At 73.1% G+C, this 57007-nt stretch carries 51 protein-coding genes and 2 tRNA genes (1 of these 53 cut by a window edge); 33 read left to right on the top strand and 20 right to left on the bottom strand.

Going from position 1 to position 57007, the window contains the following annotated elements; genetic code table 11:
- A protein-coding gene (locus ACLE50_RS21425) for an O-antigen ligase family protein (protein WP_410945407.1) crosses the window boundary here: on the top strand, positions 1-161 show its end. It extends 1312 nt beyond the left edge of the window; 161 of the gene's 1473 nt are visible here — the last part of the coding sequence; its start codon lies beyond the left edge, outside the window; the stop codon is at positions 159-161.
- Positions 162-204: 43 nt separating this feature from the next.
- On the opposite strand, the gene ACLE50_RS21420 is transcribed toward ACLE50_RS21425, so the two are convergent.
- Positions 205-1446: a lipopolysaccharide biosynthesis protein gene (locus ACLE50_RS21420; protein WP_410945406.1), complete on the bottom strand. Its 1242-nt coding sequence runs from the start codon at positions 1444-1446 to the stop codon at positions 205-207.
- Positions 1443-1991 (bottom strand): LbetaH domain-containing protein, encoded by a 549-nt coding sequence (locus ACLE50_RS21415; RefSeq protein ID WP_410945405.1) that lies wholly within the window; start codon positions 1989-1991, stop codon positions 1443-1445. The genes ACLE50_RS21420 and ACLE50_RS21415 overlap by 4 nt, the downstream gene beginning before the upstream one ends.
- 128 nt (positions 1992-2119) lie before the next feature.
- On the opposite strand from ACLE50_RS21415, the gene rfbC reads away from it, so the two are divergent.
- The 3 genes from rfbC to ACLE50_RS21400 are packed head-to-tail and all read left to right on the top strand — an operon-like array spanning position 2120 to position 5357.
- Positions 2120-2689, top strand: coding sequence for a dTDP-4-dehydrorhamnose 3,5-epimerase (rfbC, locus tag ACLE50_RS21410; RefSeq protein WP_410945404.1), 570 nt, complete (start codon positions 2120-2122; stop codon positions 2687-2689).
- A complete protein-coding gene (locus ACLE50_RS21405) occupies positions 2686-3969 on the top strand; it encodes an NAD(P)H-dependent oxidoreductase (protein WP_410945403.1) in 1284 nt (427 codons plus the stop codon). The genes rfbC and ACLE50_RS21405 overlap by 4 nt, the downstream gene beginning before the upstream one ends.
- Before the next feature lie 53 nt (positions 3970-4022).
- Positions 4023-5357 carry a glutamate-1-semialdehyde 2,1-aminomutase gene (locus ACLE50_RS21400; RefSeq protein ID WP_410945402.1) on the top strand — a complete coding sequence of 445 codons (1335 nt, stop codon included), beginning with the start codon at positions 4023-4025 and terminating at the stop codon, positions 5355-5357.
- A 6-nt stretch (positions 5358-5363) separates the two neighbouring features.
- On the opposite strand, the gene ACLE50_RS21395 is transcribed toward ACLE50_RS21400, so the two are convergent.
- Genes ACLE50_RS21395 through rfbD form a run of 4 tightly spaced genes read right to left on the bottom strand, consistent with a single transcriptional unit; the run spans position 5364 to position 9720 of the window.
- Positions 5364-7283: an alkaline phosphatase D family protein gene (locus tag ACLE50_RS21395; protein ID WP_410945401.1), complete on the bottom strand. Its 1920-nt coding sequence runs from the start codon at positions 7281-7283 to the stop codon at positions 5364-5366.
- A gap of 15 nt (positions 7284-7298) precedes the next feature.
- Entirely contained in the window at positions 7299-7976 is a 678-nt protein-coding gene (locus ACLE50_RS21390; RefSeq protein WP_410945400.1) for a GOLPH3/VPS74 family protein, read from the bottom strand.
- A gap of 14 nt (positions 7977-7990) precedes the next feature.
- Positions 7991-8878: a glucose-1-phosphate thymidylyltransferase RfbA gene (gene rfbA / locus ACLE50_RS21385; protein ID WP_410945399.1), complete on the bottom strand. Its 888-nt coding sequence runs from the start codon at positions 8876-8878 to the stop codon at positions 7991-7993.
- Positions 8875-9720: a dTDP-4-dehydrorhamnose reductase gene (gene rfbD, locus ACLE50_RS21380; protein ID WP_410945398.1), complete on the bottom strand. Its 846-nt coding sequence runs from the start codon at positions 9718-9720 to the stop codon at positions 8875-8877. The genes rfbA and rfbD overlap by 4 nt, the downstream gene beginning before the upstream one ends.
- Positions 9721-9797: 77 nt before the next feature.
- Here rfbD and rfbB point away from each other — a divergent pair, with 77 nt between their 5' ends.
- The 9 genes from rfbB (at position 9798) to ACLE50_RS21335 (ending at position 18002) form a co-directional block, all read left to right on the top strand.
- The gene (gene rfbB, locus ACLE50_RS21375; protein ID WP_410945397.1) at positions 9798-10769 is read left to right on the top strand and encodes a dTDP-glucose 4,6-dehydratase; all 972 of its coding nucleotides are present in this window, start codon (positions 9798-9800) and stop codon (positions 10767-10769) included.
- Positions 10770-10789: 20 nt separating this feature from the next.
- The gene (locus ACLE50_RS21370) at positions 10790-11395 is read left to right on the top strand and encodes a dTDP-4-dehydrorhamnose 3,5-epimerase family protein (protein WP_410945437.1); all 606 of its coding nucleotides are present in this window, start codon (positions 10790-10792) and stop codon (positions 11393-11395) included.
- A gap of 10 nt (positions 11396-11405) precedes the next feature.
- Positions 11406-12746, top strand: coding sequence for a UDP-glucose dehydrogenase family protein (locus tag ACLE50_RS21365; RefSeq protein WP_410945396.1), 1341 nt, complete (start codon positions 11406-11408; stop codon positions 12744-12746).
- A 9-nt stretch (positions 12747-12755) separates the two neighbouring features.
- Entirely contained in the window at positions 12756-14198 is a 1443-nt protein-coding gene (locus ACLE50_RS21360) for a DUF2252 domain-containing protein (RefSeq protein ID WP_410945395.1), read from the top strand.
- Between the two features lie 10 nt (positions 14199-14208).
- The gene (ctaJ, locus tag ACLE50_RS21355; RefSeq protein WP_410945394.1) at positions 14209-14475 is read left to right on the top strand and encodes an aa3-type cytochrome oxidase subunit CtaJ; all 267 of its coding nucleotides are present in this window, start codon (positions 14209-14211) and stop codon (positions 14473-14475) included.
- A complete protein-coding gene (locus tag ACLE50_RS21350; RefSeq protein ID WP_410945393.1) occupies positions 14462-14944 on the top strand; it encodes a DUF5130 family protein in 483 nt (160 codons plus the stop codon). The genes ctaJ and ACLE50_RS21350 overlap by 14 nt, the downstream gene beginning before the upstream one ends.
- A gap of 140 nt (positions 14945-15084) precedes the next feature.
- The gene (locus ACLE50_RS21345; RefSeq protein WP_410945392.1) at positions 15085-15750 is read left to right on the top strand and encodes a LuxR C-terminal-related transcriptional regulator; all 666 of its coding nucleotides are present in this window, start codon (positions 15085-15087) and stop codon (positions 15748-15750) included.
- A gap of 111 nt (positions 15751-15861) precedes the next feature.
- On the top strand, positions 15862-17487 hold the full coding sequence (locus ACLE50_RS21340) for a sensor histidine kinase (protein ID WP_410945391.1): 1626 nt from the start codon (positions 15862-15864) through the stop codon (positions 17485-17487).
- A 335-nt stretch (positions 17488-17822) separates the two neighbouring features.
- Positions 17823-18002, top strand: coding sequence for a hypothetical protein (locus ACLE50_RS21335; RefSeq protein ID WP_410945390.1), 180 nt, complete (start codon positions 17823-17825; stop codon positions 18000-18002).
- Between the two features lie 60 nt (positions 18003-18062).
- Here the strand turns inward: ACLE50_RS21335 and pepN are convergent, their stop codons facing one another.
- Positions 18063-20678, bottom strand: a complete 2616-nt coding sequence (gene pepN, locus ACLE50_RS21330; protein WP_410945389.1) for an aminopeptidase N — start codon at positions 20676-20678, stop codon at positions 18063-18065.
- Positions 20679-20782: 104 nt separating this feature from the next.
- On the opposite strand from pepN, the gene ACLE50_RS21325 reads away from it, so the two are divergent.
- Positions 20783-21421 (top strand): mycothiol-dependent nitroreductase Rv2466c family protein, encoded by a 639-nt coding sequence (locus tag ACLE50_RS21325; RefSeq protein ID WP_410945388.1) that lies wholly within the window; start codon positions 20783-20785, stop codon positions 21419-21421.
- A 16-nt stretch (positions 21422-21437) separates the two neighbouring features.
- Here ACLE50_RS21325 and ACLE50_RS21320 read toward each other — a convergent pair whose 3' ends face one another.
- A complete protein-coding gene (locus ACLE50_RS21320) occupies positions 21438-21767 on the bottom strand; it encodes a hypothetical protein (RefSeq protein WP_410945387.1) in 330 nt (109 codons plus the stop codon).
- Between the two features lie 278 nt (positions 21768-22045).
- On the opposite strand from ACLE50_RS21320, the gene ACLE50_RS21315 reads away from it, so the two are divergent.
- Positions 22046-23032, top strand: a complete 987-nt coding sequence (locus ACLE50_RS21315; RefSeq protein WP_410945436.1) for a transglycosylase family protein — start codon at positions 22046-22048, stop codon at positions 23030-23032.
- Positions 23033-23171: 139 nt separating this feature from the next.
- Complete coding sequence (locus tag ACLE50_RS21310) at positions 23172-24782, top strand: serine/threonine-protein kinase (protein WP_410945386.1); 1611 nt, start codon at positions 23172-23174, stop codon at positions 24780-24782.
- Positions 24783-24785: 3 nt separating this feature from the next.
- Here ACLE50_RS21310 and ACLE50_RS21305 read toward each other — a convergent pair whose 3' ends face one another.
- Positions 24786-26606 (bottom strand): alpha/beta fold hydrolase, encoded by a 1821-nt coding sequence (locus ACLE50_RS21305; protein ID WP_410945385.1) that lies wholly within the window; start codon positions 26604-26606, stop codon positions 24786-24788.
- 1 nt (position 26607) lies between these two features.
- On the bottom strand, positions 26608-28389 hold the full coding sequence (locus ACLE50_RS21300) for an N-acetylglutaminylglutamine amidotransferase (RefSeq protein ID WP_410945384.1): 1782 nt from the start codon (positions 28387-28389) through the stop codon (positions 26608-26610).
- Between the two features lie 89 nt (positions 28390-28478).
- On the opposite strand from ACLE50_RS21300, the gene ACLE50_RS21295 reads away from it, so the two are divergent.
- On the top strand, positions 28479-29234 hold the full coding sequence (locus tag ACLE50_RS21295; RefSeq protein WP_410945383.1) for an LLM class flavin-dependent oxidoreductase: 756 nt from the start codon (positions 28479-28481) through the stop codon (positions 29232-29234).
- Positions 29235-29251: 17 nt separating this feature from the next.
- On the opposite strand, the gene ACLE50_RS21290 is transcribed toward ACLE50_RS21295, so the two are convergent.
- The 3 genes from ACLE50_RS21290 to ACLE50_RS21280 form a co-directional block, all read right to left on the bottom strand.
- Positions 29252-31828, bottom strand: a complete 2577-nt coding sequence (locus ACLE50_RS21290) for a glutamate--cysteine ligase (RefSeq protein ID WP_410945382.1) — start codon at positions 31826-31828, stop codon at positions 29252-29254.
- A 123-nt stretch (positions 31829-31951) separates the two neighbouring features.
- Positions 31952-32647, bottom strand: coding sequence for an MBL fold metallo-hydrolase (locus tag ACLE50_RS21285; protein ID WP_410945381.1), 696 nt, complete (start codon positions 32645-32647; stop codon positions 31952-31954).
- 18 nt (positions 32648-32665) lie between these two features.
- Entirely contained in the window at positions 32666-33379 is a 714-nt protein-coding gene (locus tag ACLE50_RS21280) for a DUF429 domain-containing protein (RefSeq protein WP_410945380.1), read from the bottom strand.
- Positions 33380-33395: 16 nt separating this feature from the next.
- Here ACLE50_RS21280 and ACLE50_RS21275 point away from each other — a divergent pair, with 16 nt between their 5' ends.
- The 4 genes from ACLE50_RS21275 to ACLE50_RS21260 all read left to right on the top strand — a co-directional run bounded on the left by ACLE50_RS21275 (position 33396) and on the right by ACLE50_RS21260 (position 35821).
- Positions 33396-33863 (top strand): ribose-5-phosphate isomerase, encoded by a 468-nt coding sequence (locus ACLE50_RS21275; RefSeq protein WP_410945379.1) that lies wholly within the window; start codon positions 33396-33398, stop codon positions 33861-33863.
- 2 nt (positions 33864-33865) lie between these two features.
- Entirely contained in the window at positions 33866-34681 is an 816-nt protein-coding gene (locus tag ACLE50_RS21270) for an Fpg/Nei family DNA glycosylase (protein ID WP_410945378.1), read from the top strand.
- Positions 34682-34721: 40 nt separating this feature from the next.
- Positions 34722-35471, top strand: a complete 750-nt coding sequence (locus tag ACLE50_RS21265; RefSeq protein WP_410945435.1) for an HAD-IIA family hydrolase — start codon at positions 34722-34724, stop codon at positions 35469-35471.
- 110 nt (positions 35472-35581) lie between these two features.
- The gene (locus ACLE50_RS21260; protein WP_410945377.1) at positions 35582-35821 is read left to right on the top strand and encodes a hypothetical protein; all 240 of its coding nucleotides are present in this window, start codon (positions 35582-35584) and stop codon (positions 35819-35821) included.
- 1 nt (position 35822) lies between these two features.
- Here the strand turns inward: ACLE50_RS21260 and ACLE50_RS21255 are convergent, their stop codons facing one another.
- The gene (locus ACLE50_RS21255; RefSeq protein WP_410945376.1) at positions 35823-37280 is read right to left on the bottom strand and encodes an AMP-binding protein; all 1458 of its coding nucleotides are present in this window, start codon (positions 37278-37280) and stop codon (positions 35823-35825) included.
- The gene (locus tag ACLE50_RS21250) at positions 37277-38626 is read right to left on the bottom strand and encodes an MFS transporter (RefSeq protein ID WP_410945375.1); all 1350 of its coding nucleotides are present in this window, start codon (positions 38624-38626) and stop codon (positions 37277-37279) included. Before ACLE50_RS21250 ends, ACLE50_RS21255 begins: the two co-directional genes overlap by 4 nt.
- 143 nt (positions 38627-38769) lie before the next feature.
- On the opposite strand from ACLE50_RS21250, the gene ACLE50_RS21245 reads away from it, so the two are divergent.
- Complete coding sequence (locus ACLE50_RS21245) at positions 38770-39648, top strand: LysR family transcriptional regulator (protein ID WP_410945374.1); 879 nt, start codon at positions 38770-38772, stop codon at positions 39646-39648.
- Between the two features lie 101 nt (positions 39649-39749).
- On the opposite strand, the gene ACLE50_RS21240 is transcribed toward ACLE50_RS21245, so the two are convergent.
- Together ACLE50_RS21240 and ACLE50_RS21235 are read right to left on the bottom strand one after the other, a co-directional pair.
- Positions 39750-40457 carry a MerR family transcriptional regulator gene (locus tag ACLE50_RS21240; RefSeq protein WP_410945373.1) on the bottom strand — a complete coding sequence of 236 codons (708 nt, stop codon included), beginning with the start codon at positions 40455-40457 and terminating at the stop codon, positions 39750-39752.
- A gap of 179 nt (positions 40458-40636) precedes the next feature.
- Positions 40637-42088 (bottom strand): flavin-containing monooxygenase, encoded by a 1452-nt coding sequence (locus ACLE50_RS21235; protein ID WP_410945372.1) that lies wholly within the window; start codon positions 42086-42088, stop codon positions 40637-40639.
- Between the two features lie 188 nt (positions 42089-42276).
- Here ACLE50_RS21235 and ACLE50_RS21230 point away from each other — a divergent pair, with 188 nt between their 5' ends.
- From ACLE50_RS21230 to ACLE50_RS21215, 4 genes are all read left to right on the top strand, one after another.
- Positions 42277-43164 carry a universal stress protein gene (locus ACLE50_RS21230; protein WP_410945371.1) on the top strand — a complete coding sequence of 296 codons (888 nt, stop codon included), beginning with the start codon at positions 42277-42279 and terminating at the stop codon, positions 43162-43164.
- A 212-nt stretch (positions 43165-43376) separates the two neighbouring features.
- Positions 43377-43931: an RNA polymerase sigma factor gene (locus ACLE50_RS21225; protein ID WP_410945370.1), complete on the top strand. Its 555-nt coding sequence runs from the start codon at positions 43377-43379 to the stop codon at positions 43929-43931.
- A complete protein-coding gene (locus ACLE50_RS21220; protein ID WP_410945369.1) occupies positions 43928-44515 on the top strand; it encodes an Asp23/Gls24 family envelope stress response protein in 588 nt (195 codons plus the stop codon). Before ACLE50_RS21225 ends, ACLE50_RS21220 begins: the two co-directional genes overlap by 4 nt.
- Positions 44516-44677: 162 nt before the next feature.
- Complete coding sequence (locus ACLE50_RS21215) at positions 44678-45028, top strand: STAS domain-containing protein (protein ID WP_410945368.1); 351 nt, start codon at positions 44678-44680, stop codon at positions 45026-45028.
- Positions 45029-45035: 7 nt separating this feature from the next.
- Here the strand turns inward: ACLE50_RS21215 and ACLE50_RS21210 are convergent, their stop codons facing one another.
- Positions 45036-45401 carry a VOC family protein gene (locus ACLE50_RS21210; protein WP_410945367.1) on the bottom strand — a complete coding sequence of 122 codons (366 nt, stop codon included), beginning with the start codon at positions 45399-45401 and terminating at the stop codon, positions 45036-45038.
- Positions 45402-45507: 106 nt separating this feature from the next.
- Between ACLE50_RS21210 and ACLE50_RS21205 the strand changes: the two genes are divergently transcribed.
- Positions 45508-45855, top strand: a complete 348-nt coding sequence (locus tag ACLE50_RS21205; RefSeq protein WP_410945366.1) for a GatB/YqeY domain-containing protein — start codon at positions 45508-45510, stop codon at positions 45853-45855.
- A gap of 131 nt (positions 45856-45986) precedes the next feature.
- On the opposite strand, the gene ACLE50_RS21200 is transcribed toward ACLE50_RS21205, so the two are convergent.
- Both ACLE50_RS21200 and ACLE50_RS21195 read right to left on the bottom strand, forming a co-directional pair.
- Entirely contained in the window at positions 45987-46268 is a 282-nt protein-coding gene (locus ACLE50_RS21200) for a GNAT family N-acetyltransferase (RefSeq protein ID WP_410945365.1), read from the bottom strand.
- Positions 46269-46394: 126 nt separating this feature from the next.
- Positions 46395-46471: transfer RNA gene (locus ACLE50_RS21195), tRNA-Pro, on the bottom strand.
- 140 nt (positions 46472-46611) lie between these two features.
- Here ACLE50_RS21195 and ACLE50_RS21190 point away from each other — a divergent pair.
- The 6 genes from ACLE50_RS21190 (at position 46612) to ACLE50_RS21165 (ending at position 56812) form a co-directional block, all read left to right on the top strand.
- Positions 46612-51672 (top strand): glutamate synthase-related protein, encoded by a 5061-nt coding sequence (locus ACLE50_RS21190; RefSeq protein ID WP_410945364.1) that lies wholly within the window; start codon positions 46612-46614, stop codon positions 51670-51672.
- Complete coding sequence (locus tag ACLE50_RS21185; protein WP_410945363.1) at positions 51669-53417, top strand: sulfite reductase subunit alpha; 1749 nt, start codon at positions 51669-51671, stop codon at positions 53415-53417. The genes ACLE50_RS21190 and ACLE50_RS21185 overlap by 4 nt, the downstream gene beginning before the upstream one ends.
- 30 nt (positions 53418-53447) lie before the next feature.
- Positions 53448-54341 (top strand): hypothetical protein, encoded by an 894-nt coding sequence (locus tag ACLE50_RS21180; RefSeq protein WP_410945362.1) that lies wholly within the window; start codon positions 53448-53450, stop codon positions 54339-54341.
- Positions 54342-54387: 46 nt separating this feature from the next.
- Positions 54388-55281, top strand: a complete 894-nt coding sequence (locus tag ACLE50_RS21175; protein WP_410945361.1) for an MOSC domain-containing protein — start codon at positions 54388-54390, stop codon at positions 55279-55281.
- Between the two features lie 73 nt (positions 55282-55354).
- Positions 55355-55428: transfer RNA gene (locus tag ACLE50_RS21170), tRNA-Gly, on the top strand.
- Between the two features lie 91 nt (positions 55429-55519).
- Complete coding sequence (locus ACLE50_RS21165) at positions 55520-56812, top strand: tyrosine-type recombinase/integrase (protein ID WP_410945360.1); 1293 nt, start codon at positions 55520-55522, stop codon at positions 56810-56812.
- Positions 56813-57007: the final 195 nt, after the last annotated feature.

Below are 57007 nucleotides of genomic sequence, written 5' to 3'. Positions count from 1 at the left end.
CGCTCGCCATCGCGGTCGCCTTCCTCTTGGTCGTGCCGCTGGACAAGTCCCGAAGGGCAGCCGGATCGGCGAGCTCGGTGAGGCACGACTTACCGGTTGGTCCGATGAACGGGCCGCGTACCGATGGCCATCCTGGGTGGCCGGTCGCGGCGGGCGGCTGATCGATCGGGACTCCCCGCCGGTGGTTGTTGGTGGGTCGCCCACCTATGGCTGCGTGATAGCAGCCGGGGGTTGCGGCGATGCGATCTGCGTCGGTGGTCGCCGCAACCGGATTGCCAAGTGCAACTGAATGTACAGCTGACTGAGTACGAAACCCGCCGCTGCCCACGCGGCGCTGCCGGTCAGTGCGAACAGGTAGGTCGTGACGAGACCGGTTGTGAGGCCGATCGTGATTGCTCGTCCGACAGTCCCTTCGTAGCCACGATTTTGCAGTATCGTCGCGGCACCCTGGTTCAGCGTGCTGAGCGTGCAACCGATCGCCAACACGGACAATACCCAGCCGGACGCGGCGAACGCGGGTCCCAGGATCCAAGGCATAACCCAAGGGCCCACCGAGGCAGCGAGGAGCGGGGCCACCGCGAGGACCATGGAGAAGCGCCGGACCCGCCGCTCCTCCGCACGCAGGAGTTCCAGATCGCCCTGCGCCCGGGCCAACCAGGGAGCTCCCACTAGCGCCAGCGCGGACGACAGGAACAGGAGCGGGCCGAGCAGACGTCCCGCACCCGAGTAGAGACCGGCGATGGTGAGACCGCCACCGAGGGTCACCAGCGGGGTGTCGAGTTGTTGGCCGACTGCTGACAGCGACACCAGACCGAACGAGGCTGCGCGCCGTTGCATGGCTACACCGTCCGCGATCGAAACCGCACCGCCCGGGCTACGGCCGAGGAAATACCGTCCGATGATGGCCTCGCCGAGGTAGCCGACGACGAGTCCCGCAGCCAGGGCGAGAGTGGGGTCGCCGAGCGCAAGGATCAGGACGGTGACCAGGAGCCCCGCTGTACGCCCCGCGACCTGGGCGGTGGCGGCGCGAGTGAACTGCTCCGTTGCCCGCAGGAGCGCATTCATCGCCCCGGCCTCCCAAAGGAGTGCTCCGACCAGGGAGAGCAGGGCAGCGGGGAACGGGTCCGGGACGAGCAGCAGACCCACGACAGCTACGGGTGCGATGAGGAGCGGGATGAACCTGCGCTTCAACCGGACCATTCCGAGAACGGTGGACCTGGCGACCCTGCCGGACGCGAGTTCGCGCACCAGCAGGTTCGCCAACCCGAAGTCGAACACCGTCGCGCCGATCGTGCCGACGGCGAACGTCGTGGTGACCGAGCCCAGCTCAGTCGGGGTGATCCGGCGGATCGCCAGAATGAACATCACGCCTACGAGGACCTGACTGAGCGCCAGCGCGCCGGCCACACCGCTGATTCGGCCCGCCAGTAGCCGCGCGCCCTTCACCGGCTCCGCCCCGGGGCAGTGGTCTGCGGCTGGAACAGGATGGCCCCGGCCCGGACCATGTGGTGCGCGACCACTCCCGACCCAACGATCGCATGCGGTTCGACGACGGTGCCTGCGAGCAGGGTCGCCCGCGCGCACACCCACGCACCGCGGCCGACGGCGATCGGGGCGTTGGTGTGCTCGAACCCGGGGTCGTGCCGGTCGTGCGAGCCGGTGCACAGCAACGCCTCCTGGCTGATGCAGGCGTGCGCCGCGACGGTGATCTCGTCCAGGTTCAGCAGCCACGCGCCGTGCCCGATCCAGGCCGGACCCTCGATCCGCAGCCGCCACGGCCAGTGGATGCGCACCTCCTGGCGGATCAGCACACCATCACCGACCTCGGCGCCGAAGGCGCGCAGCACGGCGGGGCGCAGCCGGGCGGGGAACCACCACTTCTGGAACACCGCGTTGCTCACGACGTGCCAGGCGATCTGCCACGGCAGCGATCGGCCCTTCTCGTAGCGGTGTCCGGTGTGCGCGGCCAGGTTCAGGTCGGGCGTCGTCACGTGGAGAGGTTCGCCAGGAGTGCCGCTGCCGTTACCGCCGGTCACCCACGGTGTCCGGCCGCGTTATCCCGGTCACCGCGACAGGGGGTGGCGGCAACCCGGACACCCCGGTACGCGACCCTAGGAGTATGGACATCCACCCGACGCCGCTCCCTGGTTCGGCGCTGATCGACCTCAAGCGACTCGAGGACGACCGTGGGTTCTTCGCCCGCGCCTTCTGCGAGCAGGAGTTCCTCGACGCCGGGCTCGACCCGACGATCACCCAGTGCAACCTCTCGTACAACCACGAGGCGGGCACCCTGCGCGGCTTCCACTACCAGCTGGAGCCCAACGCCGAGGTGAAGGTCATCCGCTGCGTCCGCGGCGCGATCTACGACGTCATCGTCGACCTCCGCCCGGACTCCGACACCTACCTGCAGTGGTTCGGCGCCGAGCTGTCCCAGGACAACTACACGGCCATGTACGTGCCGCGGAACTTCGCGCACGCCTACCTGACCCTGACCCCGGACGCGACGACGATCTACCAGGTCTCGACGCCCTACACCCCGGGCGCCGAGCGCGGCCTGCGCTGGAACGACCCGACGATCGGCGTCGAGTGGCCGATCGAGGTCGCCCACATCTCCGACAAGGACGCGAACTGGCCGCTGCTGGCGGACAACCCCGACTTCGCCGACACCCTCGCGGAGGCCCGCCGATGATCATCGTCGACAACGCGCTCGCCAAGCGCGCCGCGGAGAACCGGCCGATCCGCGTCGGCCTGGTCGGCGCCGGGTTCATGGGCCGCGGCCTGGTCAACCAGATCACGAACTCCGTGCCGGGCATGGACGTCGTGGCGATCGCCAACCGCACCGTGGCCACCGCGGTGCGCGCCTACACCGAGGCCGGCCTGGAGCCGGTCGAGGTCTCGACGACCGCCGAGGTCGACGACGCGATCGCCGCCGGCACCCCGGCCGTCCTCGGGGACGCGTTCGCCCTGGTCGCCGCGCAGAACATCGACGTGCTCGTCGACGTCACCGGCGCGGTCGAGTTCGGCGCCCGGGTCACCGTCGCCGCGATCGACCGCGGCCTGCCGGTGGTCACGATGAACGCCGAGCTCGACGGCACCGTCGGCCCGCTGCTGGCCGAGCGCGCCCGCAAGGCCGGCGTGATCCTCACCGGCGCCGACGGCGACCAGCCCGGCGTGCAGGCCAACCTGCTGCGCTTCGTGAAGGGCCTCGGCGTCACGCCGCTCGTCGCGGGCAACATCAAGGGCCTGCAGGACGAGTACCGCACGCCGACTACCCAGCAGGCGTTCGCCGAGAAGTGGGGCCAGGACCCCTACATGGTCACCAGCTTCGCCGACGGCACCAAGGTGTCGTTCGAGCAGGCGATCGTGGCCAACGCGTTCGGCCTGACCGTCGGTAAGCGCGGCATGTACGGCCGCGACCACGCCGGCCACGTCGACGAGCTCACCACCGCCTACGACGTGGACGAGCTGCGCGAGCTGGGCGGCGTCGTCGACTACGTCGTCGGGGCCAAGCCGGGCCCGGGCGTCTACGTGCTGGGCACGCACGACGACCCGAAGCAGCGGCACTACCTGAACCTGTACAAGCTGGGCGAGGGCCCGCTGTACTGCTTCTACACGCCGTACCACCTGTGCCACTTCGAGGTGCCGAACACGATCGCCCGCGCCGTCGACTTCGCCGACGCCGCGCTCACCCCGCCGGCCGGCCAGCTGGTCGACGTCGTGGCGATCGCCAAGCAGGATCTGAAGGCCGGGCACACCCTCGACGGCCTCGGTGGCTACGACACCTACGGCGTCGCCGAGGCGAGCTCGGTGACCCGGGACGAGAAGCTGCTGCCGATGGGCGTCGCCGAGGGCTGCGTGCTGAAGAACGACGTCGCCAAGGACGCCGCGCTCACCTACGACGACGTGACGCTGCCCGAGGGCCGGCTGATCGACCAGCTGCGCCAGGAGCAGAACGAGCTGTTCGGCTGAGCCGAACCGGGCACAGCCCTAACACCGGGCGGGCCTGCGGCGACTGAGCAGGTATGACCGCCGGCTTCGCCCGCTCGAACGCTCTGCAGGACCGCCTCCACCGGCTCGTCCCCGGGGGAGCGCACACGTTCGCCAAGGGCTCCGACCAGTACCCGGAGGGCATGGCCCCGGTACTGGTCGGAGGCTCCGGCGCCCGGGTCCGCGACGTCGACGGCAACACCTACGTCGAGTACGGCATGGGCATGCGGGCGGTGACCCTCGGGCACGGCTACCGGCCCGTCGTCGACGCCGTGCGCGCGGTCCTCGACGACGGCCTGTCGTTCAGCCGCCCCACCGAGCTGGAGCTCGCCGCGGCCGAGGACTTCCTGCGCCTGGTCCCGGGCGCGGACATGGTCAAGTTCGGCAAGAACGCCTCCGACGCGACCTCGGCCGCGGTCCGGCTGGCCCGCGCCGCGACCGGCCGTGACCTCGTGGCCTACTGCCACGACCACCCGTACTTCTCCTCGCAGGACTGGTTCGTCGGCAGCCTGCCGATCCGCGCCGGCGTCCCCGAGACCACCCGCGGGCTCGCGCGCTCGTTCCCCTACAACGACCTCGACGCCGTCCGCGAGCTCCTGGAGACCGACCGCGGCCGCGTCGCCTGCGTGATCCTGGAGCCGGCGACGTCGCTGTGCGAGCCGGAGCCCGGCTACCTCGAGGGCCTCCGGGCGCTCTGCGACGAGCACGGCACCGTACTGGTCTTCGACGAGACGATCACCGGTTTCCGCTGGTCGGAGCACGGCGCCCAGGGGCTCTACGGCGTCACCCCGGACCTGTCGACCTGGGGCAAGGCGATGGGCAACGGCTTCCCGATCTCGGCGATCGCCGGGAAGCGGGAGCTCATGGAGCTCGGCGGGCTGGCGACCGACCGGGAGCGGGTGTTCCTGCTGTCGTCCACCCACGGCGCCGAAACGGTGTCGCTGGCCGCGTTCCGTGCGGTGGTGCGGGCCTACGCCGAGACCGACCCGATCGGCGTCATGGAACGCCAGGGTGCGGCGCTCGCAGCCGGGGTCGCCGAGGTGGCCAGGGCCGAGGGTGTCGAGCAGTTCCTCGACACCGCGGGGCGGCCGTCCTGCCTGGTCTTCCGCACCCGCGACGCCGACGGCAACCCGTCCCAGCCGATGCGGACGCTGTTCCTGGCCGAGACCCTGCAGCGCGGGGTGCTGGGCCAGTCCTACGTCATCTCCGCCGCGCACACCGACGACGACGTCGCGCGGACCGTCGACGCGGTCCGCGGTGCGCTGCCCGCCTACCGCAAGGCGCTGGAGACGGGGCAGCCGGAGCGGCTGTTCGCCGGGCGCCCGGTCGCGCCGGCGCACCGGTCGCTCGCGGCACCGCGGCGGCTCTGAGCCGCGTCACGCCCGCCGGGGATCGCCGAGCACCCGCAGCGCCTCCGGCCCCCGGCGGTCGGTGAACAGCTCCGCGGTGACCTGCTGCCTGCCGTCGGTGGACCCCCGGGCCAGCGACGCCCGCAGATGCAGCGACGCGGTCACCACGAACCGGTGTTCGTCGGGCCGGGAGAACTCCAGCAGCCCGAGGCCCTCCGGGTTCCCGGCGCCCAGCGAGGCCAGCGAGACCGCGGTGTGGTCCTCCGGCGACCGGTCCCGCGGCCCGGTGCTGCACAGGTCCTCCACGCTCGCCAGCACGGTGCCCGCCGCGTACTCGTCGTGCGGGCCGCGCCCGGTGAGCAGCCGGGGGAGCGCGAGCAGCCGGTCGGGCAGGGTCGCCCCGGCGACCAGCGACATCGGCGAGGACACCACCTCCAGCAGCGGCACCGACGGCGCGTACCCGAGGTAGCTGGAGTGGATGTCGCCGCCGACGGTGATCGTCGGGCGCCCGTCGCGGGCGCGGACGAGCTCGTCCCAGAACCATCCGTAGCGGTAGGTGTAGTCCGACGTGCGGGTGTCGGCCGGGCGCTTGAGCCGGTACCGCAGCGGCGCGTCGGCCTTCCGCCGCCAGCCGGGCGGGTCGAGCAGCGGCTGCGGCGTGACCAGCACCAGGATCGGCGCCTCGGCGGCGACCGCCAGGACCTCGTGCAGGTACTCGTCGTCGACGAAGGCGGAGTAGCGCGGGTCGTCGGTGCGCCGCACCCGCCGGGTCCGGGTGTCGAGCATCGCGACCTGCACCGCGCCCAGGTCGATGCGCTGCACGAGCCGGTTCAGCGGCCGGTGGACCTCACCGCGCGGCCCGTCGCGCGGCGGGCGGCGGGGATCGTCGTCGTCGAGCTGCCCGCGGGTGATCCGGCCGGTCTCGTACTCGTGCACGCTCGGGGTCTGGAACGAGCCGTAGAGGTCGAACGCGGCCCGGCTCCACGCGTCCCACTCGTCGGGATGGACGGGGTGGTAGCTCTGCACCAGCGGGTCCGTCGGCGGCGGGCCCGGGTCCGCCGGGGCCGGGATCTCGGCCCCGGGCCGGCGGCCGAGCCGCGCCGCCCACCGGCGCAGCCCGCCGACGGCCGCCTTGACGATGTTGGAGTACGAGTGCTTCGCCGTGACCGAGGCGTGCGGCCAGTTGTTCCAGAACTCGTGGTCGTCGGGCAGGAACCAGTGCGGGCCGTGCGCGAGCATCGTCCGCATGCCGCGCCGCCCGGCCTGCATGCCCCACGACGTCCAGTACTCCAGCAGTGCGTAGGTCCGCGGCGTGCGGCGCGCCATCAGCGCGTAGAACAGGGCGGGCGCGTCGGCGTAGACCTGGTCGCCGACCAGCAGTGACAGGTCCGGGGCGGCGACCTCGTCGCGCAGGTGGGTGAAGGCGGCGTCGAACTCGTCGGTGTCGTCGGTGTCGGCGTCGTAGCAGGACCCGACGAGTGCGGTGAACGACGAGCCGACCTCGATCCGGGCCGGCAGCGTGCGGATCCGGCAGGACGCGCGCAGCGGCGCGTCGCCGCCGGGACCCGCGGCGAGCTCGACGGTGGCGGTGCCGGTCGCATCCGGGGCCAGCCCGTCCACGAGCACGTGGCCGTGGAAGAACCGGGTGCCGGGCTTCCAGCCGGAGATCGGGCGCTCGTCGTCGAAGCCGTAGCGCAGCAGGGTGGTGGTGACCTGCGCGTCGCCGGCCTGGCCGCGCACGGTGACGGTCGCGTCGAGCGTCTCGGCGTCGGAACCGTGCCGGAGCGTGCCGATCCAGAGCCGCACGTGGTGCTGCCCGGCGTCCTTCCCGACGACGGCGAGGCCGGGCGTGATGTCGTTCTCCGGGCCGCCGCGGTGGCCCAGCTGCCACTGGCCGAGCCGGAAGAGCGCGTACTGGATCCGGCTGATCGGGGTGGGGGAGCGCACGGCCCCACCCTGGCATCAGGTCCCGGACGCCGTCACGACCGCCGCACCCGCGATGCTCACCGCCGCGGCCGCGACCGCCGCATCCAGCTGCGCCTTCACGACCGGGTTGGTCTTGAGGTCCTTCGCGATCTGCTTCGCCCGCCGCCGCCCGGCCCGGCTCTGCTCGCCGTCGGCGCCGTCGAGTGCGTCCTTCACCAGCTGGTTGTGGTGCAGGAACGTGACCAGCAGGGCGTCGTGGGCGCCGGGGTCGGAGCCGTCGACGAGGATCAGCTTCAGCCGGTCGCGCAGCGCGCGTTCGGGGCCGGGGTCGGCCTCGGGCAACCGGGTCGTGCGGAACAGACCGAGGACCCTGTCGCTCTGCTCCTGCAGCACCCCGTCCGCGACGAGCTGCTGTGCGGTCAGCGCGGCCGGCTTGGAGTGCTTCCACGGGAACGTGCCGAGCCAGTGCTCGATCGTGCGCGGCTTCGTCGACGCGGCCATCGTGTCGAACAGCGCCAGCAGCGCCGGATGCTCGGGCGCGTCGGCGAGGTGCAGCTTCTTCTTCGGATCGACGGTGACCGCGCCGCGGTCGATCAGGTCGCACAGCAGTGCGCCGAACAGGTTCCGCGGGTCGAACCAGCCCAGCTTGCCCGTGTCGTCGTCGAGCGCGATGAGCAGCATGTCCTCGGCGACGAGCAGCGACCGCGACCCCATCTCGCGAACACTACTCAGCGGGCGAACTGCCGCGCCACCTCGACGACGTACTCCCCGTAGCCCGAGCCGAGCTGGGCCTCGCCGAGTTTCGCGCACTGGTCGGCGTCGATGTAGCCCATGCGCAGGGCGACTTCTTCGATGCAGGCGATGCGGATGCCCTGGCGGTTCTCGAGGGTGCGGACGTATTGGCCGGCTTCGGTGAGGGATTCGTGGGTGCCGGTGTCGAGCCAGGCGAAGCCGCGGCCGAGGTCCTGGAGGTGGGCGCGTCCTTGGTGGAGGTAGGCGCGGTTGACGTCGGTGATCTCGAGTTCGCCGCGGGGGCCGGGTCGGATGGCGGCGGCGATGTCGACGACCTGGTCGTCGTAGAGGTAGAGGCCGGTGATGGCGCGGTCGGAGCGGGGGCGTTCGGGCTTCTCCTCGATGGACAGGAGCCTGCCGTCGTGGTCGGCTTCGCCGACGCCGTAGCGCTGGGGGTCGCGGACGGGGTAGCCGAACAGCACGCAGCCGGCCTCACCGGAGGTCACCTGCGCGGCCCGGCGGCGCAGCAGGTCACCGAACCCGGCGCCGTGGAAGATGTTGTCGCCCAGCACGAGCGCCGACGGGCCGCCGCGGACGTGGTCGGCACCGATCCGGTAGGCCTCGGCCAGGCCGCCCGGGTGCGGCTGCTCGGCGTAGGAGATCTCCAGGCCGAGGTGGGTGCCGTCGCCGAACAGCCGCCGGAAACCGGGCAGGTCCCGCGGCGTGGAGATGATCAGGATCTCGCGGACGCCGGCGAGCATCAGCGTCGTCAGCGGGTGGTAGATCATCGGCTTGTCGTAGACCGGCAGCAGCTGCTTGGACACCGCCGCGGTCAGCGGGAACAGCCGGGAACCGGTGCCCCCGGCCAGCACGATCCCCTTCACGAATTGACGCCCAGGTGCTCGTCGAGCGCGTCCCGCCAGGCCGGCATGGTGATCCCGGCCAGCGTCACCCGGCTCAGGTCCAGCACCGAGTTCGCCGGGCGCCGCGCCAGGTGCGGCTTGTCCGCCCCGTATTGCGCGGTGCTCACCGCGCGGACGTCGGCCGGGTCGCGCCCGCAGCGCTCGAACATCTCCCGCGCCAGCCCGCACCAGGAGACCGGCTCGCCGTCGTTGGTGACGTGGTAGATCCCCGACCCGCTGCCGGCCAGCGCGAGCACCGCCGCGGCCAGATCGTGGGTGAACGTCGGGCGTCCGAACTGGTCGTCGACGACGTCCGGGCTCGCCCCGTTCATCGCCAGCCGCGCCATCGTCGCGACGAAGTTGGCGCCGTCACCGACGACCCAGCTGGTCCGCACGACGACGCTGCGGATGTCGGCCGCGCTGAGCACCGCCAGCTCCCCGGCCGCCTTCGACGCGCCGTACACCCCGAGCGGGGACAGCGGGGCGCTCTCCGGGATCGGGCCGGGCTCGGTGCCGTCGAAGACGTACTCGGTGGAGACCTGGACCAGCGCGAACCCGTGCCGGCGTGCCGCACCCGTCAGGTACGCGGGCCCGAGCGCGTTGGCCCGCCACGCACCGGCCGGGTCGGTCTCCGCGGCGTCGACCTTCGTCCACGCGGCCGCGTTGAGCACCACGTCGAACGGGGAGAAGTCGTACGCGGCGACGGCCTCGGCGTCGCCGATGTCGAGGTCGGCGTGGCCCAGCCCGACCGGGTCCTGACCCTCCAGGCTCGCCACGAGCGCCCGCCCGAGCTGCCCGTTCGCCCCCAGCACGCATGCGCGCATCGCGCCCACCTCCGTCGGATCCGCCGGCCCGACTCTGACACGCTGATCACCGGCAGCGACAACCAGGGGAGCGGCGCGTGCGGGTAGTGGTCACCGGGGGAGCCGGGTTCATCGGCTCCTGTCTCGTGCGGACGCTGCTGGGCGCCGGCTACCCCGGCATCGACGCGACCGAGGTCGTCGTGCTCGACGCGTTCACCTACGCCGGGCGGATCGAGAACCTCGACCCCGTCCGCGACGACCCCCGGCTGCGCGTCGTCCGTGCCGACATCCGCGACTCCGCCCGGGTCGCCGAGGTGCTGCGCGGCGCCGACCTCGTCCTGCACCTCGCCGCCGAGACCCACGTGGACCGCTCGATCACCGGTGCCGCGGACTTCGTGACCACCAACGTCGTCGGCACCCAGGTGCTGCTGCAGGCCGCGCTCGACCTCGGCGTCGGCCGGTTCGTGCACGTCTCCACCGACGAGGTGTACGGCTCGATCGAGACCGGGTCCTGGCCCGAGACCGACCCGCTGGAGCCGAACTCGCCGTACTCGGCGGCGAAGGCGGGCTCGGACCTGCTGGCGCGCAGCTATTCCCGCACCCACGGGCTCGACGTCGTGATCACCCGCTGCTCGAACAACTACGGGCCCTACCAGTTCCCGGAGAAGGTGATCCCGCTGTTCGTAACCAACCTGCTCGACGGCGGCACCGTCCCGCTCTACGGCGACGGCGGCAACGTCCGCGACTGGCTGCACGTCGCCGACCACTGCCGCGGCATCGCGCTCGCCGCCGCGCAGGGCCGGGCCGGGGAGACCTACAACATCGGCGGCGGCACCGAGCTGACCAACCGCGAGCTGACCGACCGGCTGCTGGCCGCCGTCGGCGCAGGCCCGGAACGGGTCGAGCACGTGCCCGACCGCAAGGGTCACGACCGCCGCTACTCCGTCGACTGGAGCAAGATCCGCGACGAGCTGGGCTACACCCCTCAGGTGCCGTTCGACGCCGGCCTCGCCGACACCGTCGCCTGGTACGCCGGGCACCGCGCGTGGTGGGAGCCCCTCAGGCGATGACCAGCATCTCGACCCCCACGATGACCGCCACCCCGCTGACGATCGACGGCGCCTGGCTGTTCGAGCCGCGGGTCTTCCCCGACGACCGTGGCACGTTCGCCGCGCCGTTCCAGGCCCCGGCGTTCCGCGCGGCGCTCGGCTTCGACCTGACGCTCGCCCAGGCCAACCGGTCGGTGTCGCGCCGCGGCGTGATCCGCGGGATCCACTACGCCGACGTCCCGCCCGGGCAGGCCAAGTACGTCCACGTCGACGCAGGCTCGATCCGCGACGTGCTCGTCGACCTGCGGCGCGGCTCGCCGACGTTCGGCCGCCACGAGGCCGTCGACCTCTCCGCCGACGACGGCCGGGCCGTCTACCTGGCCGAAGGGCTCGGCCACGGGTTCCAGGCGCTCGAGGACGGCACCGTCGTCGGCTACCTGTGCAGCACCTCCTACGACCCGTCCGCCGAGCACGGCATCGACCCGTTCGATCCGGACCTCGCGCTGCCCTGGGTGCCAGGGCTCGACCCGGTCGTGTCCGGCAAGGACCGCGCCGCCCCGAGCCTGCGCCACGCCCTCGACGCCGGCGCGTTGCCTCTCGTCAATCTGTGCGACGAGCAGTACCGGGCACTGCGCGGCACCCGATAGCGTGCGCGCCATGTCGGAGAGTGAGCGCCCGCTGAAGATCTCGGTGATCGGCTGCGGCTATCTGGGGGCCGTGCACGCGGCGTCGATGGCCGAGCTGGGGCACGAGGTCGTCGGCGTCGAGAACGACGTGGCGAAGGCCGAGGGGCTGGCGCAGGGGCGGGTGCCGTTCTTCGAGCCGGGGTTCGAGGAGCTGCTGCGGCGCTCGCTGGCGTCGGGGCGGCTGAGCTTCACCTCCGACATCAAGGACGCCGAGGGTGCGGCGGTGCACTTCCTGTGCGTCGGGACGCCGCAGCGGCGTGGTGAGTACGCCGCGGACCTGACGTACGTGGAGATGGCGACGGCGTCGCTGCTGGACGTGCTGGGGCCCGGCGAGCTGGTCGTCGGGAAGTCGACGGTGCCGGTGGGGACGGCGGCGCGGCTGGCGGAGCTGGTGGCCGAGCGGGTGCCGGACGCGGTGCTGGCCTGGAACCCGGAGTTCCTGCGGGAGGGCTTCGCGGTGCAGGACACGCTGCACCCGGACCGGCTGGTCTACGGCATCCCGGACGGCCCGGACGGCGCCCGCGCCGAGCAGGTCCTGGACACGGTGTACGCCCGGATCGTCGCCGACGAGACCCCGAAGGTCGTCACCGACTACGCGACCGCGGAGATGGTGAAGACCGCGGCGAACTCGTTCCTGGCCACGAAGATCAGCTTCATCAACGCGATGGCCGAGCTGTGCGAGGCGACCGGTGCCGACGTCAAGCAGCTCGCGGACGCGATCGGGCACGACGACCGGATCGGGCGCAAGTTCCTCAACGCCGGGCTCGGCTTCGGCGGGGGCTGCCTTCCGAAGGACATCCGGGCGTTCATGGCGCGGGCCGGTGAGCTGGGTGCCGACCAGGCGCTGACCTTCCTGCGGGAGGTCGACAACATCAACATGCGGCGGCGGATCCGGATGGTGGAGCTGGCCCGCCAGGTCTGCGACGGGTCGCTGCTGGGCAAGCGGATCGCGGTGCTGGGGGCGGCGTTCAAGCCCGAGTCCGACGACATCCGGGACTCCCCGGCGCTGAACGTGGCCGCGCAGCTGCAGCTGCAGGGGGCGACCGTGCTGGTCACCGACCCGCAGGCGGGGGAGAACGTGCGCAGGCACTGGGCGCAGCTCGACTGTGTCGACACCCCGGAGGAGGCGGCGCGCAACGCCGACGCGGTGCTGCTGCTCACCGAGTGGCGCCAGTACAAGGAGCTCGACCCGGCCGCGTTCGGGAAGGTCGTGAAGACCCGCCGGGTGCTCGACGGCCGCAACGCCCTGGACCGGGAGGCCTGGGAGGCCGCCGGCTGGACCTACCGGGCACTCGGCCGCCGGAACCTGTAGAACACCCGCGTGACCACGCACCCGGTGTTCGACGGCCACTCGATCCTCGAAGGGGCGGCCCGCGACGCGTTCGGCACGCTGACCCGGCCCTCGACCCCGCGCGCCGAGCGCTACCGCCTCGGCAAGGACCTGCGGCAGCGGGCGAAGCGGTCGTCGCTGGCCGAGTGGTCGCCGTCGTTGCGCCGGGTGGACCCGGTCGACCTCGTGGAGCGGACCAACTCCGGCCGGGTGGATGAGCTGGTGCCGCTGCGGATCGAGCGGATGGCGAAGTCCCCGCACGCGTTCCTGCGCGGCGCCGCGGCGCTGAACGCCGCGGACTTCGCCCAGCTCCCCGCGACCGGGATCCACCCGGTGATCTGCGGCGACGCCCACCTGGGCAACTTCGGGTTCTACGCCTCCCCGGAGCGCGAGCTGGTCTTCGACCTCAACGACTTCGACGAGGCCCACCCGGGCGCCTGGGAGTGGGACCTGCGCCGGCTGGTCACCTCGACCTGGGTCGCCGGGCGCGACTCCGGCGCCTCGGAGGACGAGTGCGGCGACGCCGTCGAGGGCTGTGTGCGGGCCTACGCCGAGCACGTCGCGACCCTGGCCGAGCAGCCGCTGCTCAAGCGCTCGTTCGACATCATGGACGTCGAGGCACTGCACGCCGACCACGGCAGCGCCCGCGACGCCATCGACAAGGCCGCCCGCCGGGCCCGCAAGCGCACCAGCGACCGGGCGCTGCCCCGGTTCGTCACCGACGAGGGCGGCGAGCGCCGGATCGTCACCGAGCCGCCGCTGATCACCCACCCCGACGACGCCGACACCGAGCGGATCCTCGGCGCGCTCGACGGCTACCTGGAGACACTCCCGCCGCACTGGGCCCGGATCCTCGGCGGCTACCACGCCACGGACGTGGCCCACAAGGTCGTCGGCGTCGGGTCGGTGGGGCTGCGCGCCTACCTGGTGCTCTGCGAGGGCTCCAGCCCCGACGACGTGCTGTTCCTGCAGCTCAAGCAGGCCCGCCGGTCGGTCGTCGCGCCGTTCGTGCACGGCGGGACGGCCTGGCACGACCACCAGGGCCAGCGGGTCGTGGAGTACCAGCAGGCGCTGCAGACGGTGTCCGACCCGCTGCTGGGCTGGACCACGATCAACGGCCGCCAGTACTACGTCCGCCAGTTCCGCGACATGAAGGGCGCGATCGAGCCGGACTCGCTGTCGGCCAAGGCGCTCACCGACTACGCCGAGGTCTGCGGGAAGCTGCTGGCCAAGGGGCACGCCCGTACGTCAGGGGCGTCGATGATCGCCGGCTACCTGGGCAAGGGCGGCAAGGCGGCGCGGGCACTGCGCACCTTCGCCCGGCTCTACGCCGACCAGACCGAGGCCGACCACGACGCGCTGCTGGGCGCGATCGCGTCCGGGCGGCTGTCGGACCGGACACCTGAGCAGATCCCGGGCGGCTCGATCGGATAGGTTCTCCCCCGTGACCGTCCTGGAAACACTGCTGGTGTACGTGGGCGCGCCGGTCGCCCTCTACGCGGGTATCTGGCTCCTGGTCGCCTCCCGGCGCCGGGGCAAGCGGACCCGCTGGTCGGCGGGCGACCCCTGGCGCTACGAGCCCCTGTTCTGGATCGCGAACCCGGCCGGTGACGGCCATGCCGACCACCACCACGCGGACCACCCGCACGGTGCGGTCCCGGCGGGTTCCGACCACACCGAGACGCGCGGAGGTACCGGTGGCAAGTGGTAGTGGAGTGACCGTCTTCTCCGGCGACGAGCGGGACCTGCCCGAGGGCTCCGTGGTCACCGGGTCCGGGCGCGTCTCGGCCGCCGACCAGTTCCGCGAGCCGGACCAGTCCGAGCAGCCGTTCTCCCCGGTGGAGCTCGCCCGCCTGGACGACGCGCTGACGCTGACCAGCCGCGAGACCGGGCTGCGCTTCGCGCTCTACATCGGTGACCTCAGCGAGGACTCCCGGGCGACCGCGATCGAGCTGCACGGCCGGATCGATGGCCACGAGGACGCGGTGCTCGTCGCCGTCAGCCCCGGTCAGCGGATCCTGGAGATCGTCACCGGCTCCGAGGCGAAGGTCCGGCTGCCCGACCGCGGCGCGAAGCTGGCCCTGATGAGCATGGTCGCCTCGTTCAAGGAGGGCGACCTGTTCAACGGGATCCTCTCCGGGCTGCGCATGCTGGCCGACCAGGCCGGCTCCCGCCCCTGACCGGAGGAGCAGCTCGCCGACCGGCAGCAGCTTTGCGATATCCGGTCGGAAATTCGGTCCGTCCGGTGTGTGGTCCACACGGGAAGGGCCGGACGGCCTAAGATCCCTCCCATGGCGCGCCCGGCGGAGGCGGTCCCGGCATGACGGTGACCAGCCCCATCCTGATCGTCGACGACCACGAGCTCGTGGGGTCGGCGCTGGCCTTGAACCTGCGTGCCGAGGGCGAGGACGCGACGTTCGTCCCCGTCCGCTCCAAGCAGGGCGTGCTCGACCACGCCCGCCGCACCGGCCCGGGCCTGATCGTGCTCGACCTCGACCTGGGCCGCGACGGCGAGGGCAATCGGATCGACGGGGTCCGGCTCGTCGGGCCGCTGGTCGAGGCGGGCTGGCGGGTCGTCGTCCTCACCGGCAGCTCCGACGCCGGCCGGGTCGGCGCCGCGCTCGACGCCGGTGGGTTCGTGTTCGTTCCGAAGAACGCCCCGTTCCCGGCGCTGCTCAACGCGATCCGCGAGGCCCGCGCCGGGCGCTCGATCATGCCGCCCGGGCGCCGCGAACAGCTCATCGAACTGCACCACCGGCGCCGCGACGAGCGCCGCGACCTGCACGAGAAGCTCGGCAGGCTCACCCAGCGCGAGCGCGAGGTGCTCGCCCTGCTGGCCGGGGGCAAGCGGGCCCAGTCCGTCGCCGACCACTTCGTGGTGTCGCTGGCGACCGTGCGCACCCAGATCCGGGCGGTGCTGACCAAGCTCGAGGTCGGCTCCCAGCTGGAGGCGGTCGCGCTGTACCGCAAGGCCGCCGGGATCTGAGCGGACGCCCGACGATCCGGGCCGGACCCCGGGCCGGGACGAGCCGGGGAAACTGTCAGGGTCTCGCACTATCATCCGTAGCTCGACGATGTGGGGTCTCGGGGAGGGCACGTGGCGGGCGGGTTCAGCGGTGTCCTCGGCAGGCACCGGCGGTGGCGGTTCGTCGCCGGGCACCTCGCCGACGTGCTGGTCGTCGTCGCGCTGTGCGTGCTCGTCGTCGCCTTCACCCGCCCCGCCTACGTCGCCGATCGCGGGATCGACCTCGGCCAGGCCGTCTCGATCCTCACCCTGGCCGCGGCGGGCGTCGGCTCGGCCGCGGCGATCGTCGCCCTGGTCACCGGGCGGCTGACCGAGGACCCGCGGCCGTCCTGGTTCGGCGCGGCGCTGCTGCTCTACGGCGTGGTGATCATGCCGATCTCCGCGCTGGTCGTGCGCAACGGCGGAGGCGTGGCCCGGCTGGCGGTGCTGGTCATGCTGCTGGTCGTCTACTGCATGCTGCTCGCGGCGCTGCGGCCACCCGCGCGGCTCGGCGCCTGGGGTGGCTGGGTGCTGCTGGTGCTCGCACTGCTGCTCGGCGGGATCGTCGCGGCGCAGGAGGAGACACCGCTGGTCGCGGCGCTGACCTACGGGCCGCTGGTCTCGATCGTCGCGCAGACCGGCTGGACCGTCGTCGCCGTGCTGTTCCTGTTCGACGGGTACCGGCGCCAGAGCCGGGTCCGGTCCCGGCTGGGGCTGGGCATGGTCGTCGTCGCGGTGTCCCAGCTGTACCGCTCGGTGGTGCCCGCCGAGCCGATCGACGGCCTGACCTATCCGGCGCTGCGGCTGGCAGGCATGGCCGTCGTGCTCTCGGCGCTGCTCACCCTGGCGCTGCGCACGGTGTCCCGGTTCCAGGACGACTACTCCCGCAGCCAGGAGATGACCGGGGACGCGGCGCGGCGCCTGGAGCGCGCGACCGAGCTCGCCGCCGAGCGCGACCACGAGCTGAAGAACGGTCTCGCCGGTCTCGCCGGTGCCGCGCACCTGCTCTCGCACGACGCGCAGGACCCGGAGACCGCCCGGATGCGCGAGGCCGTGCTGTCCGAGCTGGTCCGCCTGCGGCACATGCTGGAGAACCCGCTGCTCGCGCACGCTCCGGGCGTGGCGACCGCGCCGGTGGCCGATCCCGAGCCGGTGTACGTCCCGGCCGAGGGCGACGCCGAGTTGCTCGACTTCGGGCCGCTTCCGACGGCGGACACCCAGGCCTGGGTTCCCCCGGAACCGGCCGCCGCGGGCAACGGGCGGGCGAACGGTGCCGTCCCCGCGCAGGCACCGGTGCACCACGTCGAGCCGGTGCTCGAGCAGCTGGTCCGGCTGCGCGCCCAGGCGGGCGTCACCCTGGAGGTCGAGCCGGGCCTGCCACCGGTCGCCGCGCCGGAGAAGGTGTCCCGCCAGGTCGTCACGAACCTGCTGGAGAACTGCCGGCGGCACGCCCCCGGCGCCCCGGTCCGGGTCCGGGCCTGTTCGTCGGGCGAGGGGGTCGTCCGGATCGAGGTGCGCGACAGCGGTCCCGGCCTGCCACCCGGGCAGGAGGAGATCGTGCTGCGCCGCGGCGTACACGACGAGAGCGCCGGCGGCTCCGGCCTCGGGCTGCACATCAGCGCCCAACTGGCGTACGAGCATCAGGGTGACCTGGTGCTCCGGTCGGCGGACAGTCCGCGGGGCTGTCTGGCCGTGCTCACGCTCCCGGTTGCCACCTGAACGGGTGACACCCACCTCGCGAGTGGGGGAATCCCGCACTGCACGCGATCGTGAACGCTCCGTGTCATTCCCTTCGGCCGCCGGTGATCGCATACTCGGTCACACGCGGCGCCCGGTGCAACGACTGCACCGGCCCGCCGCAGGCACGAAGGAGGCTGACCATGGCGCACTCGTACGACGGGAGCCCGCGTCCCCAGCGACACGGGCACGACTCGCAGAACTCCGCTCCCTCGGCGGCGGTCCTCACACCGCCGACCGGACTGCCCGCCGTCACACCGCAGGTGCCGAGCCAGCGTGGACCGGTCGAGCCCGCCGGGCGCGAACCGATCTCCCCGATGCCCCCGGCCGTGCCGGCGACCCGGACCTGCGCCTGCGGGCACCCGGAGGAGATGCACGACCACTTTCGCGCGGGCACCGACTGCGGGGCCTGCGGGGCCGCGGTCTGCGGGAAGTTCCAGCTGCTCGGGGAGCGGCCCGGGGCGCTGCGGCGTTTCGTGGACCGTCTCCGCGGCTGACCACCGACAGCTGACGGGGCTCGGGAGCTGCTGCTCCCGAGCCCCTTCTGCCGTGCACGGCTACGGCTGGTGCACCGCGGTCGCCTCGTCCGGGGTGCTCGGCGTGACCTCGCCGTCGAACTCACGGGCCTGCAGGGCCCGCACGATCCCGGCCCGGCCCTCCACGACCAGGCGGCGCAGCGACGCAGGCTTCGACTCGTCGGCCAGCCACTCGTCGGCGGCGGCGACCGTCTCCGGGGTCACCGACCAGGACGGGAACAGCCCGATCACCACGTTCTGCGCCAGCTCCGAGGTCCGCCGCGCCCACACCTCGTCGATCTCGGCGAAGTAGCGGGCCACGTAGTCGCCGAGCAGGCCGCGCTGGGCGGGGTGGGAGAAGCCGGTGATCGCGGACTCGATGACCGCGTTGGGCAGCGAGTCGTCGTGCACCGCGCGCTGCCAGGCCCGCTCCTTGGCCTCCGCGGTCGGGATCAGCGCCCGCGCCCGCTCGGCCTGCCGCGCACCGGTGGAGGTCGCGTCGCGCTGCTCCTCCTCGGCGATCTCGGTCTCGCCGGCCTTCCCGTGCGCGACCAGGGCGTGCAGCAGCCGCCAGCGCAGGTCGGCGTCGACGGTGAGCCCGTCGGGCACGTCGACGTCGAGCAGCCAGCCCTTGAACCGGTCGAGTGTGTTCTCCGGCAGCACCGACGACGCCAGCGCGTTCACCACGGCCAGCTGGATGTCCGACCCGGGCCGGGCGGTGTCCAGGCGGAACCGCAGCGCGTCGGTCAGCAGCGGCCAGCCGCGCTCCGCCGCCCACTCCGGGGTGCAGTACGACGCCGTCGCCGTCTGGGCCTGCAGCAGCAGCCGCTGCACCACGCCGATCTCGGTCTCGGTGCCGAACCCGCCCGCGACGAGGTTGACGAAGTCGCGCGCCTTCAGCTCGGCCTCGCGCGTCATCTCCCAGGCCGAGGACCAGCACAGCGTCCGGGGCAGCGGCTCGGCGATGTCGCCGATCCGGTCCACCAGGGTGGCCAGCGAGCCCGGGTCGAGGCGCAGCGCGCAGTAGGTCAGGTCGTCGTCGTTGACCAGGACGAGCTTGCCGCGGGGCAGGCCGACGAGCTGCGGCACCGGGGTGCGCTCACCGGTGACGTCCAGCTCCACCCGGTGGGTGCGGACGAGCTTGCCGCTGGCCGGGTCGTCGTCGTAGACCCCGACGGCGACGCGGTGGGTCCGCAGCTCACCGGCACCGGGCCGGGCACCGCCCTGCACGACGTCGAACGACACGAACTTCCCGGCCGGGTCGACCTGGAACGAGGGCCGGAGCATGGTGAGCCCGGTCGTGCGCAGCCACTGGGCTCCCCAGTCCGACAGGTCCCGGCCCGAGGACTTCTCCAGCGCGCCCAGCAGGTCGTCGAACGTCGCGTTGTCCCAGGCGTGCGCGGTGAAGTAGTCCCGCAGCCCGGCCAGGAACGGCTCGAGCCCGACGTAGGCGACGAGCTGCTTGAGCACCGACGCGCCCTTGGCGTAGGTGATGCCGTCGAAGTTGACCTCGACGGCCTGCAGATCCGGGATGTCCGCGGCGATCGGGTGCGTCGAGGGCAGCTGGTCCTGGCGGTAGGCCCAGGACTTCTCGACGTTGGCGAACGTCGTCCAGGCGTTGGTGTACTCGGTGGCCCCGGCCTGGCACAGCACGCTGGCCCACGTCGCGAACGACTCGTTGAGCCACAGGTCGTCCCACCAGCGCATGGTCACGAGGTCGCCGAACCACATGTGCGCCATCTCGTGCAGGATCGTCTCGGCGCGCCGCTCGTACGCCGTGCGGGTGACCCGGGACCGGAAGACGTAGTCCTCCAGGAAGGTCACGGCACCGGCGTTCTCCATCGCACCCGCGTTGAACTCGGGGACGAACAGCTGGTCGTACTTGCCGAACGGGTAGGTCGTCCCGAAGTTGCGGTGGTAGAAGCCGAAACCCTGCCTGGTCTCGGTGAAGATCCGCTCGTGGTCCATGTGCGGGGCCAGCGAGGCCCGGCAGTAGATGCCGAGCGGGATCTCGGCGTGCTCGTCGGAGTAGGTGTCGTGCCAGCTCGCGTACGGCCCGGCGATCAGCGCGACCAGGTAGGTCGAGAGGATCTCGGTGCGGGCGAACCGGTGCTCGCGGGCGCCGGTCGCGTCGGGCTCGGAGATCTCGGCGGCGGTGTTGGACACCACCGTCCAGTCGCCCGGCGCGGTCACGGTGATCGTGTAGCGCGCCTTGAGGTCCGGCTGGTCGAAGCAGGGGAACAGCCGCTTGCAGTCGGCCGTCTCGAACTGCGAGTACAGGTAGACCGCACCGTCGACCGGGTCGACGAAGCGGTGCAGCCCCTCGCCGGTGTTGGTGTAGAGCGCGGTCGCGACGATCGTCAGCTCGTTGTCGGCTGCCAGGTCGGGCAGCGCGAGGCCGCCCTCCTCGGTCCAGCCGGAGACGTCCAGCTCACGGCCGTTCAGGGTGGCGGACGTGATGCCCTCGCCGACCCATTCGATCCAGGTGCTCGCTCCGGGCTCGCGCGCGGCGAACCGGACGGTGGTCGTGACCGCGAACGTCCGGTCGGACGGGGCACCGGATCCGTCGGTCAGGTCGATCGTGACGTCGTAGGTCGACACGTCGAGCAGCGCGGCGCGCTCCTCGGCCTGGGTGCGGGTCAGGTTGGGCGGGGTCATGGAGGTGCTCTGGTCCTCTCGGAGATGGTCTCGTGGCATCCAATCACGTGCCCCGGTCGTGGGCCCGCAGGAATCAGTCCCGCCGCCGCGTCGTTGCCACGGACATGACGACTTCCGCTGAGTCCGCCGCCGGCACGACCGCCCGCGTCGACGTGTGGTTCGACCCGCGCTGTCCGTGGGCGTGGCTGACCTCCCGCTGGATCCTCGAGGTCGAGAAGGTCCGCGACGTCGACGTGCACTGGCACGTCATGAGCCTCGCCGTCCTCAACGAGGGCCGTGACCTGCCCGAGGACTACGCCGAGCTGATGCGCAAGGCGTGGGGCCCGGTGCGGGTCTGCATCGCCGCCGCCGAGCAGAAGGGCGACGACGTCCTCGGCCCGCTCTACACCGCGATGGGGGAGCGGATCCACGACCGCGGCCGCAAGGACGACCTCGACGCCGTGATCCGTGAGTCCCTCGACCAGGTCGGGCTGCCCGCCGAGCTCGCCGAGGCCGCCACCTCCACCGAGTACGACGAGAAGCTTCGCGCCAGCCACCACGAGGGCATGGACCCCGTCGGGCTCGACGTCGGCACCCCCACCATCCACATCGACGGCGTCGCCTTCTTCGGCCCGGTCATCTCGGTCGTGCCGAAGGGCGAGGAGGCAGGCCGGGTGTTCGACGGGTCGCGGCTGCTGGCGAGCTACCCGCACTTCTTCGAGCTGAAGCGGACCCGGACCGAGGACCCGTCGTTCGACTACTGAGGTAGCAGCTCCCGGGTCAGGAGGCCCGGTCGAAGACGGCGTTCTCCAACCGGGACAGCCGGTCCTCGACCGAACTGCTCGCGGTCCGCCGCTCCTCGATCCAGCGGCGGACCAGAGCGGTCGGCTTCACGTGCTGGGCGTCGGCCTGCTCGCGGACCCAGTCGAGCACATCCTTGGGCAGGCGCAGCGACGTCGTGACCATGGGATTCGGCTCGACGTCGGTCTCGGCGGCCGCACGCTCGATGCTGTCGCTGAGGTCGGTGTAGTCGTAGTGCTCGCGCAGTTGGTCGATCTCGTCCTGAGTCATGGCGCTGGCCTCCGGTCCGGTCGTGGTGGGGCTGGTCATCCGATTTCTAGAAGCCGCGGCGGTCGAATGCCCGCGTGTTGACCACCTGCTCGACCTCGCCGGGGGCGACATCGTGACGCGCGATGTGGACCTCGCTTGCTTCGCTCCACCGGATCTCCCGCCACGACATTCCCATATCGTAATGCATCGCATTGCGCTCACAGGTTAAGGCGCGGAGAGAGGGATGGCCAGCGTCCGCCTGGTCGCGATCGCGAACGAGGTACACCGTTCCGGCCCGGTGAGCGCGCCCGCCGAGGACCGTCCCCGCCGTGGACGAGATGGTGGGACTTCCCCTGCGGCGGGTGGCGTCGGTGGTCGGGGCGGTGCTGGCCGTGGCCGGCGCCGTCGTCGGGAGCCAGGTGGCGCTGGCCACCGAGCCGCCCGAGTTCGGTGCCGCGCGGGCGGCGGTCAGCCCCTACCGCGACGGCGGGTTCACCGTCCGGGCCGCGGCGGCGGGCCGGGTGGACGTGGCGAGTGCCGACGACGGGTCGTACGCGCTGGCGCACACGCCGACCGGCGCGGACATCCAGCTGGACCTGGACCTGCTGGCCGGGACGCGGGTCCGCCCCTGGTGGGTGGACCCCGCGTCCGGGCAGGTGCTGCGGCTCGCGGAGCTGGACAGCGCCGGGGTGGTGCGGTTCGCCGTGCCCGACGGCGGGGTGCGGGACTGGGTGCTGGTCGTCGACGACGTGGCCGCGGGCTACGGCGAGCCGGACCTCGCCCAGATCCGGACGGCGATCGGGACCGGGGGACAGGCGGGGGAGCCGGGCGGGAAGAAGGCCGAGAAAGCCGAGGCGGGGGAGCAGCCGGCGTCCGGCGCCGACCCGGACGGCCGGACCTTCCGCGGCGACCCCAAGCAGCCCGCGACCCCGGGCAAACCCGGGAAGAAGGCCGAGCAGAAGCCCGGGAAGCAGGCCGGGAAGCAGGCCGAGCAGCCGGGGAAGAAGCCCGGGAAGAAGGCCGAACAGCCCGCGAAGAGGGCAGCGCAGCCCGCCGCCCCGCCCGTCGCGAAGAACTCCACCTGGGACCGCATCGCCCACTGCGAGTCGACCGGCAACTGGGCCATCTCCACCGGCAACGGCTACTACGGCGGCCTCCAGTTCGATCGCACCACCTGGAAGGAGTTCGGCGGAACGGCGTACGCGCCGACCGCCGACCGGGCGACCCGCGAACAGCAGATCGCGGTCGCGGAGCGCGTTCGCAGTGCCCGGGGCAGTTACGGATCGTGGCCGGCCTGTGCGGCCAAACTGGGGTTGCCCCGGTGACAGGTCACTCCGGTGGCCTACGGCGTGGAGCCTCGATGGGGGAGGAGGGGACGCGTAGTCTCGACGTCCTTCCGGCCCGTCCCCCGGGCCGGTGCCCTGCTCGCCGTGCGCCCTCCCCGGATCACTACCCTTGGACCTCATGAGCTCGCCCTCCCCCGACTCCCTCCGGATCGGGAACCGCTACCGGCTCGACGAGCGGATCGGTGCCGGAGCGATGGGTGCCGTCTGGCGGGGCACGGACGAGCTGCTGAACCGCACCGTGGCCGTGAAGGAGCTCCTCGCGGCCGCCGTGCCGTCGGCGGAGCAGCTCGAGGAGTCCCGGCAGCGGATCCTGCGGGAGGGCCGGATCGGTGCCCGGCTGCAGCACGCGCACGTCATCTCGATGTTCGACGTCGTGGTGCACGACGAGCGGCCGTGGCTGGTCATGGAGTACCTGCCGTCGCGCTCGCTGGCCGCGGTGCTCGCCGAGAAGGGCCCGATCCCGCCGCGGGAGGCCGCCGCGATCGGGCGCCAGGTCGCCGACGGGCTGGCCGCCGCGCACACCGCGGGGGTCGTGCACCGCGACATCAAGCCGGGCAACGTCCTGATCGCCGAGGACGGCCGGGCCAAGATCACCGACTTCGGTGTGTCCCGTGCCGTCGACGACGTGCAGCTCACCCGCACCGGCGTGATCGCCGGGACGCCTGCGTTCCTCGCGCCCGAGGTCGCCCGCGGGCAGGAGCCGACGGCCGCCTCGGACGTGTTCGCCCTGGGCGCCACGCTCTACGCCGCCGTCGAGGGCGAGCCGCCGTTCGGGCTCGACGACAACGCCTACGCCCTGCTGCACAAGGTCGCGACCGGCCAGATCACCCCGCCGCAGCACGCCGGTCCGCTGACCGCGCTGCTGATGCGGCTGCTCGCCAACGACCCGGAGGAGCGGCCCAGCGCCGCCCAGGCCCGGGACGCGCTGGCCCGGATCGCGGCCGGCCGCTCGGTCGCAGGCCTCGCCGCACCCTCCGACGGCGCTCATGGCGGGGCCCTCGGGGACGGCGCCCACGACGGTGCCGACAGCGCCGACGGTGCCGACGGTGCCGGCAGAGCTGACAGCGCCGTCGTCCCGGCCGCGCACGACGGCGGTACCGTCGCCGACGCGCCCGTCCCGACCCCGCAGGTCATCCCCGGTGGCGCCGCCGCGGCGAAGGGCGGCGCGAGGCGCGGCAACCGCACCCGGCTGCCGGTGATCCTGGCGATCGCCGCCGTGCTGCTGGTCGTCGCCGTCGGCGGGATCGCGATCGGTGCCGTCCGCAGCAACCAGCAGACCCCGCCGCCGGTCGCCGCCGCCCCGACGGAGCCCGCGCCGGCTCCCGCCCCGGCCCCGACGACCGCACCGCCGACCTCGGCGTCCCCGACGCCGACCACGCCGCCGCCGACCACCACGCCTGCCCCGACGACCGGTGCCGGGATGGTCGCCGACCCGGTGTCGTTCGTGCAGAACTACTACCGGATGCTGCCCGACGACATCGACGGTGCGTTCGCGAAGCTGAGCCCGCAGGCCCAGGCACAGTCCGGCGGCATCTCCGGCTACCGCGCGTTCTACAGCCAGATGCGGGTGGTCTACGCCGAGCAGCTGCGCAACGCCGGGCCGAACACCGTCACCGCGACGGTGGTGTTCCAGCGCGCCGACGGGTCGCAGAGCCGGGAGAACTACCGGTTCGTCGTCGGCACCGACGGGCAGAACCGCGAGGTCCTGCAGTCGTTCAGCCAGGCCTGACGCTCAGCCCGGGCTGACCGCGGGCCGCCCGGCCGCCGCGCACACCCACGCCACGATCCGCTCGTTCGTCGCGGCCCGGGTGGCACGGTCGGCGATCTCGTGGCCCTCGTCCGGCACGAGCAGCAGCTCCACCGGCCGCCCGCGCCCGGTCAGCGCGTCGACGATCGCGTGCGCCTGCCCGACCGGGACGTTCGTGTCGTGCTCGCCGTGCACCACCAGCAGCGGCGCGGTGATCGTCGCGGCGTCGGCGAGCGGGGACAGCTCGTCGAGCAGGGCGCGGTCGGTACGCGGGTCGCCGTACTCGGGCACGGCGGGCCCGGCGATCCACGGCTCGGTGCCGGCGTAGAAGGCGGGCAGATCGGACATCCCGCAGACGTCGACGCCGGCGGCGAACAGCTCCGGGAACCGGGTCAGCGCGGCCAGGGTGAGGAATCCGCCGTAGGACCGGCCCGCCACCACCACCCGTTCGACGCCGCCGGTGCCGGCCAGGAACCGGGCCGAGGCCCGCACGTCGGTGAGCGAGAACGGGCGGAGCTCCCGGTCGTCGAGCCGGGCGAAGGTGTCGCCGCGCCCGGAGGAGCCGCGGACGTTCGGGGTGAGCACGGTGACCCCGGCCGCGGCGAGCGCCGCCATGAGCGGTGCCCAGCCGGGGCGTTCCTCGGACTCCGGGCCGCCGTGGAACCACAGCAGCCCGACGCCGTTCGGCGCGGCGGGGCGGTGCAGCCAGCCGCGCAGCTCCAGGCCGTCCTCGGCGTCGAAGGCGACCGGCTCGGGCCGGGTGGTGGTGCGCCACGGGGTCGCGGGCAGCAGCGGGGTGGCCGGAGCGGACCCGTCGAGCGGCACCCGGACGACGTGCGGCGGGGCGCCCGGCGAGTGGCCCGCGACCAGCACCGACCGGCCGTCGCGGGTCACGCTCACCCCGGTCACGACGTCCATCGGTGCGGCGAGGCCCCTGGGCCGCCCGCCGCGCAGGTCGGCGACCTCCAGCTCGGTGCGCCCACCGGCGTTCCAGACGAGCACGGCGTGCGTGCTGGACGGGTCCAGCGCGGCCACGTCGAGGTCGGCGTCGGACCGTCCGGCGACGACGCGGGCCGGGGCGATCCGGTGGTCCGCGGCGGGCCCGAGTGCGACGGCGAGCAGCGCCGCGTGCTCGCGTCCGGCGTCGGTGTGCACCCACAGCGTGCCCGGTGACGTGCCGAACCGTGCCGTCGCGACGAACGCGCGGCCGCCGACGAGCCGGTCGCGGCTGCCGGTGTGCAGGTCGAGCAGCTCCAGGCGGCGCTCGCCGCGGCGTCCGGTGCGCAGCACGACGCGGCGGGCGTCGGCGGAGATCGCCTGCACCGCCGCGGCCTGCCCGCTGCCGACGACGACCGAGGACCCGTCGCGGGTGTCGACCAGGCAGGCGGTGCCTGCGCCGTAGCCGTCGGCGGCGGGGTCGCCGGAGCCGGGGAAGAGGGTCACGCCGAGGTGGCGCCCGGTCGGCGACCACGCCCCGAGGGTCACGCAGGCCGCAGCCGGGGCGATCTCGGTGGCGGGCCCGCCCGCCGGGTCCAGCACGAGCACCCGGTGCCGGTCGCCGCCGGACGGGGCGATCTCGGCCGCGACCCGCCCGCCGTCGGGGGACCAGGCCAGGGAGACGGCGTCGGGACGGTCGATGCCCCCGGCGTCGAGCACCCGGCCGCCGGTGACGGGGCCGGCGGAGGGCAGCGGTGCCACGTGCACCCGCGGGCGCCCGGTGACGTCGGAGATCCAGGCGAGCAGCGTCCCGTCCGGTGACGGGACGGGTGAGTGGTGCGCGGGCGCGTCGGGGCCGGCACCGTGCACGTCACAACCCCCGTTCCTGCAGCCACATCTCCAGCACCGCGACCTGCCACAACGCGTTCGCACCGAAGGTCGTCCGGTGCGCGTTCGGGTCGCGCAGCATCCGGTCGACCCAGTCGTCGCGGACCAGGCCGCGCTTGCGGGCCCGCGGGTCGGTGACCGCCTCGCGCACCCGCTCCAGCAGCCCGCCGTCCAGGTGCCGGATCGCCGGAACCGGAAAGTACCCCTTGCGCCGGTCGATCACGGCGTCCGGCACGAGCCCGCGCGCGGCGTCCTTCAGCACACCCTTCCCGCCGTTGGCGAGCTGCAGCTCGGGCGGGCAGGCGGCCATGGTCTCGACGAGCTCGTGGTCCAGGAACGGGGTCCGTGCCTCGACGCCCCAGGCCATCGTCATGTTGTCGACCCGCTTCACCGGGTCGTCGACGAGCATCACGCCGGTGTCGAGCCGCAGCGCGGCGTCGACGGCGGTGGCGGCGCCGGGGCGGCCCATGTGTTCGGCGATCAGCGTCCGGCTCGGGTCGTGGTCGAGCAGGTGCTCGGGCTCCAGGATGTCGGCCATCGTGGCGTGCGGGCGGTCGCAGAACACGTTCGCGTACGCCTGCGCGGCCTCGCTGCGCGGGGTGTGCGCCAGCGGCGGGTACCAGTTGTAGCCGGCCAGCACCTCGTCGGCGCCCTGCCCGGACTGCACGACCCGCACGTGCGGGGACACGTCCTCGGACAGCAGGTGGAACGCGACGCAGTCGTGGCTGGTCATCGGCTCGGACATCGCCGCGATCGTCGCGTCGACGGCGGGCAGCAGCCGGGCCGGATCGATCATGATCCGGTGGTGGACGGTGCCGAACTCGCGCGCCACCAGGTCGGAGTAGGCGAACTCGTCGCCCTGCTCACCGCCGGCGGGCGGGAACCCGACGGAGAACGTCCGCAGGTTCGGCACCCCGTGCTCGGCGAGCAGCGCGACGATCACCGACGAGTCGAGCCCGCCGGAGAGCAGCACCCCGACCGGCACGTCGGAGACGGTGCGCCGCCGCACCGCGGTCCGCAGCTTCTCGCGCAGGATCGCGGCCCAGTCCGCGGCGTCGAGGCCCTCGAACTCCGGACGCCGGACGTGCTCGGGGCGCCAGTAGCAGGTGTCGGTCTCGCGGCCGTCGCGGCGGATCACGCGGACGGTGGCCTGCGGCAGCTTCCGCACCCCGGCCAGCACGGTCAGCGGCGGCGGGACGACCGCATGGAAGCTCAGGTAGTGGTGCAGCGCAACGGGATCCGGGCTGGTGTCGACGCCGCCGCCTGCCAGCAGCGCGGGCAGCGTGGAGGCGAAGCGGAGCCGGTGGGCGTCGCGGGTGAGGTAGAGCGGCTTGATGCCGAGCCGGTCGCGGGCCAGGGTCAGCGAGCCGTCGTCGCGGGAGTGCACGGCGAAGGCGAACATCCCGTGGAAGCGGCGCACGCAGTCCGGGCCCCAGTGGTGGAACGCCTTGAGCACCACCTCGGTGTCGGAGCCGGAGAAGAACCGGTACCCCAGCGCGTGCAGCTCCTCGCGCAGTGCGCGGTGGTTGTAGATGCAGCCGTTGAACACCAGCGACAGCCCCAGCTCGGGGTCGACCATCGGCTGCGCACCGCACTCGGACAGGTCGATGACCTTCAGCCGCCGGTGGCCGAGGCCGACCGGTCCGGCGACGTGCAGGCCGTGCCCGTGCGGTCCGCGCGGCGCCATGTCGGCGGTGATCCGGGCCAGCGCCTCGGCGTCGGCCGGCCGGTCGTCGAAGCGGAGCTCACCCGCGATCCCGCACACCCCTCCACCTCACGGCGCGGCCGCGGAGTCCGCAAGACCCGCGCTGTTACCGCCCGGTGACCACTGCCCACCCGTGCCAGAGTGGGCGGATGGAGATCGGAGTCGTGTTCCGGCCGGACCTGGCACCCGAGGAGCTCCTCGGCGTCGTCGGCGACGCCGAGGCCGCGGGGGTGTCACAGCTGTGGCTGTGGGAGGACTGCTTCCTGCACGGCGGGGTCGCCACGGCGGCCTCGGCCCTGGCCCGCAGCGAGAACCTGCAGGTCGGGATGGGGTTGTTCCCGGTGCCGTTGCGCAACCCGGCGGTGACGGCCATGGAGTTCGCGAGCCTGGCCCGGCTGTTCCCCGGCCGGTTCCTGCCGGTGCTCGGGCACGGCGTCCTGGACTGGATGGGGCAGGTCGGCGCCCGCGCGGAGTCACCGATGACGTTGCTGCGCGAGTCCACCCTGGCGGTGCGCGATCTGCTGGCCGGCGAGACCGTCCGCACCGACGGGCGCTACGTCACCCTCGACGACGTGACGCTGGACCACCCGCCCGCGCAGGTGCCGCCCGTACTGGTCGGCGCGCGCGGGAGGAAGACCCTGCAGCTCGCGGGCGAGGTCGGCGACGGTGTCCTGCTCGACTCGGGACTGTCCCCGGAGCAGGTCGCCGACGCTCTCGCGACCGTGGCACTGGGCGAGCCCGGCCCGGGGTTCCGGCGGGTCGGCTACCTCGCCGCCCCCGATCCCGATGCGGTCGCCGACGTCGTTCCCGCCTACGGCGAGGCGGGGCTGGACACCGTCGTGCTCGTCCCGCCGCCGGAGGCCCCGGACCCGCGGCCCTGGTTCGGCGCGGCCACCGGGAGCTGACCCCCGGCGCCCGCCGCTCAGGCCAGGATCCAGGTGTCCTTCGCCCCGCCGCCGCGCGAGGAGTTGACGATCATCCCGCCGGGGGGTGCGACCCGGGACAGCGTCGCGGGCAGCACGTCCACGTCCGGCCGGGTGCCGCGCCCGGGCGACTGGACGGCGAAGACCCGCAGGTCGACGGCCTGTGGCTGGAGGACACCGTCGGTGAACGTGGGGTGGGTGGAGATCCGCACGAGGTCCTGGGCGACCCAGCCAGCGGGCCGGGCGCGGATGCCCTCGGCGGCCGCGGCCAGCTCGTCGCGGGTGGCGTCGGGGCCGATCAGGATGCCGGCGCCGCCGTAGCCGTCGACGGGTTTGAGCACCAGCTCGGCGAGCCGGTCGAGGACCTGCTCGCGGGCGGCCGGGTCGACGCACGGCAGCGTCGGCACCGAGGCCAGCACCGGGTCCTCGTTCAGGTAGTAGCGGATCATGTCGGGGACGTAGGCGTAGACCAGCTTGTCGTCGGCGACGCCGTTGCCGGGCGCGTTGCGCAGCGCGACCCGGCCCCGTGCGATCGCCCCGAGCAGCGCCCGTCCGAGCGGGCGGCTGTCCGCGCCGCGCGCGACCGCCAGCTCCGACTCGTCCATCCGGCGGTACAGGGTGGTGATCCGGCGGCGCCGCCCGCCTCCGGCGACGAGGAACACGTCGCCGTCGGTGACCTGCAGCTTCGCCGGGGTGACCAGCGGGATCCCCATCGACTCGGCCAGCAGCGTGTGCTCGAAGTACGCGGGGTCGGACTCGCCCGCGCTGAGCAGCGCCGGCTCGCCGTACGGGCCGTCGGGGTCGCCGGCGGCGAGCGCGGCACGCAGCCGGTCCGGCACGTCGTCGAGGCCGAGGACGTCCTCGGGGGACTCCAGGTCGGGCAGCACGCTGCGCAGCAGGCGGCGGCTCATCATCGAGTAGCCGATCCCGGAGGGGACCCGCAGGTTGTCCTCGAGGACGACCCAGCCGTCGTCGTCGCGGTCGCGGACGAGATCGATGCCGCCGACGGCGATCCGGACCGCGTCCGGCGGGACCAGTGACCCGGAGCGGGTGCGGCCGGGGGCGTCCTGCACGACGCGGGCAGGCACGACGCCGTCGCGGACGATCTCCTGCCGGTCGTAGACGTCGCGGACGAACTGCTCGAGCGCCCGGATCCGTTGCGCGAGACCGGACGACAGGTGCGCCCAGTCGCCCGGCGCGATCAGCCGCGGGACCAGATCCAGCGGGAACAGCCGCGCGCCGTCGGCGTCCGGCTCGACGCCCGGCACCGGGAACGTGACCCCGCGGGCGCGTTGCTCGGTCCGCAGCGCGGTCTCGGCGGCGGCCATCCCGCGCGGGCCGAGCCGCTCCAGGGCGCGGAACAGCCAGCCGTAGGCGGGGCGGACCTCGCGGTCGTCGTCGACGGCCTCGTCGTAGCGGGGCGGGGTGTAGTCGCGCAGCAGCTCCGGCGCGCACGGCACCGTCGACGGCGGCTCGACCGCGGGCACCTCGCCCTGGGTGCGGGCCACCAAGTCGTCGACGACGTCGGCCAGCGACCCTCGCCGCCCGAACGCCCGCCGCTGCAGCGCCGCCGCGGACCCGCGGGCCAGCACCGCCTCGGTCAGCTCGGTGACCTGCTCCAGGTCCCCGGTCTCCTCCAGCCACGGCCGCAGCTCGGCGAGCATCCCGCGCAGCTGCACGGCGGGGGAGACCAGCACCGGCCCGGCCGGATCGACGAGGTCGCCCTCCAGCCCGGAGCGCGCGGCCCGCCACCCGGCGGCGCGCAGCAGCTCGTGCCGGATCCGGGGCAGCGGCAGCCCGGCCTCGGTGTCGGCACGGGCCTTCCCGACCAGGGCGCGGAACAGCCCCGCGACGAGCACGACGTCGTCGACCTCGGGGCAGGCGTCGCACACCCGCAGCTCGACGGTCGGCAGGTGCGCGCTGGGCCGGACGTCGAAGTAGAGCATCCCGGCGTCGCTGATCGTCCCGGACGCGATCAGGTCGGTGATCATGGCGTCGTACTCGGCGGCGGTGGTGACCGCGCCGGGCGGGCCCGCGGTGGGCCAGCGCTGCCAGATCATGCTGCGGTAGCTGGCGTAGCCGGAGTCGTGCCCGCGCCAGTACGGCGAGCTGGACGTGATCGCCAGCAGGGCGGGCAGGGCCGGGGAGACACGGCGGGCGACCTGCACCGCGGTGTCGCGGTCCGGGACGTCGACGTGCACCTGCACGCCGCAGATGTGCTGCTCACGCACCAGCATCTGGTACTCGTGCTGCATCCGCTCGTAGCGGGCGCCTGCGGAGATGTCGTCGCCGGACAGGTCGACCAGCGGCACCGTCCCGGCCGCGACGACGCCGAGCCCGAGCGGCTCCGCGGCGGCGCGCAGGCTGCCGCGCAGCCGGCGGATCTCGGCACGCAGGTCGTCGAGCGACGGTGTCGCGGGCGAGTTCGTCTCCACCAGCGAGCGCTGCAGCTCGGGGAAGAACTCCTTGCCGTCGAGCTGCTCGAGCAGCCGGTCCACCTCCGGCGCCGCACGCCGGTCGGCCAGGCCGACGACGTGGAACTCCTCTTCAACTCCTACGAGCGGTACGTCCCCCACGCCCGGGACGCTAGGACGTCGCTGTTACACCGACATGTCCCACGGAGATCATCTTCTGGGGTTGGTCCGTCCGGCCCATTTGCGCTGAGCTGTACGGATGACTGTCGAGCTGTGCGGAGTGGCTCAGCGTCGCCGCATCAGCTCCGCGTGCTGTGCGGTCGCCTCCGCCCGGGTCATCGGGTCACCGTGTCCGGGCACGAACACCCCCGCCGGACGGGCGAGCAGCGCCGCGACCGCGTCCGGCCAGCAGCTCGGATACGCGTCCGGCCCGTACGACGGCGGAGCCCCGTTCTCCAGCAGGTCCCCGGCGAACAGCACACCCGCGTCCGGTACGTCGACGGCGAGGTCGTGCCCGGTGTGCCCCGGGCCGGGATGCACCAGCTCCACGACCCGGCCCCCGAGGTCCAGGGTCAGCGCGTCGCGGACGGGACGGTCGGGCAGCACGGGCACGGTGCGCCGCAACGCCTCCGCGGTCGCCGGGGCGCCCGTGTCGCGGTAGTGGCGCACCCACTCGGCCCGCTGGACGGCGGTCGTCGCGACCAGCGCGCCCGGGCAGCCGGCCTGGGCGTACACCGGGGAGCCGGGGAACGCCGACGTCCCGAAGGCGTGGTCGAAGTGAGCGTGGGTGATCGCGACGAGCAGCGGCAGCGCCGTCACCTCCCGCACGGCCGCGGCCAGATCGGCGCCCTGGGCCTCGTCGCCGCGGGTGTCGATCACCAGCGCCCGCTCCGCGCCGACGACGAGCCCGGTCGTCAGGTCCAGCTCGTCGTGCCTGCGCGCGAACACCCCGCGCCCCAGCTCGAGCCACCGGTCCGCCACGGTTCCGGAGTCTCCCGCTCAGACCGCGATCGCCGTCGACCGGCCCCGGGCGTCGGCCCCCGGGCCGAGCAGCTCCGCGGTCCCGGCCGCCACCCGCGACGCCGTCCACGCGCACGCCAGCGCGTCCAGCACGTCGTCCATCCGGGCTGCGCCGGGCAGGTCCCCCAGCGCCGCGGCCGGGGAGAGCCACGACGACAGGGCTGCCACCCGCTGCCCGGCCCCGCGCGCGGTCTTCTTCGACGCGAACCGCACCTGCGGCGCCAGCGTCCGGAACGACAGCTCCGGATGGGCCTCCACGACGTGCGCGGGCAGGGTGACCTGCTGGAACTCGGCGATCTTCGGGACGATGTACCAGGCCTGCAGGCTGATCTTCCTCCCGGTGACGCGCTGCGCGGCGGCGCACGCGGACTCGTAGGAGTCCGCGGTGAGCACCGGCTCCGGCGGCGTCGGGAACAACGACGAGCGCGCCGGTCCCAGCCGCGCCGCCGCGAGTCGCTCGGCCTCGCGGCGGGTGCCGTCGACGGGTAACGCCAGCGGGATGTCGACGGCGACGGCGTCGCATCCGGCGGTCGCCTCCAGGACCGCGGCCGCGTCCGGCACCACCGACCACCGCACCTCCGCCTCCGCCATCTCCACTGTCTCCGCCGCCCCGGAAGCGGGAACTGAACCGATCCCGGAGACGACACAGACCACCCAGCCCGTGGGGACACCGTCCACCCCGCCGATCCGCATGGCAGGATCCTGCCCCGTGCGCGTCTACCTGGGCAGTGACCACGCCGGTTTCGAGGTCAAGGGCAAGCTGGTCGAGTACCTGAATGGCAAGGGGTACGAGGCCGTCGACGTCGGTGCGCCGACCTACGACGCCCTCGACGACTACCCCGCCTGGTGCATCGAGACCGCTCGCCGCGTCGTCGGCGACCCGGGCTCGCTGGGCATCGTGCTCGGCGGCTCCGGCAACGGTGAGCAGATCGCCGCGAACAAGGTGCAGGGCATCCGGGCCGCGCTGGCCTGGAACGAGGCGACCGCGTCGCTGGCTCGTGAGCACAACGACGCGCAGGTCATCGGCGTCGGTGCCCGCCAGCACTCGTTCGACGAGGTCACCGCGATCGCCGAGGCGTTCCTGAGCACCCCGTTCTCCGGCGACGACCGCCACCAGCGCCGCATCGACCAGATGCTGACCTACGAGCAGACCGGCGAGTACGACCTGCCGAAGTAGCAGTGCCCGAGGGCCACACCCTGCACCGGCTCGCCCGGTTGCACCGCAAGCTGTTCGTCGGGCGCCCGGTCGCCGTCTCCAGCCCGCAGGGCCGCTTCGCCGCGTCGGCGGAGCTGCTCGACGGAGAGGTGATGACGGCGGCCGAGGCACACGGCAAGCACCTGTTCCACCGCTACGGCCGCGACCGCGTCGTGCACGTCCACCTCGGGCTGTACGGCACGTTCGCCGAGGCCGCGCTGCCCGCACCGGAGCCGCGCGGCCAGGTCCGGATGCGTCTCGTCGGCGCCGACCACTACGCCGACCTGCGCGGCCCGACCGCGTGCGAGCTGCTCACCGGTGCCGAGGCCCGCGCGATCCGCGGCCGTCTCGGCGCCGACCCGCTGCGCCCCGACGCCGACCCCGAGCAGGTGTGGCAGCGGATCTCCCGCTCCCGCAGCCCGGTCGCGACGCTGCTGATGGACCAGTCGGTGCTCGCCGGCGTCGGGAACGTCTACCGCGCCGAGCTGCTGTTCCGGCACGGCGTCGACCCGCAGCTGCCGGGCCGCGAGCTGGACCGCGCCACCTGGGACGCGATGTGGCCCGACCTCGTCGCCCTCATGCGCGACGGCGTGCGCCGCAACCGGATCGACACCGTCCGGCCGGAGCACGACCCGCGCAGGCGCGGGCAGGTCGCGCGCAACGACCGGCACGGCGGCGAGGTCTACGTCTACCGCCGCGCCGGGATGCCCTGCCTGGTGTGCGGCACCGGGGTGAACCACTCCGCGCACGCCGGGCGCAACCTGTTCTGGTGCCCGGTGTGCCAGCCCGCGCACGGCTAGGGTCGGGCCCGTGGGAGAACAGAAGCCGATCGACTGCTGGATGACGGACATGGACGGCGTCCTGATCCGTGAGGGCAACCTGGTCCCGGGGGCGGACCGGCTGCTGTCCCGCCTGCGCGACAAGGGCATCCCGTTCATGGTGCTGACCAACAACAGCATCCACACCGCCCGCGACCTGCAGTACCGGCTCTCGAGTACCGGCCTCGACATCCCCGAGGAGTCGATCTGGACCTCGGCGCTGGCGACGGCGGCGTTCCTCGACGAGCAGCGGCCCAAGGGCAGCGCCTACGTCATCGGCGAGGCCGGCCTGACGACGGCGTTGCACGACAAGGGCTACGTCATCACCGACACCGACCCGGACTACGTCGTGCTCGGCGAGACCCGCACCTACAGCTTCTCCTCGGTGACCACGGCGGTGCGGCTGATCAGCAACGGTGCCCGCTTCGTCGCGACCAACCCGGACGCGACCGGCCCGTCGCCGGAGGGGCTGCTCCCGGCCACCGGCTCGGTCGCGGCGATGATCTCCAAGGCGACCGGGAAGGACCCGTACTTCGTCGGGAAGCCGAATCCGCTGATGATGCGCGCGGCGCTGAACAAGGTCGGCGCGCACTCCGAGTCGACGGTGATGATCGGCGACCGGATGGACACCGACATCCTCGCCGGCCTGGAGGCCGGGATGCGCACGGTGCTGGTGCTCACCGGGATCACGAAGTCCTCGGAGATCGACCGGTTCCCGTTCCGGCCGTCGCGGGTCGTGCCGTCGGTGGCCGACCTGATCGACGAGATCTGAACCTCGGTCCCACGCAGCGTTCGGTCCGACACCGCCTCCGGTCTCACACCGCCGCCCGCTCGCCGCGTGGCTCCTTGCGAATGACAGGCATGTGGTTCACCCTCGAACGCATGTACGGAGCCACGCGCGAGGTGTCGTTCACCGGCCACTCCGGCACCGATCTCTCCGTTACCGAGGTCTCCTGGTGCCGCTGCGACGACTGCGGCAACCAGGCCGAGCTGCCGGCCGCCGAGATCGTCGGCGTCGCGGTGTCGTGCCCGGACTGCCCCGGCACCCTGGTGATCGAGTGGACCTGGGACGTCCGGGTCACGCCGCAGCGGCAGCGGCGCCACAGCGGGATCGCGGCCTGAGTCAGGCCCGTTCGGCGGCCAGCGCGGTGCGCCGGACCTTCCCGGCGTCGTCGCGCAGCGGGTGGTCCACCAGCTCGTAGCTGCGCGGGGTCTTGTACGGGCTCAGCCGCCCGGCCACGTGCGCGCGCAGCGCCTCGGCCAGCTCGGGACCGGCCTCCCCGGCGGGCTGCACGATCGCGTGCACCGACCGGCCCAGGTCCTCGTCGGGCAGGCCGACGACCACGACGTCCCGCACGTCCGGATGCGCCGCGAGCGCGGCCTCCACCTCGGCCGGGTACACGTTCGCCCCGCCCACGATGATCATGTCGGAGCGGCGGTCGGCCAGGTAGAGGTAGCCGTCGGCGTCGAAGCTGCCCATGTCGCCGAGCGACTCCCAGCCGTCGTGGGTACGGGGTTCCGCGCCCAGGTAGTGGTAGGTCGGCCGGTCCTCGGGGCGTACCCAGATCTCGCCGACCACGCCCGGCCCGACCTCGGCGCCGGTCTCGGGGTCGCACACCTTCATCGCGCCGCGGCCGACCCGCCCGACCGAGCCGGGGTGCGCGAGCCACTCGGCGCCGTCGATCGTGGTGCTGGCCTGGGACTCGGTCGCCGCGTACAGCTCGACGAGTGTCTGCGGCGGGATCCGCTCCAGCCAGCCGCGCTTGACCTCCGGCGGGCACGGGGCGCCGACGTGCAGCACCGTCCGCAGCGAGCCCAGGTCCGTGGCGCGCCAGGTGTCGTCGCCGAGGCGCAGCATCCGGCTCATCATCGTGGGCACGACGTAGAGCCAGGTCACGCCGTGCCCGGGGACCAGCTCCAGGGCACGGGCGGCGTCGAAGCGCTGCATGAGGACGACGTGGTGGCCCTGCAGCAGCGCCATCAACGTGAACATGTACGGCGCGTTGTGGTGCAGCGGCGCGGTGCAGAGGAAGACGCCGTCGCGGTCGATCCGCAGCGAGTCCGCGCGGGGGAGCACCTGCTCCACACAGGCGGCCTGACCGGCCACGATCACCTTCGGCCTGCCGGTGCTGCCGCCGGAGGTGGGCGCCTTCCAGGACGGCCCGACGACGTCCGGCAGTGCACCGCCGTCGTACGCGTCCGGGTCGGACCAGGTCGCGAGCGGGCTGTCGACGACCAGCGCCGGCGCCGCGACCTCCAGCACCGCCTCCCGCTCGGCCTCGGGCAGCTTCGCCGACAACGGCTGCGGCACCGCCCCCAGCTTCCACGCTGCCACCGAGCACTCCAGGTGGTCGACGACGTTGGGCAGCTGGATCGACACCAGGTCGCCGCGCCGCACCCCACGCGCCGCGAACGCCCGCGCGAGCCGGTCGGTGCGGTCGTCGAACCCGGCGCGGGTGCGCACGGTGTCGCCGTCGGAGACCAGCGGGCGCTCCGGATCGGCCGCGACGAGCTCGCGCAGCCGGGCGGCGAGCGCGGTCGAGCCGGGGGCGACGGCGGGCTCGGGGAAGCGGGTGTTCACCGGGTGGGCTCCACAGGAGTGTCGGCGGCGGGTACGAGGGGCGCGGTCTCGTCCGGGACCGGGCCTCGGGCCAGGACGAACCGCGCCGAGAACAGGGTGATCAGCACGATGACCAGCGAGTACACGACGACGGGCACGATCGACCCGGTCGCGGACAGCATCGCCTTGCCGAGGATCGGGGCGGTCCCGCCGAACACCGTGCCCGCCAGCGCGTAGGCGAAGGAGATCGCGGTGTAGCGCATCCGGGCGGGGAACGCCTCGGCGAGCATCCCGGCCATCATCGCGTAGTACATGGTGTGCGGGAGCGTCGCGAGCGCCATGCCGAGCGCGGCCAGGCCGAAGTCCCGGGTGGAGATCATCCAGAACATCAGCGGGAACAGCGGCAGCTCGCAGAGCAGCAGGACCGTGACGACCTTGCGCGGGTTCCACCAGGTCGCCATGAACGCGCCGAGCGGCTGGGTCAGGAACTGTACGGTCGAGCTGATCAGGACGACGTTGAGGAAGGTCCGCCGGTCGAACCCGAGCTCGTTCACCGCCCAGGACAGCGCGAACGTGTTCTTGAAGTACGCGGCCGCGGCGACGAGCGCGCACGCCCCGACGGCGACGACGACCATCCCGGTCCGCTCCCGGAACAGCTCCGCGACCGGGTAGCGGGCTGTGCGCCCGGCCGAGCGCAGCCGGGCCAGCTCCGGGCTCTCCTCGATCCGCAGCCGGATGAACAGCCCGACGACGACCAGCGCCGCGGACACCAGGAACGGCACCCGCCAGCCCCAGGACAGGAACGACTCCTCGGGCAGCAGCGCGACCAGTGCGAACGAGCCGGTCGCGAGCATCTGGCCGGCCGGGCTGCCCTGCTGGGCGAACGCGCCGTAGAGGATCCGGCGGTTCTTCGACGCGTGCTCGGACGCGATGAGCACGGCGCCGCCCCACTCGCCTCCGACGGCCAGGCCCTGCACCAGCCGAGCCGCGACCAGCAGGATCGGTGCGAACACGCCGATCGTGCCGTAGGTGGGCAGCAGGCCGATGGTGAGCGTGGAGACGCCCATGAGCAGCAGCGTCGCGACGAGTGCGGTCTTGCGGCCGAGCCGGTCACCGAGGTGGCCGAAGACGATGCCGCCGATCGGCCGGGCGAGGAAGCCGACCCAGAACGTCGCGAACGACGCCAGCACCCCGGCGGCGGGGGAGGCGTTCGGGAAGAACAGCGGGCCCAGGACCAGCGCCGCGGCGGTCCCGTAGATGTAGAAGTCATACCACTCGACGGTGGTGCCGACGAACGACGCGATCCCGGCCTTCCGGCGCATCGCCGGGGTACTGGGCGCGGGGCCGATCGGGGTGCTGGAACTCAACGCGGTGCCCCCTTGCACGCGGGTGGAGGACGGCCACGGACGTCGTCGGCTGTGACCGCCACCACGTCACCGTAGGCCACGATTGCATCGTGATCGGGACGATTTCACTTCCGATCCTGTCGTTCGAACGACATGATCTGCCAGTGGAGCTGCGTCAGCTGGAGTCCTTCGTCGCGGTCGCCGAGGAGCTGCACTTCGGCCGGGCCGCCGCCCGGCTCCAGGTTTCCGGACCGCCGCTGTCCCAACAGATCCGGCGCCTCGAACGCGAGGTGGGAGCGGCGTTGTTCGACCGGCACACCCGCGCGGTCGCGCTCACCCCGGCCGGCGAGGCGTTCCTGCCGCGGGCCCGGCGCGCGCTGGCCGCGGCGGCCGAGGCGGTCGTCGAGGCCCGGGAAGCCGCCGGTGGTCGTACCGGGACGGTGCGGCTCGGGTTCGCCGGGCCCAGCTCGAACCGCTGGCTGTACGCGACCGCCCGCCGCTTCCGCGGAACGCGCCCGCGTGCCCGCCTCGAGCTGGTCACCGGCCGGTTCTCCGGCGAGCTCGCCGAGGACCTGCGCGCCGACCGCGTCGACGCCGCCCTGATCCGCACCCCGGTCGACGACACCGGGCTGGAGGTCCGCGAGCTGACCCGGCAGCGGCTGATGGCTGCGCTGCCCGAGGAACATCCGCTCGCCGCGCGCACCGAGCTGGCACTGGCCGAGCTGGCGCGCGAGCCGTTCGTCGCCTATCCGGCCGCGCGGATGGCGTTGCTGCGCACCGCTGTCGACGCGGCCTGCCTGCACGCCGGGTTCGCCCCGAGGATCGAGCAGGAGGCGCCGGAGACGCACACCCTGCTGTCGCTGGTCGGAGCGGGTGTGGGGGTCGGTCTGGCGCTGGAGGCGACCGCGGACCTGGGCACCCCGGGCGTCGTGCTCGTCGAGCTGACCGACGCGCCGGAGGTGCCGCTGGCCCTGGCCTGGAAGCGGGACGCAGGCAACCCGGTGCTGCCCGCGCTGCTCGACGCGGCGCTCGCGCCGTTCTGACCGACGTTGCGCCGGCGCCGGCCCTGCCCCGAGGGGCACCCTCGTTCCCACCGGCGGCAGCCGGGGTGCCCCTCGGGGCAACGGGGCGTGGCCCGGTGCCGCTACTCCGCCACCTCACCGGCCCGGCGCACGTAGTCGATCATTGCCTCGTCCGGGCCACCCGCTGCGACGACCTCCTCGGCGTTGTCCGCACGCATCCGGAAGAGCTGCTCGCGCAGCTCCGGGTCGCCGCGGTGGAACGACGCGAGCAACTCCTCCCATCGCTCCCGCAGCACCTGGACCCGCGGGTCGGCCGGGTCGGTGCCCGCGGTCATCTCGGCCCGCAGGCTCGCGATCAGCGCAGGCCAGGCGGCGGCCGCGGCCTCGCCCTCCTCGCGTCGCGCCTGCAACGCCGCGACCTGCTCGGCCGTGAAGTACTGGTTGAAGGTGTCGTTCACCCTGCTCACCTCGTCGATCATCGTGAGGACGTCCGACGGGTCCGGCTCCGGCCGCTCCCGCAGCCGGTCGACGACCCCGGCGAGCGTGCCGCGCAACGAGCGCAGTGCGGTCAGCCGGGCGTCGACCTGCTCCAGGTGCGCGGACAGGACGGTGGCGAAGGAGCCGGTCTCGAGGAGCTCGCCGATCGCGTCCAGGGACAGCCCCAGTTCGCGCAGCGCCACCACCTGGTAGACGCGGCGGATGTCGCCGTCGTCGTAGAGCCGGTGGCCCGAGGCGGTCCGCGCCGACGGCACGACCACCCCGCGCTCCTCCCAGTGGTGCAGCGTGCGCACCGTCAGCCCGGTCGCCCGGGCCAGCTCGCCGACCTTCACGCCCGTCCCTCCCGTCGTGGTCCCGTCGTGCCACCGGTTCGGCGGCACGACCGAGCCTCCGGCCTGACGTCGCGTGAGGTGCAAGCCCAGGACCGCCGGCCCCGCTGTCCCGAGGGGCACCCTCGTTCCCACCGGCGGTAGCCAGGGTGCCCCTCGGGGCAACGAGAGCGCCGGCGGATTCAGCCGTGGAACACGTAGTCCTCGGGGGCCAGGCGCTCCACCCGGGCGTCGTAGTCGCGCATGTACCCCGGCCAGTTCGTGACCACCCGGCCGGTGTCGTCGCGATACCACGAGTCGCAGCGCGTCCAGGCGGTGCCGGGGAAGGCGGCCTGCACCTCGGCGTCGTAGGCGCGTTCGACGTCGGCGCGCACCTCCACCGCCGACGCGCCGCGCCGCTGTGTCTCCACCAGTGCCTGCCGCACGTGACGCACCTGGGTCTCCAGGTACCGGATGATCGACCCGCCGGAGGTGTTGGTGTTCGGCCCGTAGAGCACGAACAGTGACGGGAAGCCGGGCACGGTCATACCCAGGTAGGCGTGCGCGCCGTCGGCCCAGGCGTCGTCCATCCGCCGCCCGCCGGGCCCGACGATCTCCATCGGGAACATGAACTCGGTCGCCGCGAACCCGGTGCCCCAGATGATCGTGTCGGCCTCGTGGAGTACGCCGTCGGCGGTGCGGACGCCGTCGGGGACGATCTCGGTGACCCGCTCGGTGTGCAGCTCCACGTTGTCGCGCCGCAGCGCGGGCAGCCAGTGCGAGCTGAACAGGATCCGCTTGCAGCCGAACGTGTAGTCCGGCCAGACCTTCGCCCGCAGCTCGGGGTCGCGCAGCTGCAGCCGCATGAACAGCGTCGAGTAGAGCCGCCCCAGCCGGCCGAACGTCCTCGGGTGCCGGATCAGCACGGTCAGCATCTCGCAGTACTCGGTGATGAACCGCCGCCGCCACCGCTGCAGGCCCGGGACGTGCCGGATCGCCGCCCGCCACCACCGCGGGAACGTCCGGTTGCGCCGCGGCAGGAACCAGTTCCCGCTGCGCTGGAACACGTCGAGGTGGGCGACCTCGGGCGCGATCTCCGGCACGAACTGCACCGCGCTCGCCCCGGTGCCGATCACCGCGACGCGGCGTCCGCGCAGGTCGTGGCCGTGGTCCCAGCGCGCGGAGTGGAACGCGTGCCCGGCGAAGCGCTCGATGCCGGGGATGTCCGGGGTGATCGGCCGGTTGAGCTGGCCGGTCGCGACGATCAGGACGTCGGGATGCCAGGTGCGGCCGTCCTCGGCGGTGACCGTCCACGGCTCCTCGGTGCGCTCGCGGACCGCGGACACGATCCGCACCCCGGTCTGCACCAGGTCGGCGACGCCGTACTCCCGGGCCACTCCGTGCAGGTAGGCGAGGATCTCCGGCTGCGGTGAGCAGAGCCGCGTCCAGTCGGTCCGCTGGGCGAAGGAGTACGAGTAGAGGTGGCTCGGCACGTCGCAGGCGGCGCCCGGGTAGGTGTTGTGCAGCCAGGTCCCGCCGATGTCGTCGGCCGCGTCGACGATCGTCACGTCGCGGATGCCGTGCGCCCGCAGCTCGATCGCCGCCGCGATCCCGCCGAACCCGGCGCCCACGACCAGGACCTTCGGTGTCTGCACGGGACCTCCTCGTCACCACCACGACCGTTCGATGATCACCGTAGCCCCGGGCGAGGGACATGCCGTTCAGCCGTTCGGGCGCAGGGTGTCCCGCTTCACCCGACGACGTGGTGCAAGGCCTCGAGCACCGGAGGAGGGTGGGAGGTGAGCGGCCGGCGCCGTGACCGGCTGCGGAGGGGAGACCGGACATGAGTGCCGGGACGATCGTGGTCGGTGTGGACGGGTCGGAACCCGCCGGAGGCGCGGTGCGCTGGGCCGCGCACGAGGCCGCGGTCCGCGGGGCGGACCTGCGGATCGTGCACGCCTTCGACGTCGCGGGCCTGTATGCGCAGGCATCCGCGGTGTCGGTCCTCGACGACGTCGAGGAGCGGATGCAGGGCGAGTCGGACCGCATCCTGAATGACGCGTCGCAGCTGGCCGCCGAGGTCGCGCCGGACGTGGCGGTGGAGACGGCCTGGGTCCGCCAGGCCCCGGTCCTCGCCCTGCGCGAGGAGTCGAGCACCGCGCTGTTCGTGGTGATCGGCTCGGCCGGGCGCGGGACGCTGGGCAGCGCGCTGGGCTCGGTGACCCTGGGTATCGCGTCGCACGCCGAGTGCCCCGTGGTCGTCGTCCGCGGCGAGGTCGCGGAGGCGGGCCCGGTCGTGGTCGGTGTCGACGGCGGCCCGCTCTCGGACATCGCGCTGGCGCACGCCTTCGCCGAGGCGTCGCTGCGCCGGGCGCCGCTGCTGGCCGTGCACGTGTGGAGCGACGCCGACATCCGCCGGTCGCACCTGGGCGACCTGTTCGTGAACGCGCCCTGGGAGAAGATGCGCGACGCCGAGGAGCGCGCACTGTCCGAACGCCTCGCCGGCTGGTCGGAGCGCTACCCCGACGTCGTGGTGTCCCGCCGGATCGGGCAGGCCGAGCCGGCCGCCGCGCTGGCCGAGGCCAGCGAGGGCGCGCAGGCCGTCGTCGTCGCCACCCGCGGGCGGGGCGGCTTCCGGGGCCTGCTGCTCGGCTCGACCGGTCTCGCGCTGATCCAGAAGTCGGCCTCGCCGGTCCTGCTGGTCGGTCCGGACGCCCGGGCAACGCCCTGACCTGCTGTTCTCTAATGTGATTCGGGTCACGTAAGAAGATCCGTGATGATTTCCGCGCCGGCTTGTCCTACGGGTGTCGAGGCGAGGGGGAATGACGCCGCGCGACGTGCCGGGGGCCGTCGCAGGCTTCGACGGCCGGGTCCCGTGGGGGCGGGACCCGGCCAGGCGTCGCGCCGGAAGGAGAAGTCGGACGTGCAGGACGGTGCTGGCGGGTGAGTCCCGGACGAGGTGGGCTCGACGCGGCCGCCGACGCCTGGCTGATCGAGAAGGCGAAGGAGGGCACTCCCGAGGCCTACGAGGAGCTGGTGCGTCGGCACCGCGATCGGATCTACCGGATCGCGCTGCGCATGGTGGGCAACTCCCACGATGCCGAGGACGTCGCCCAGGACGTCGTCCTGACGCTGTTCACCGCCCTCGTCGGCTTCTCCGGAGGAGCCAAGTTCACGACCTGGATCTACCGGGTCGTGGTCAACCGGTGCATCAACCTGATCAACAAGCGGCAGGGACACGAGCCGCTGGAGGACCCGGACGTCGCCACGACCCCTGGCGCCGACCGGCAGGCCGAGGCGCGCGGACAGGTCAAGGCGGCGATGGCCGCGGTCACCGAACTGCCGACCGAGCTGCGCGCCCCCGTCGTGCTCGTCGACATCGAGCAGATGAGCTATCAGGAGGTCGCGGCGATCCTCAACGTCTCCGAGGCGACGGTTCGGGGCCGCCTGCACCGAGGGCGACGCAAGCTTCTCGAGACCCTGCGGGAGTGGACATGAGCTTCCACGACGAGCAGGACGAGATGCTGGTCGAGCAGCGGTTGCCCTGCGGCCGTTCCACCGACGACCTCATGGATCAGGTCGCCGCCGGCCGGGGTGCCGAGCGCGACGAGCACCAGCAGCACTGCGTGCACTGCCAGGCCGCCCTCGGCGAGTACGAGCGGCTGTGGGGGCCGATGGAGGAGCTCGCGGCCGAGGAGGTCACCGCGCCCGAGGGCAAGTTCGACAGCGTGATGCGCCGGCTGCGCGGGGCGTTCTCCGAGCCCAACTACGCCGTGCTGCCCGGACCGCTGGGCGCCACGCGGATCGCCGCCCGGGTGATCGTGGTGACCGCGAGCCGCTCCGCACAGGCCGTCGAGGGCGTCCGGGTCGCACTGAGCAAGGTCGGCGACGAGGGCGACGACGTCACCGTCGGCGTGGCCGGCTCCAGCACGGCGATCGAGATCGTGCTCGCCGCGAGCTACGGCGAGGACCTGCACGACCTGGCCGAGCGCGTCCGGCGCGAGGTCACCGAACAGATCCATGAGCTCACCGGGCTCACGGCTGCCGAGGTCAGCGTCGTCATCGACGACGTCCTGGACTGAGGCGTCACCGACAACAGGGGGGACCACGACGTGACTGCAGTGCCGCACCAACCGTCGCGCCAGGGACACGTCCTGCCGCCGTCACGGGACCGTCTCCGTGTCCGGCGGACCGAGCTGTGGCATCGACCCGGCTGCCACGCAGCCGGTGGGGGAGTGTCAATGATGGACACCACCGTCCGCATCACCGCGGTTCCCCGGCCGGGCGGCCGCGTGCTGCTCCGCTGCCTCGGGGAGATCGACAGTGCGGCGGCCCCGGAGCTGACCCGCGAGCTGCAACGGTGGGTCGACGGGTCCTGCTGCGTCGTGCTCGACCTGTGCGGGGTGACCTACCTCGACGCGTCCGGGCTCACCGCGCTGCTCGTCGGGCTCCGGCACGCCGAGCAGGTCGGCGGCCGGCTGCGCCTGGGCCGCGGGGTCTCCCGGCAGGTCCGGCGGGTGCTGGCCGCGTCGGGGGTGCAGACCCTGTTCGACGACGCCGACGCCGCCAACCCCTGCGCGCACGGCTCGCGCTGAGCGCGGCTCAGCGCGCTCCGCGCAGCAGGAGCTCGCGGCCCTCGGGATCGGTGAGCGTCGCGTAGCGGCCCCAGTCCTCGTCGACGGGGTCGGTGGCGGCGAGCCCACGCTCCCGGACCCGCGCGACGACGCCGTCGAGGTCGTCGGTGATCAGCCCGACCGGGTACGCGGTGTCCGGCTCGCGGCCGAAGTCGCCGGCCCGGCTCAGCACGAGCCCGGTGTCGGCGTCGGGCGGGACGACCTCGATCCAGCTGGCCCCGGGCCACATCTCCGCGTCGGTGCGGACGGTGAATCCGAGGACGCTCGTGAAGAAGTCGAGCATGACGCCCTGGTCGGCGACCGCGACCGTCGCCCAGGCGATGCGGGTACTCATGGCCGACGACCGTAGCGGCGCCCGCCAGTGTGGGGGCGTCGAAAACCGGTCGGATCCGCGGACGGTCGTCGCTACCGTGACCTGCGACGACTCCGAGGAGGGGCCAGTGCTCACCACCATGCGTGCCGACCTGACGACGGCGTTGAAGGCCCGTGACCGGGTCACCGCCGCCGCCCTGCGCTCGGCCCTGGCCGCGTTCGACAACGCCTCCGCGGTCGAGGCCGCACCGGCCGCGGGCTCGGGTGAGCACGTGGCCGGCGCGGCGACCGGGGTCGGGGCCGCCGAGGCGGAGCGGCGTTCCCTGTCGCGGGACGACCTGGACGCGGTGCTCGACGAGGAGATCCGCGAGCGTTCCGCAGCGGCGGAGGTCTACGCCCAGGCGGGCCGGGCCGCCGACGCGGAGCGTCTGCGCGCCGAGGCCGCGGTCCTCGCGCGGTACCGGTCAGACGCGTGATCGTCTTCTCCGAGGGGTTCGGTGCCACATCCGGCACCGGATCCCTCGCTTGCGGTGATCACGCCACTCAAGATCACCGTTCTGCCGGTGTGCGGTGCCACCGGCGGCACGAAACACCGGCAATCCGCTGATCACCCGGCCCAGACCCGCTCCCCGTCCACGGTCTCCTCGGTGGGCGCCATCCCCACGGACCGCGCCAGCGTCTCGGAGTGCGCGTGCCCCGGCGCGATCGCCGCCCGCAGCTGACGGATTCCGTTGCGCGCCAACCAGTCGGTCATCCCGGCCGCTGCCTCGCGCCCGAACCCGCGGCCCTGGAACTCCGCCCCGACGACCCACGCGACCCAGGCCTGCTCGCAGCGGACGGTCGCCTGCACTGTCGCGACGAGCCGGCCGTCGGCGACCCGTCGCGCCATCCAGTTCAGCCAGGGCTCCGTAGGGACCCATCGCACCACGTGATGATCGAATTCTGCGACGGATCGGGTGCCACATCCGGCACCGGACCCCTCGATCGCGGTGATCATGGATCGGGCCGCTGCCGCTGGTCGGGGTGGCGGGATTTGAACCCACGGCCCCTCGCTCCCAAAGCGAGTGCGCTACCAAGCTGCGCCACACCCCGTCGTCGGCAGTCTAACCGGACGCCCCGCCCTGCCGGTCGGCCCCATCGGGCGCGGTGTGTCCCGCGCGACAGTGCGCAAGCGTTGATCGCCAACCCTGAGCGTTCCTAAGGTAAGGCTCCCCTAAAAACGGAGGAGCCGCTTGAGAACGCCGTCGCGCCCCGAGGGCCTGCACGACCCGGCTGCGGAGCACAGCAGCTGCGGCGTGGGGCTGATCGTCCGCAAGGACGGCCGGCAGACCCACGACGTCCTCGTCCAGGCCCACCGCGCGCTGTGCGCGGTGCCGCACCGCGGCGGCATGTCCGCCGAGGGCGTCGGCGACGGCGGCGGCGTCTCGGTCGACCTGTCGGTCCGCTTCTTCTCGGCGCTGGCCGGGCGGGAGCTGGAAGCGGGGCGGTTCGGGGTCGGCAACTTCTTCCTGCCCGCCGAGCAGGGGCGGGCGCGGGCGGCGGAGAAGCTGGTCACGCGCGTCCTCGAGGAGCACGGCTGCACGATCCTCGCCGTCCGTGACGTGCCGACCGACCCGTCGGTGCTGCGCCCGGCCGGGCCCGCCGCGCAGCTCCCGATCCGGCAGTGGATCTTCACTCTGCCCGACGGCGAGACCGACACCGAGCGGTTCACCCACCGCTGCCTGCTCGACGTCGAGGAGGTCGCCTACTCCGACGCCGAGCTCGCCGGTCTCTACCCGCTGAGCCTGTCCACCCGCACCCAGGTGCTCAAGGGCCGGCTCAACTCGTGGGAGGTGCTGCGCTACTTCACCGACCTGCGCGACCCCGCGCACGAGGTCCGCAGCCTGTACTTCCACACCCGGTTCTCCACCAACACCGACCCGCACCCGACGATGGCCCAGCCGTTCCGGCTGCTGGCACACAACGGCGAGCTCAACACCGACCGCAAGAACCGCATCGCCGACGACGCCCTGGCCCGCGCCCGCGGCCGCCGTATCGTCCGCCCGCCGGGCCAGTCCGACAGCGCGCGGCTGGACCAGACGCTGAACGACCGCGTCGCCGAGGACGGGCTGGATCTGGTCGCCGCCGTCGTCGCGATGATGCCCCCGGCCTGGGAGAACGACCGCTCGTTGTCCGAGCCGGTCCGCGCGATGCTCGAGTACACCTCGCTCGCCGAGGAGTGCAACGACGGCCCGGCCGCGCTCGTCTTCTCCGACGGCGACGTCATCGGTGCCCGTCTCGACCGGCTCGGCCTGCGCCCGCTGCGCACCTGCGAGACCGACGAGTACCTGACCGTGTCTTCCGAGGCCGGCCAGTTCGATCTGCCCGACGACCGGGTGCTGCGCCGCGGCCGCATCGAGGCAGGCGGGATGCTCTGGTGGAGCGCCACCGAGCAGCGCAGCTTCGGCACCGCCGAGACCCTGGAGCGTCTCGCCGCCCGCGCCGACTACCCGGCGTTGCTCGCGCAGGCCCGCACCGGGCTTCCCGACGTCTCAGCAGCTGAGGCAACCGAGGCAACCGCGGAGGCCCCGGAGAGCGACCTCACCCTCCCGCAGCGCTACGTCGCCTACGGCCTCGACCAGGAGGCGTTCCGCTACCTGCTCGACCCGATGCTCGACAACGGTGCCGAGAAGATCTCCGCGATGGGCTACGACAACGCGATCAACGCCCTCACCGACCGCGAGGGCGGCGTCGCCCGCTTCTTCACCCAGCGGTTCGCGCAGGTCACGAACCCGCCGCTGGACCCGATCCGCGAGGCCGACGGCATGACGCTGCGCGTCGCGCTCGGCGCCCGCCCGACCGGCCCCGGCGCACCCGGCACGCACCGGATCGTGCTCGACTCGCCCGTTCTCGACGCCGACGACCTCGACCGGGTCACCGGGCAGACCCGGGTGCCGGTCGCCGCGTTCGAGCTGCTGCACACCCCCGGCTCGCTGGAGCAGGCGATCGACGCCCTGTGCGACGACGTCGTCGCCTTCGCGCGCACCGGCGGCGGCATCGCCCTGCTCGACGACCGCGGTGCCGGATCCGAGCGCGCCCCGATCCCCGCGGCGCTCGCCGTCGCCGCCGTCGACCGCGCGCTGACCGAGGCCGGTCTCGCGCCGTCGGTGTCGCCCGTCGTCGCGACCGGGCAGGTCTGCAGCTCGCACCACCTGGCGGTCCTGCTGGCGTTCGGGGCGTCGGCGGTGCACCCGCACACGGCCCGGCTGCGCGCCGAGGAGCAGCACGGCACCGACGCGCGTGCCGCGTTCGGCCGCTTCCGCAAGGCCGCCGAGAAGGCGCTGCTCAAGACGATGGCCCGGGTCGGGCTGTGCACCGCGGGCAGCTACGTCGGCGGCCAGTTCCTCGAACCGTCCTACCTGGACACCGCCGACCCGGTGCTGTCCCGCTGGTTCGCCGAGCTGGACTCCCCGGTCGGCGGCGTCGGGTTCGCCGAGATCGAGGACTCCGCCGCGCGCTGGCACTCCCGCGCGCTGACCGTCACCGGGCCCGAGGACATCCCGGCACTGGGGCTGTTCAAGGAGCGCTCCGACGGCGCCGGGCACTCCTACGGCGTCACCGCCGTCCGCGCGTTCACCGACCTGGTCGACGAGCGCACCCCGCTGACCGCCCCGGCCGTCGAGTCCTCGCTGCGGCTGCTCCCGCTCGCCGCGCTCAACGACGCCTTCGGCCTGCACGACGACGCCTACGTCCACGGCGGGCTCGCCGAGCTCACCCCGGACGAGATCGACGCGTTCGCGATCACCCGGGGCTACCGGGACTTCGTCGACACGATCGTCGCGGAGCGCGCCGAGCGTCCGTCGGCGCTGCGCGACGTCCTCGGCCTGCGCACCGGGGTCGAGGAGCCGGTCGCGCTCGACGACGTCCAGCCCGCGCACGAGATCACCCGCACCCTGGCCTCGGGCGCGATGAGCCACGGCGCGCTGGTCGCGAGCGCGCACGAGGCCGTCGCGCACGGCACGAACATGGTCGGCGGCATGTCCAACTGCGGCGAGGGCGGGGAGAACCGGTCCCGGTTCGGGACGATCCGCGGCTCGCGGATCAAGCAGTTCGCGTCCGGGAGGTTCGGGGTCTGGGCCGGCTACCTGGCCGACCCGATGATCGAGCAGATCGAGATCAAGATCGCCCAGGGCGCCAAGCCCGGCGAGGGCGGGCAGCTGCCCGGCGCCAAGGTCACCGTCGACATCGCCGCCGCCCGCGGTGCGACGCCCGGCGTCGAGCTGGTCTCACCGCCGCCGCACCACGACACCTACTCCATCGAGGACCTCGCCCAGCTCATCCACGACGCCACCGCGGCGCGGGTGAAGGTCGTGGTCAAGCTGGTGTCCTCGGAGGGGATCGGGACGATCGCCGTCGGCGTCGCGAAGGCGGGCGCGCACGTCATCAACGTCGCAGGCAACACCGGCGGGACCGGCGCCGCCGCCGTCACCAGCCTGAAGTTCGCCGGGCGCTCGGCGGAGATCGGGCTCGCAGAGGTGCACCAGGCGCTGTCCGCCCACGGCCTGCGCGACGCCGTCGAGCTGCGCTGCTCGGGCGCGCACCAGACCGCGAACGACGTCGTGGTCTCCGCGCTGCTCGGTGGCGACAACTTCGAGTTCGGGACGACCGCGCTGATGATGCTGCGCTGCGTCATGGCGAAGAACTGCAACGTCAAGTGCCCCGCCGGGATCACCACCAACGCCGAGGCGTTCGACGGCGACCCGCGCGCACTGGCGCAGTTCCTGCTCAACATCGCCCACGAGGTCCGCGAGATCCTCGCCCGCCTCGGGCTGCGCAGCCTGCGCGAGGCCCGCGGGCGCACCGACCTGCTGGAGCTCCTCGAGAATCCGGCGATCGTCGCGCGCCTGGACCTGCGCCGGATGCTGCACCGCAGCACGACCCCGCAGGTCGCCGACCCGGTGCGGGTGCCCGCCGACCACGACCACGACGAGCGCTGGTCGGCGACCGTGCGCGCCGCGCTGGAGGCGGGGGAGACCGGCGTCGAGATCGACGGCGGCCTGCTCGGCAACCGGCACCGCTCGGTGGGCGGGCGCCTGGCCGTCGACGTCGAGCGGATGCTCAACCACGAGGGCGTCACCGGCATCGCGCTGCGCGACGACCGCGGCCGTCGCTTCCTGCCCGACCGCTTCGCCCGGATCCGCACGCACGGCTCGGCGGGGCAGTCGTTCGGGCTGCTGTGTAACGACGGGCTGTGGCTGGAACACACCGGCACCGCCAACGACGGCGTCGGCAAGGCCGCGTGCGGCGGGACGATCTCCCTGCTCAGCCCCGGCGGAGGCGAGGACCGGCCCGGTGAGAACGTGCTCATCGGCAACTTCGCGCTGTTCGGTGCCACCGGCGGCCGGCTGTTCGTCCGCGGCGAGGCCGGTGACCGGTTCGCCGTGCGCAACTCCGGAGCGTCGGCGGTCGTCGAGGGCCTCGGCGACTTCGGCTGCGAGTACATGACCGGTGGCGCCGTGCTGAACCTCGGCGCGGCCGGGGTCGGGCTCGGCAACGGCATGTCCGGCGGCTTCCTCTACCAGTACGACCCGGCCCGGGTCGCGCGGTTCAGCACCGACTCCGTCGACGTCGCCCCGGTCGAGGGCTTCCACGACACCGCGGTCCGGCTGCTGCTCGGCTGGCACCTCGAGGCCACCGGGTCCCCGCTCGCCCGCCGCCTGATCGAGCACTGGGACTCCGAGCGCGCCCACGTGCTCGTCGCGACCCCGCGGGCGCTGCGCCTCTACCAGGACGCCGACGCGATCCTCGCCGCCCGCAGCCGCAAGGAGCTGGTCGACGAGCTGGCCGAGGCACTGGCCGCGCATCAGGTGCGCCGGCACAAGCTCGCCGCCCGTGACGGTGTCGCCGTCGCCGACGGCGTGGTCCCCGCCGACGCGACGGAGGAGATGTTCGCCCTGCTCAACGGTCTGACCGTGCAGACGATCGCCGAGGACGTGGCGCGCAGGCGCGGGACCACCGCCCGGCACCTGCTGCTCGTCGAGGACCACGCCGTGCGGGCCCGGCTGGTGCGTTACGCCCGCGACGCGCTCGCCGGCTACGACGACGCGCAGCTCGCCGTGCTGGTCTCCGACAAGCGCGTCGGCGACCTCAAGGCCGCACTCGCCCGGCGCGACGTGACCGGCACCGACAGCCCCGGGACGTTCGGCTGGATCCTCGCCCAGGACCGGGCGAACACCGAGCGGCTCGGGCGGCTGCCCGGCGTCGAGGAGCTGTTCGCCGCGCAGGCCGCACCGGACCTGGTGGGTGCCCGGTGACCGCGCAGCTGCCCACTCCGCCCGCGGACCTGTCCGGCCTGGAGATCGACGCCGACGCCCCGTTCTCGCCGGAGCAGCGGATCTGGCTGGCCGGGTACCTGGCCGGGGCGCGCTCGTCGGCGGCGAGCGCCCCGGCCGCGACGCCCGCCGACGGCCACCCGCCGGTGCACGTGCTCTACGGCAGCGAGACCGGCAACGCCGAGATGGTCGCCTTCGACCTCGCCGAGATGCTCACCAAGGCCGGCGCCCCGGCGGGGGAGCCGGTCGAGCTGGACCAGGTCGACGCCGACGCGCTCGCCGGCATGGAGCGCGTCGTGATCGTCTGCTCGACCTACGGCGACGGCGAGATGCCCGACAACGCCGAGCCGTTCAAGGACCTGCTGGAGGGCTCCGCGGCGCCGTCGCTGGAGTCGACGACCTTCGCCGTCTGCGCACTCGGCGACGAGTCCTACGAGGACTTCTGTGCGGCGGGACGGTTCATCGACACCCGGCTGGCCGAGCTCGGCGCGACCCGCGCGCTGGACCGCGTCGACTGCGACATCCAGTGGGAGGAGCAGGCGGAGCCGTGGCAGGCCGCCGTCGTCGAGTACTTCGCCGGGGCCGCCGCAGCCGAGCCGCAGCCGGCTTCCGCCGCGGCCGAGAAGAAGTCCACATGGGACCGGAAGAACCCGTTCGCGGCGGTGCTCGCGCAGAACGTTCGGCTGTCCGGGCCCGGCTCGGACAAGGAGATCCGGCACTACGAGCTGGCCCTGGCCGACTCCGGCATCTCCTACACGGCCGGGGATGCGCTCGCCGTCGTCCCGTGCAACGACCCGCTGCTGGTCGAGGCGCTGCTCGAGCACCTCGGCCACGACGGCGAGCACGCCGTAGGGGACCGGCCGCTGCGCGAGGTGCTCACCCACGCGCACGAGATCGTGACGCCGTCGAAGGACCTGGTCGCGGCGCTCGCCGAACGCGCCGCCGACTCCACGCTGCGGGCCGCGCTGGCCGAGGACCGCTCGGGGTACCTGTGGGGCCGCGACGTGCTGGAGCTGCTGCGCACCGCGGGCACCCGGTTCGAGGTCGAGGAGTTCCTGGAGCTGCTGCGCCCGCTGCAGCACCGGGCGTACTCCATCTCGTCGAGCCCGCTGGTCTCACCGGACCACATCGCGCTGACCGTCGCGAGCGTCCGGTACCGCTGCGGCGACCGCGAGATCGGCGGCGTCTGCTCCACGCACCTGGCCGACCGGCTCGCCGTCGGCGACACCACGGGGGTGTTCCTGCAGCCCAACAAGCACTTCGGCCCGCCGGGCGACGACGCCACCGACATGATCATGATCGGGCCGGGTACCGGCGTCGCGCCGTTCCGCGGCTTCCTGCAGGAACGGCGGGCCCGCGGCGCGTCCGGCCGGAACTGGCTGCTGTTCGGCGACCGGCACCGCGAGCACGACTTCCTCTACGAGAACGAGCTGACCGGCTGGGCCGACGACGGTCTGCTCACCCATCTCGACCTGGCGTTCTCCCGCGACCAGGCCGACAAGGTCTACGTCCAGACCCGCATGCGCGAGCACGGCGACCGGCTGTACGCCTGGCTGCAGGAGGGCGCGCACCTCTACGTGTGCGGGGACGCCGACCGGATGGCCCGCGACGTCGACGAGGCGCTGCACGAGGTGATCGCGACCCACGGGGGTCTCGACGCCGACGGTGCCTCGGCCTACGTCGCCGACCTCAAGCGGGAGAAGCGCTATGTCCGCGACGTCTACTGAGCGATCCACCGAGAGCACGCTGGAGCCTTCGTGACCCTGCCCCGTACCGAGCTCGACGCGCTGCTCGCGCACCGCGTCGGCAACCGGATCGACCTCGACCCGGAGTCGCTGGCGCGGCACCTGCCGCTGCTCGACGAGGTCGTCGCCTGCACCGCGAACGGCAGCGCGCTGATCAGCGAGCTCGCCGCCTACGCCGAGCCGAGCTTCGCCGGCGAGGCGTTCCCGGTGCGCAACGAGCGGATCAACCTGCGGCTCAACCGGAACGCGGTCGGCTCACTGGTGCACACCGCGCCCGACGACGAGGCCCGCGAGCCCGCCGGGCTGTGGATGTTCGACGCCGGTGGCGCCGCCGTGCACCGCGGCCACCTGGTCTCCGAACCCGCGCCGATGGTCGTGGACATGATGGGGCTCGCGCCGCGCCTCGGCGGCGAGGGCGAACCCGAGCCGGTCGCGTTCGGCGAACCCGGCGACCTCGACCAGGTCGGGCTGATCGACGCGGTGCTCACCGGTGACGGTGACCTGCTCGACCGGATGGCGCCGCCGGTGTACGCGGTGAGCGGGTTCCTGCCGGTCGTCGAACTGCTCTGCATGCTCTGCGAGCACGGCGTGCCGGTGGGGATGGCGGTGGCCAACCGCGGCTGCCTGCAGGCGAGCGTCGGGTGGGTGGACCACGTCGAGACCGGTGACGTCGTCGGCGTCGTGTCCGGGCCGACCCAGTTCGCGTTCGGTCCCGGCGACGTCGACGCGGTGCGCGTCGTCCGGACCCACGGCGTGCACGGTCCGATGTCGACGGTTCTGCTGACCGGTGACGACGGCCGCTGCCTCGCCCTGCTCGGGCAGCTCGGGCTGCCGCCGGCGAGCGCGGTGACCGCGTGGGAGGCGATGGTCCGCGACCTGTTCGGCGGCCGATCCGCGCAGTTCTGACCGGTCGGACGGTGTGCCGGCGCCCGGCCGGTGGTACTCCGGTGTCGTGACGATCGCAGCGCTGCACCGCTACCCGGTCAAGTCCATGCTCGGCGAGTCGCTGACCAGGGCCGTCTTCGACGAACGCGGTGTCGTCGGCGACCGCGCCTTCGCCGTGCTCGACGTCGAGTCCGGCACGATCGCCAGCGCCAAGGTGCCCAAGCTGTGGGCGAAGCTGCTGGAGTTCTCGGCGAAGCTCTCCGCCGAGCCGGTTCCCGGCGAGGAGATGCCGCCGGTCGTCATCCGGTTCCCCGACGGGTCCACGCTGCGCAGCGACGACGCCGGCATCGACCAGGCGCTCAGCGACGTGCTCGGCCGCGAGGTCCGGCTGATCACCGTGCTGCCCGACGGCGGGACGTTCGAGGAGCTGTGGGTCGACCTCGACGACGTCGATCGCGGCGAGCTCGGCCCCGAGAAGATCATCGAGGCGACCACCGCCCGGCAGGAGGACACCGGGGAGGCGATCAGCCGGTTCGACGTCGCCGCCTTCGCCCCGCCCGGGCGCTTCTACGACCTCGCCGCGCTGCACGTCGTCACCGAGTCCACGCTCGAGCGGCTGCGCGAGCTCGCCCCGGACAGCGACTTCGACGTCCGCCGCTACCGGCCCAACGTCGTGCTCACCGACACCGAGCCGGGCTTCGCCGAGAACGACTGGCCCGGCCGCGAGATGACCCTCGGCGACGACGTCCGCCTCGCCTTCACGTTCCAGACCATGCGCTGCGTCATGACGACGATGGCCCAGCCCGGCGTGCCCGAGGACCGGAACACGCTGCGCACGATCGCGAAGAACAACCGCATCGACATCACCAAGCCCGAGGTCGCCGGGAAGTGGGCCTGCGCCGGCGTGTACGCCGACGTCAGCGCGGGCGGCGAGGTGGCCGTGGGGGACCCGCACGGCTGAGGCCCGGCGGGGTGGAGGGGTCGCGCGGCGAGCGCGTGAGATACGCTGACGGTGTCCGGCCTCGGCCGGGCATGCGGGCGTAGCTCAATGGTAGAGCCCCAGTCTTCCAAACTGGCTACGCGGGTTCGATTCCCGTCGCCCGCTCCATGGCCTGACCAGGGATTTCGTGGTCAGGCGCGCGACCGCCCGACAGACTTGTGACACGGCGCATGACACGAACGCCCCTAGCGTTCGTGTCATGGCCCGCCTTCAACCCACGCCTGCGGGGCGCCCGAAGGGCAGCATCGATGTCCTCCCGAGCGGTGCGCTGCGCGTGCGCGTCTACGCCGGCCAGGACCCGATCACCAGGCGTCGGCACAACATTGTCGAGATCGTCCCGGCCGGACCGGACGCCGAGAAGCGGGCCTACGCGGTCCGGGACCGGATCCTGCGCGAGATTGAGGAGCGGCGGAGCCCTCGCACCAGCGCGACCGTCGCGCATCTGCTGGAGAAGCACCTTGAGCAGTTCTCCGGGGCACCGAACACGCTGCAGCTCTACCGCGGGTACGTGAAGAACCACATCGAGCCGCTCCTCGGGCGGCTCAAGGTCGGCGAGCTGGACGCGGAGATTCTCGACTCCTTCTACGCCGAGCTGCGTCGCTGCCGGATCCACTGCGCCGGGTCGGGTTCGATCGACCACCGCACGACCAAGCGTCACGAGTGCGACGCCCGGTGCGGCCCGCATCGGTGTAGGCCGCTGTCGGACACGGTCGTCCGGCACATTCACTTCGTGCTGTCCGGGGCGTACAAGCGGGCGGTGCGGTGGCGGTGGGTCGCGGTGAATCCGCTCGCCCAGGCGGCACCGCCGCCGATGCCGAAGCCGAACCCGCGGCCGCCGAGCGCCGAGCAGGCGGCGCGAATCCTGAACAAGGCGTGGGAGGACCCGGATTGGGCCGCGTTGCTGTGGCTCGCGATGACGTCAGGGGCACGGCGCGGGGAGCTGTGTGCGGTGCGTTGGTCGTGGATCAGCTTCGAGCCGGGCCGGGAGACGCTCTGGTTGCAGCGCGGGATTCGCAAGAGCGACGACGGGTGGGTCGAGGGCGACCTAAAGACGCATCAGCAGCGACGGATCGCGCTGGATGCTGAGACGGTTGCGGTGCTGAAGGAGTTGCGGGAGCGGTGCTTCGCTCGGGCTGAGTCGCTCGGGGTCGAGCTGTCGGAGGAGGCCTACGTATTCGGCGGTGCTGCGGATGGACAGACGTTCGCGACCCCGGACAGCGTAACGCAGCGATACGACCGAATGGTCAAGAAGCTGCAGATAGACACGACGTTCCACAAACTGCGACACTATTCGGCTACGGAACTGATCATCGCTGGAGTTGATCCACGCACCGTCGCTGGGCGACTTGGACATGGCGGTGGCGGGACTACCACGCTGAAGACGTATACGGCGTGGGTGTCAGAAGCTGACCAGCGGGCAGTAGCGGGATTGAGTGCTCGGATGCCGACGAGGCCGGCGCCCGGTGCGGTGAACACTGGCGAGCACGACTAGGTGTCATCGGTGGATCCGCCGCTATCGGCGAGGTCTCGTGCTGTCGGCAGGCTCGTCGCCTGCACAGTCAGCCCCGTAGGATGTGCTGTCGTTGCGGGGGTCGGTGCTGCTGACGGCACCGTTGTGGGACTCGTGAGCGGTGCCGGACTTGTGTACGGGTACAGGAGTAGCTGATGTCGCCAGCAGGCCAGGGGT

It is taken from the genome of Pseudonocardia phyllosphaerae (assembly GCF_046546475.1).
GTDB classification, from domain to species: Bacteria; Actinomycetota; Actinomycetes; order Mycobacteriales; family Pseudonocardiaceae; genus Pseudonocardia; species Pseudonocardia phyllosphaerae.
This window is presented reverse-complemented; position numbering and strand designations above follow the sequence as displayed.

Excerpts from the sequence above, each read along its gene's own strand:
- rfbC (WP_410945404.1), top strand. The coding sequence starts at position 2,120 with ATGGACATCCACCCGACGCCGCTCCCTGGTTCGGCGCTGATCGACCTC.
- ACLE50_RS21405 (WP_410945403.1), top strand. The coding sequence starts at position 2,686 with ATGATCATCGTCGACAACGCGCTCGCCAAGCGCGCCGCGGAGAACCGG.
- ACLE50_RS21400 (WP_410945402.1), top strand. The coding sequence starts at position 4,023 with ATGACCGCCGGCTTCGCCCGCTCGAACGCTCTGCAGGACCGCCTCCAC.
- ACLE50_RS21390 (WP_410945400.1), bottom strand. The coding sequence starts at position 7,976 with ATGGGGTCGCGGTCGCTGCTCGTCGCCGAGGACATGCTGCTCATCGCG.
- rfbD (WP_410945398.1), bottom strand. The coding sequence starts at position 9,720 with ATGCGCGCATGCGTGCTGGGGGCGAACGGGCAGCTCGGGCGGGCGCTC.
- ACLE50_RS21370 (WP_410945437.1), top strand. The coding sequence starts at position 10,790 with ATGACCGCCACCCCGCTGACGATCGACGGCGCCTGGCTGTTCGAGCCG.
- ACLE50_RS21365 (WP_410945396.1), top strand. The coding sequence starts at position 11,406 with ATGTCGGAGAGTGAGCGCCCGCTGAAGATCTCGGTGATCGGCTGCGGC.
- ACLE50_RS21345 (WP_410945392.1), top strand. The coding sequence starts at position 15,085 with ATGACGGTGACCAGCCCCATCCTGATCGTCGACGACCACGAGCTCGTG.
- ACLE50_RS21335 (WP_410945390.1), top strand. The coding sequence starts at position 17,823 with ATGCCCCCGGCCGTGCCGGCGACCCGGACCTGCGCCTGCGGGCACCCG.
- pepN (WP_410945389.1), bottom strand. The coding sequence starts at position 20,678 with ATGACCCCGCCCAACCTGACCCGCACCCAGGCCGAGGAGCGCGCCGCG.
- ACLE50_RS21325 (WP_410945388.1), top strand. The coding sequence starts at position 20,783 with ATGACGACTTCCGCTGAGTCCGCCGCCGGCACGACCGCCCGCGTCGAC.
- ACLE50_RS21320 (WP_410945387.1), bottom strand. The coding sequence starts at position 21,767 with ATGACCAGCCCCACCACGACCGGACCGGAGGCCAGCGCCATGACTCAG.
- ACLE50_RS21315 (WP_410945436.1), top strand. The coding sequence starts at position 22,046 with ATGGTGGGACTTCCCCTGCGGCGGGTGGCGTCGGTGGTCGGGGCGGTG.
- ACLE50_RS21310 (WP_410945386.1), top strand. The coding sequence starts at position 23,172 with ATGAGCTCGCCCTCCCCCGACTCCCTCCGGATCGGGAACCGCTACCGG.
- ACLE50_RS21295 (WP_410945383.1), top strand. The coding sequence starts at position 28,479 with ATGGAGATCGGAGTCGTGTTCCGGCCGGACCTGGCACCCGAGGAGCTC.
- ACLE50_RS21280 (WP_410945380.1), bottom strand. The coding sequence starts at position 33,379 with ATGCGGATCGGCGGGGTGGACGGTGTCCCCACGGGCTGGGTGGTCTGT.
- ACLE50_RS21265 (WP_410945435.1), top strand. The coding sequence starts at position 34,722 with ATGACGGACATGGACGGCGTCCTGATCCGTGAGGGCAACCTGGTCCCG.
- ACLE50_RS21260 (WP_410945377.1), top strand. The coding sequence starts at position 35,582 with ATGTACGGAGCCACGCGCGAGGTGTCGTTCACCGGCCACTCCGGCACC.
- ACLE50_RS21230 (WP_410945371.1), top strand. The coding sequence starts at position 42,277 with ATGAGTGCCGGGACGATCGTGGTCGGTGTGGACGGGTCGGAACCCGCC.
- ACLE50_RS21220 (WP_410945369.1), top strand. The coding sequence starts at position 43,928 with ATGAGCTTCCACGACGAGCAGGACGAGATGCTGGTCGAGCAGCGGTTG.
- ACLE50_RS21215 (WP_410945368.1), top strand. The coding sequence starts at position 44,678 with ATGGACACCACCGTCCGCATCACCGCGGTTCCCCGGCCGGGCGGCCGC.
- ACLE50_RS21210 (WP_410945367.1), bottom strand. The coding sequence starts at position 45,401 with ATGAGTACCCGCATCGCCTGGGCGACGGTCGCGGTCGCCGACCAGGGC.
- ACLE50_RS21200 (WP_410945365.1), bottom strand. The coding sequence starts at position 46,268 with ATGGCGCGACGGGTCGCCGACGGCCGGCTCGTCGCGACAGTGCAGGCG.
- ACLE50_RS21165 (WP_410945360.1), top strand. The coding sequence starts at position 55,520 with ATGGCCCGCCTTCAACCCACGCCTGCGGGGCGCCCGAAGGGCAGCATC.